A 47616-nucleotide genomic window follows, 5' to 3' on the forward strand; every position below is an offset into this window, starting at 1 on the left:
TGCAAAGATAAAATTACTGAAAATTTAGATTTTTATAAAGCGCTGAATTATTTTAATGCGACACTAGTGGTGTAAATTAAATAATTAAAAATGTAATAAGTGACCTAGTTTCGTCGCTTTTGTATTTAAATATTTCTCATTTTCGGCTTCCTTTGGCATTTCAATTGGAAGACGTTCAACTACCTCAAGATCATAACCTTTTAAACCGGTAATTTTACGCGGGTTATTGGTTAAAAGCTTCATCTTTTTCACGCCTAAATCCTTTAAAATTTGCGCACCAATCCCATATTCACGAAGGTCATCAGCAAACCCTAATTTTTCATTAGCCTCAACCGTGTCATATCCCTGCTCTTGCAGTTCATATGCTTTTAATTTATTTATTAACCCAATACCTCTTCCTTCTTGACGCATATAAAGAAGGATTCCCGATTGTTCCTCTTCAATTTTTGACAGTGCTGCATGAAGCTGTGGTCCACAATCGCAGCGTTTGGATCCAAAAATATCGCCAGTTAAACACTCAGAATGAACACGAACAAGAACAGGTTCTTCGGGATTAATTTTACCTTTTACAATAGCTACATGTTCTTTATCATCAATTTTATTTGTATATCCAATCGCCTTAAAGTCACCAAAAGCAGTTGGTAATTGAATTTCTACCTCGCGCTTTACAAGCTCATCATGCTTGCGACGATATGCAATAAGATCTTTAATTGTAATCATTTTTAAGTCAAATTGCTCTGCGATCACAGCAAGGTCTGCCACGCGTGCCATAGTTCCATCTTCTTTCATGATTTCACAAATAACACCCGCAGGCTTACCTCCAGCAAGAAGTGCTAAGTCAACGGCAGCTTCTGTATGACCTGCACGTCGTAATACTCCTCCTTTTTTCGCAATTAAAGGAAATACGTGACCCGGTCTACGAAAGTCTGTAGCTTTAGCTTTATCATCAATTAATGCTTGAATGGTTGCCGAACGCTCATGAGCACTAATTCCCGTTGTTGTTGATACATGATCAACACTAACAGTAAAAGCTGTACCATGCATATCCGTATTGGTTGTTACCATAGGATTAAGCTCTAATTTAGCAGCAACTTCTTCTGTGATTGGTGTACAAATCAAACCTCGACCATGCGTTGCCATGAAGTTAACGATTTCGGGAGTAGTCGTTTCAGCTAGTGAAATAAAATCCCCTTCGTTTTCGCGGTCTTCATCATCACAAACAATAACCACTTTACCTTTTTTTAAATCATCAATTGCTTCTTCTACTGTGTGAAACATTTTTCTCACCTCTCTTTTAATTTGTAAACCCGTGCTTTTCGAGTAAACTTTGCATATTGGAAGGGTTCGGTGCAGGAGCAGATGAAGGTTTCATCATCATTTCTTTAATATATTTGGCTAACATATCACATTCAATGTTAACAACATCTCCTCGTTCTTTTCTTCCAATAATTGTTTCTTTGGCAGTATGCGGAATTAAAGAAATTGTAAAAGAATGATCTGTAACATTAAATATCGTTAAGCTTGTCCCATCAACAGTAACAGAGCCCTTTAACATCATATAATGACGAAGGCTAGGGTCTACTTTAATTTCATAATATACAGCATTGCCTCTTCGCTCTTTATTCACAATTGTACCGATACCATCAACATGCCCACTCACAAAATGACCACCAAACCGTCCATTTGCGCTCATCGCACGCTCTAAATTAACCTTTGAGCCCACGGTCAATAATTGGAGCGTACTCGCTTTGATCGTTTCAGGCATCACGTCAACGGTAAATCGATTAGTTGAAAATGAAGTTACTGTCAGACACACACCATTAACTGCAATACTGTCTCCTAGAGACACATCCTGTAGGACAACATGTGCTTCAATAGTTAATACAATTGCTTCTTTTCCTTTGTTAATTTGTTTCACTTGACCAATTTCTTCAATAATTCCTGTAAACATTCTTTCACCTTCTTTCCCCATACAATGTACGCAAAAAGCCCCCTTAAACAAGTGTCCAAGGGGGTTGTTTTTAGAATCAGTGTATACAAAGCATCCACAAACAAGATAGCACTTAATAGCCATCTCACTTTGCGATATACTAAATAAGCAGTTGGATATAACGGTTTTCTAAAAAAGCCATTACGCCTATGTAATCGCTACACATCCACTGTGCTCCTGATCCTTCTCCCATCCAGACTTTTACTGTCGGCTCTAGATTTTAACTAGATCCACCGTTATCGAAAAATACGAAAACGGGTCACGGGCTTAAAGGCATTGCCTTATCACCGCCGGTTGGGACTTACACCCGACCCCGAAGGATATTTATGTCGACAATATCTGTCGAATTTGACCTTATTATAGCAAAGCTTTAAACAGTTGTCACACTTTTTAACACATTTTCACTTAACTTACAGAGTTAACTTTTTTCTTTTTTGATACAGAGCATAACTAAAAGTGCTAATCCAATATAGCCGAAAATCGGATACAGCACCTTCAACAACTCTCCATACCCAACCTGTGCAACTAGAAAACATAGCGCAAAGATAAAGGCAAAAGCTCGCTGATTTGAGATTGGCAATATGGATTGAATCTGTCTAGCAATTCCAAATACATTTCCAATTAGTGTGGTGAAAATCTCTCCAAAAACTACTAGTAAAAAGAGCCAATTAACGAAAAGGCCAATATGTTTTGCTACTTCACTCATTGGAATATCTAAATGGTATGCATACGGCAAGTTTGAAAGAGCTAAATGCGTTGCCACCATCATAAATGTTAAACCAATTCCTCCTAAAACCGCACCGTTTTTAATGACTTTTCTATCTTTCACTTCGCTTCCTAAAGGAACAAGGACGGCTTGTGCTAATGCTAAATTAAGAGCCACATACAAAAAAGGACTAATCAGCCAGTTCCAATCCCCTTGAAAATGAACCGTTGACACTTGTAAAAATGAAAAATCAGGAGCGTGTGGAATAAAGATTAAAATTGAAAAAGCAAGCATCATTGGCACTACAAGTGAATTAACAAATAGTAACCCATTAATTCCTTTGGACACTGATATGTATGCTAAACCAATTGTAAGAAGCATACCCACCTGTGGCCAAAGTCCAAACTGTTCGGCTGCAATTGCTCCCGTACTCGCTAGCATAACGGATGTGACTCCAAACAAAATAATAATGGTAAATCCATTAATCAGCTTCCCCATAAATGTACCGAATAGATGCGTATTTAACGTTTGATAAGACGTTGCATCAATCGATTGTGCAATAAGCATCATTTTTGACCCTAACCAAATAAAGAACAAACCGCTAATTAAAATTCCGAATAAACCCATTGAGCCATACTGAGTAAAAAATTGAACAATTTCTTTACCCGTTGCAAACCCAGCCCCCACTACCGTACCGATATAGGTAGCAGCTACTTGTAGCGTCAGCTTCCATTTACTCAAGTTCTCCACCTCATTTTCTTGGAACTCACTATTTTTTAATCTTTATGACAACATGTCTTATCGCTCAGAAAAGCAGCTTGTACTAAACTATATGTAGAGGCAAAGTAAAAATGACGAATCTTTAAAGATGTAATCGCTTTATCTACCTGTTATAATCAAAGCGAATTTACTATCTAGTTCTTTTGAAAGGGTTGAAGGTATGCAATACATAAAGCTAGCGGAAGATTTAAAGTTTTCAAGAATTATTCATGGGTTATGGCGTTTAGCCGATTGGAACTTATCAACAAATGATACGCAAACTCTAATTGAACAATGCTTAGATCGAGGTATTACTACATTTGACCATGCGGATATTTATGGTAACTACAGCTGTGAAAAGTTATTTGGGCAAGCGTTAGCGCAAAAGCCTTCTTTACGCGAGTCTATGCAGCTTGTTACAAAATGTGGCATTAAGCTAACGTCTGATAAATATCCAGAGCGTAAAATTAATTTTTATGATACGAGCAAAGAACATATCATCAACAGCGCCAACCAGTCATTAAAGAATTTAAATACGGACTATATAGATGTTTTACTCCTCCACCGTCCAGATCCTTTTATGGATCCACAAGAAGTAGCAGATGCGTTTATTCAGCTTAAAGAAGAAGGAAAAGTACGCTACTTTGGAGTCTCGAACTTTAAACGTTCACAGTTTGATTTACTTCAATCGTTCTTACCTTTTTCACTTATTACGAATCAAATTGAAGTCTCGCCTACTTATTTAAACCATTTTGAAGAAGGCACAATTGAACAATGCCAGCAGCATAAGATAGCGCCAATGGCTTGGTCACCACTAGGTGGCGGCTCCATCTTCACTGCTGAAGATGAGCGTTCCATTCGCGTTCGAAACAAGCTAACAGAAATCGGTGAAGAAATTGGAGCGAAATCGTTAGATCAAGTTGTCTATGCTTGGTTACTAGCTCACCCAGCTACTATTATGCCGATTGTCGGGTCTGGAAAAATGAACCGCATTGATGTAGCTATTCAAGCGTTGGACTTAAAGGTGAATCGCATGCAGTGGTTCCAAATTTTAGAGGCTTCTAAAGGACGACCTGTTGATTAAACCTATTTAGATAATTTCTTTTCTAACACGTAGATTTCAACAATTTAATTCAATGCACTCCGAGGCTGAGAAATAAGTAATTCAGCCAATGATAAACCTGAACGGTTGAGAGTTCCTCACTTTTAATCGTTCAGGTTTTTTATTGATTGTGAAAACAATGTTGAAAATAGGCTGGAATGAAGCGTAGCGTAGGACACTCGACTCCTGCGGGAAAGAGAGGGAAAACTGAGATCCCAAAGCGCAGGGAGGAAGCTCTGGTTCCTCCCCCCGGAAAGCGAGTGGCCATAGCGCAATGGAACGAACGTGTTCTGACAACGTAAAGAGGTGCGAAAAGGGAGTGTTGGTATTTTTGGAAATTTGTTTTGTTATGCCCACCCTCTTCTTATGATTTATTAGTGAAATTTTCGAAATTGTCTTGTATAATATACAAAAATCAGATAAATTAGATAATAAGATTAAATTTCATCTTTATCGTTCGTTTCTTTTTAAGTAAACATATCGCAGAATGAACTAAAATAATAATCATATATGGATTCTTATCACGAGAGGTGGAGGGACTGGCCCTTTGAAACCTCAGCAACCAGTCGAAATGACATGGTGCTAAATCCAGCAAGCAAATCGCTTGGAAGATAAGAAGAAGAAATAAAGTCTTCTTCTTACAGAAGGCTTTTTTTGTTAATTCATTTTCTTTTTTTATTTGAACACAACTGATAACAGATGAAATAGAACGTTTAAGGAGGTTTTCAAATGGGGTTACTTGAAGATTTACAATCACGCATTTTAATAGGAGATGGTGCAACTGGTACCCTTCTGTATTCACATGGAATTGATAGCTGCTTTGAAGAGCTAAACATCACAAAAAAAGAAGAGATTCAGCGCATTCATCGTGCATATGTAGAAGCAGGTGCAGATGTCATTCAAACCAATACATATGCTGCCAATTATCAAAAGCTTGCACGATATGGTTTAGAAGATGCTGTCAAAGATATTAACATTTCAGCCGTCAGAATTGCAAAGCAAGCTGCTAAGAAAGATGCATACGTGGTCGGTACACTAGGAGGCATTCGCTCATTTCAAAAAAATTCCATCTCAACAGAAGAAGTAAAACGAAGCATTCGCGAGCAGCTATTTTGGCTGTTAAATGAAGGCGTTGACGGCTTGCTATTTGAAACATACTACGATTTTGAAGAATTAAAAACGGTGTTGTCCTTGGCTAGAAAAGAGACATCAAAACCAATCATTACGCATGTTTCACTCCATGATATTGGCGTATTGCAAAATGGAACATCCCTTTATGATGCGTTTCAAGAGTTAGAATCTTTAGGTGCAGATGTTGTCGGTCTGAACTGTCGTTTAGGCCCTTCTCATATGATTCAATCGCTTGAAGAAGTTCCGCTTTTAGATCGTGCTTTCTTATCAGCTTATCCAAATGCAAGCTTACCAGCTTATGTAGAAGGAAAAGTGGAGTACGCTACAAATCAAGATTATTTCGTTGAAAGCGCCAAAGCTTTTCGCAATCAAGGCGTTCGTTTAGTAGGTGGATGCTGCGGTACTACGCCCGCTCATGTTCAAGCGATGTCACAAGCATTGAAGCATGAAAAGCCTATTACGCAAAAGAAAGTAAAGATTAGACCAGTTGTAGAAATCAAAGAACAAGAACAAACAAAGGAACCACACCTCCATGATCTTGTGAAAGAAAGGCGTTCAATTATCGTTGAGCTTGATCCACCAAAACAGCTCGGACCAACAAAATTTTTAGATGGTGCAAAAGCTCTTCATAAGGCTGGTGTTGATGCGGTTACCCTTGCAGATAATTCTTTGGCATCACCTCGAGTAAGCAACTTAGCAATGGCATCGCTTATCCAGCAGCAAACGGATGCTCGACCGCTTGTTCATATTACGTGTCGTGACCGTAACTTAATCGGACTTCAATCCCATTTAATGGGACTTCATACACTTGGCATTAACCAAGTATTAGCCATTACAGGAGATCCATCAAAGATTGGAGATTTCCCTGGAGCTACGTCCGTTTATGATGTCTCTTCATTCGATTTAATTAGCTTAATTGCTCAATTTAATGAAGGATTATCCTATTCAGGAAAGCCACTTGGACAAAAAACCAATTTTTCAATCGCAGCGGCATTTAACCCAAACGTTCGACATTTAGACCGTGCAGTTGTCAGACTTGAAAAGAAAATTTCATACGGTGCTCACTATTTTATTACACAGCCGCTATACTCAACAAAACAAATTGAAGAAGTGTACGAAGCAACGAAACATTTAGATGCTCCAATTTATATCGGCATCATGCCACTAACAAGTGCTCGTAACGCTCGCTTCATTCATCATGAAGTACCCGGAATTAAATTGTCGGAAGATATTTTAGCACGCATGGATGCTACTGGAGAAGATCGAATTAAAGGTGAAGTTGAAGGATTAGCAATTGCAAAAGACTTAATCGATACTGCCTATGAATTATTTAATGGTATCTATTTGATTACACCGTTTTTGCGCTACGAAATGACCGAGATTTTAACTCGTTATATCAACGATAAACAGCTTGTAACGACAGAAAGGAAGAACTAAATGACCTCATTAATTCAAGAACAATTACAAAAGCGAATATTAATTATTGATGGTGCAATGGGAACCATGATTCAAGACGCAAATTTAACAGCTGCTGATTTTGGTGGCGAAGAGTACGATGGTTGTAATGAGTATTTAACCCTAACAGCTCCTCACGTTATTCAGCGTATTCACGAAGAATATTTCGCTGCAGGTGCTGATATTATTGAAACCAATACGTTTGGCTCTACTTCCATTGTATTAGATGAGTACGATTTAGGTCACCTTGCCTACGAGCTAAACATCGAAGCTGTAAAGCTAGCGGTGGCAGCACGAGATAAGTTTTCAACGCCTGAGTGGCCAAGGTTTGTAGCCGGAGCTATTGGTCCTACAACAAAAACATTGTCGGTAACGGGCGGAGTTACCTTTCAAGAATTGGTCGAGTCGTACGAAGAACAAGTTCGTGGATTATTAGACGGTGGCGTTGACCTCCTTCTGGTGGAGACGTGTCAAGATATGCTAAACGTAAAAGCCGCTTTTTTAGGAATTACAGCTGCATTTGAAGCATCGGGCAAAGAGCTTCCTATTATGATTTCAGGAACAATCGAACCGATGGGAACGACGCTGGCGGGCCAAGATATTGAATCTTTCTATCTATCATTAGAGCATATCAAGCCTCTATCTGTTGGCTTAAATTGTGCTACTGGCCCTGAGTTTATGACGGATCATATTCGCTCTTTATCTGAATTAGCAACGTCTGCTGTTAGCTGTTACCCAAATGCTGGCCTTCCAGATGAAGAAGGTAACTACCATGAATCACCTGAACTTCTTGCTCAAAAAATTAAAAGCTTTGCGGACAAAGGTTGGTTGAATTTTGTTGGTGGCTGTTGCGGTACTACGCCTGCTCACATTAAGGCGTTGGCTGAAGCTGTGAAAGACGTCTCTCCTCGTCCATTAAATCGACCTGAGCATAACCATGCTGTTTCTGGAATTGAGTCATTAATTTACGATGACTCCATGCGTCCTTTGTTTGTAGGTGAACGTACCAACGTTATCGGCTCACGTAAATTTAAGCGCCTTATTGCAGAAGGAAAGATTGAAGAAGCTTCTGAAATCGCGCGCGCTCAAGTAAAAAATGGTGCACATGTTATTGATATTTGCTTAGCCGATCCCGATCGCGATGAAATTGAAGATATGGAACTGTTTATCCAAGAGGTTGTGAAAAAAGTCAAAGTCCCTCTTGTTATTGATTCAACGGACGAAGCCGTAATTGAACGTGCCCTCACCTACTCACAGGGTAAAGCAATTATTAACTCCATTAACTTAGAAGATGGCGAAGAGCGGTTCGATGCCATCTTACCGCTTGTAAAAAAATTCGGTGCTGCTCTTGTGGTTGGTACAATTGATGAAGAAGGTATGGCGGTTACCGCTGAGCGAAAGCTTGAAATTGCGAAGCGCTCACACGATTTACTGGTTCAAAAACATGGATTCAACCCTAAAGATATTATTTTTGATCCGCTTGTTTTCCCTGTTGGTACAGGTGACGAACAGTATATTGGCTCTGCGGAAGAAACGGTAAAAGGAATTAAAATGATTAAAGAAGCATTGCCTGACTGTCAAACAATTCTCGGCGTCAGTAACGTATCGTTTGGCTTACCGCCTGTTGGGCGTGAAGTGCTAAACGCTGTATACCTCTATCACTGTACGCAAGCTGGTCTTGACTATGCCATTGTAAATACTGAAAAGTTAGAGCGCTATGCGTCCATCCCTGAAGCAGAAATTAAGCTAGCAGACGCGTTACTGTTTACTACTAACGATGAAACGTTAAGCTCGTTTACAGACTTTTATCGTGATAAAAAGAAAGAGTCAAAAATCGAAGTATCGAATTTAAACCTTGAAGAACGTTTAGCTATGTATATTGTAGAAGGAACAAAAGAAGGACTGCTCCCGGATCTGCAAGAAGCGCTTGCTAAATATGATGACCCATTGGATATTATTAACGGTCCATTAATGAATGGAATGGCAGAGGTTGGGCGCTTGTTTAATGATAACCAGCTAATCGTCGCCGAAGTTCTCCAAAGTGCTGAAGTCATGAAAGCATCCGTTGCCTTTTTAGAGCCGCATATGGAAGCGTCAGAAAACGATTCTGGTAAAGGGAAAGTGATTTTAGCTACAGTTAAAGGTGATGTACATGATATCGGTAAAAATTTAGTCGACATTATTTTAAGCAACAACGGATTTAAAGTGGTCGATTTAGGAATTAAAGTAACGCCTCAACAGCTCATTGAAGCTGTGCAAAAGGAAAAGCCTGATATCATTGGGTTATCCGGCCTACTAGTAAAATCAGCTCAGCAGATGGTATTAACAGCTCAGGATCTTACACAATCTAAGATCAACGTGCCTATTATGGTAGGAGGCGCTGCGCTATCTCGTAAGTTTACTGATTTTAAAATTGCACCTGAATACGAAGGTGCTGTTCTATATGCTAAAGACGCAATGGATGGCTTATCGCTTGCCAATAAGCTTCAGGACAAAGAAGAGATTACACAGCTTCTTGAAGATTTAAAAGCTCGTCAAGAAAAGAAAGTCACGTTTAAAGAGCGAAAACATCAGGAAAACACAACTGCAACAGCCGTGTTACAACGGTCTGCTGTATCAACGGATGCTCCGGTGTTTATTCCATCTGATTTAAAACGTCACGTTGTGAAGCATTACGATTTGGCGCAAGTTTTACCCTACATTAACTGGCAAATGCTTTTAGGCCATCATCTGGGACTTAAAGGTAAAGTTAATAAATTACTTGCTGAAAAAGATGAACGAGCCGTTCAATTAAAAGAAACGGTAGATGAATTGCTGGAATTAGCTCTAAAGGAAAACTTAATTAAGCCAGCTGTTATCTATCAATTCTTCCCTGCGCAGTCAGATGGAAATGATTTAATTATCTATGACCCTTCTGACCAGAAGACAGAAATTGAGCGCTTCACGTTCCCGCGTCAAGAGAAAGGACAGTTCTTGTGCTTATCTGATTTTGCCAAGCCTGTTGAGAAAGAAATGGATTATGTCTGCTTCTTCTCAGTTACAGCCGGTACAGGAATCCGCGAACGTGCCGCTCAGTTTAAAGAAAACGGTGAGTTTCTAAAGAGTCACGTTTTCCAAGCGCTAGCACTTGAACTAGCAGAAGGCTTGGCAGAACGTGTTCATCAACAAATTCGAGACCGTTGGGGCTTCCCTGACTCTCCAGATTTTACTATGGCAGAAAGATTTTCAGCTAAGTATCAAGGACAACGCTTCTCTTTTGGCTACCCGGCATGTCCAGACTTAGAAGATCAAGCCAAGCTATTTAAGTTGATTGAGCCTGAAGATATAGGTATTCAACTTACGGACGGCTTTATGATGGAGCCTGAGGCTTCCGTTACCGCTCTTGTGTTCGCTCATCCAGAAGCTAAATATTTTAACGTCCTATAATAAATAAAGAAAAATCCATCGTTATCTAACGGTGGATTTTTCCTATTCAAACATTAAAAAACTAAAAAAATTAACTTTTCTAAAAAAATACCTTGTCACCTCCTCTGACATTTGTTAGGATAAGAATATTAAATTTTCAAACAATTAAAACTTTTATTTTTTAGGAGGATGTTCACATGGTTACTTTTTTCGCTTCTATTGCCCTTTTAATCGGGGGATATGCCATTTACTCAAAAGTGGTTGAGCGAATTTTCGTTATAGATCCAAACAAACAAACACCAGCGTATGAAAAGTTTGATTCATTAGACTACGTTCCGATGAAATGGTGGAAAGGTTCATTAATTCAACTCTTAAACATCGCAGGTCTTGGCCCCATCTTCGGAGCCGTTATGGGCGCTTTATACGGACCGGTAGCGTTCATCTGGATTGTCATCGGCTGTATCTTTGCAGGAGCTGTACATGATTACTTCTCTGGTATGCTATCTCTTCGCCATGGTGGAGCACAGTACCCAGCTCTAGTTGGTAAATATCTTGGAGCAAATATGAGAAAGATCATCAATGTCGTTTCTCTTGTGCTTATGATTTTAGTAGCGGCAGCTTTCACAGCTGGTCCAGCTCAGTTAATTACAAGCGTTACATCTTTACCTTTTATCGTATCGCTAATTATTATTTTTGCTTACTTTATTTTAGCGACGGTCCTACCTGTTAATAAAATTATTGGAAGAATTTATCCTTTATTCGGTGCAGTATTGATTTTCATGGCTGTCTCAATTGCATTTGCACTTATTTTCATTTCAAAAGAATCTGTACCAAATTTAACATTAGAAAACCTTCATCCACAAGAGCTGCCGATTTGGCCTCTATTAATGGTAACTATCTCATGTGGTGCTATTTCGGGCTTTCACTGTACGCAAAGTCCAATTGTTGCTCGTACACTAAAAAATGAAAAAGACGGACGCAAAGTATTTTTCGGCGCGATGATTGGAGAAGGAGTTATCACCTTAATTTGGGCAGCAGCTGCAATGACATTCTTCAACGGAACAGGTGGCCTTCAAGAAGCACTTGCTGCTGGTGGACCATCTGCGGTAGTAAATGAAATCTCAACATCGTGGCTTGGAACATTAGGAGGCATTCTCGCTATTTTAGGTGTTATCATTCTACCAATTACAACTGGGGATACGGCATTACGTTCATCTCGTATGATTTTAGAGGATCTTGTTAGTAAGAACCATAAAGAAGAAAAAGGAAATAAAAAAGCAACGTTTATTTATACATTATCCGTTGCGGTTCCAGCTTTTTATCTATCAACAATTGATTATTCATTCCTTTGGAGATACGTTGGCTGGACCAATCAAGTCGTTGCCACTGTCATGCTATGGACAGCTACCATTTACTTGCTTCAACATGCTAAAAACCATTGGATTTGCGGAATTCCATCTATGTTTATGACGGCGGTAGTTTGTTGCTATATCTTCTATGCTCCAGAAGGTTTAGGGTTAGATTATGGTTTATCAATGGGTATTGGTACAGTTCTTACTTTATTCGTAGGCGGTTGGTATATTAAACAGATTCGTACTTATACTAATCAAAACATTAATACACAAGTAGCATGATAAAAAGGCTTCCGATTCGAGGAAGCCTTTTTATATGAAATACAAGCGTTTTCTTGATACAATAAATACGCATGTATACTACTATTTATAAGAATATGACCGGTTCATTGAAAGGAGCTTTTTTAAGTTGATCAAACTATTTGTCAGCGACCTTGACGGTACGTTGCTTCATCAGGAAAAATATGTTGAAACACATAATATTGAAGCGTTAGTAAAGCTTCAAGAAAGCAATATTGATGTTTGTTTAGCATCAGGACGAATGGATAGTGAAATTCTAAAAATTTCGTCTGATATTCAAAATAACTTTCATCGAATTAGTCAAAATGGTGCGTTTGTTTGGACAAGAGATAATCATTCACTACACGCTAAGGTATTTGAAAGTGAGTTAGCTTCCAGCCTATACAAACAAACGCTAAATCCTAACCACGTCGTCTTAGTTTGTTCAAACGATACGAACTATGTAGAAACGAAAACCGACGTCATTAATGAAATTGAAAAGCATATGTTTTTCCCAATTGAGGAGCAGGAAAATATGCTCGACTCTTTTGGATTAAACCTCTCGCCATCTAAAATTACAATCCTTGGAGACCACTCAGAATTGGTAGCTCTTCAAGCTGATTTAACACATCAGTTTAAAGAGCAAATTGATGCCTACATTTCTGCCAAAAACTGTTTGGATATCATGCCAAAGCACATCAGCAAAGGAAATGCTATTCAAATCTTACTAGATCATTTAGGTTTACAACCTGAAGAAGTAGCATGCGTGGGTGATTCCTTTAATGATATTCCAATGTTTCACTTAACGCCGAATAGCTTTGCGATGGCCACAGCTCCTGAAGAAGTGAAAAAACACGCTTCTGCTGTTGTTTCATCCGTCAGTGAAGCAGCGGAAATTGTTTTAGCACGAAATAATAGCATCCCTACTAAATAAGAAAAAGTGCGAAGCGCCTGCCTCGCACTTTTTTAATGTCTCTTCCAAACTGCCCGGAGGTATTCTCCTAGGCTGTGCTGAGCACCATTACCTGTCTTGCCTGCTTTTACAAGAGCCTGAATACGTTCTCTCCTAACAATCGTTAAGATCAGCGTCATAAAAAACAGAATGGAAATTCCCATTACAAATAGCGCTAATAATGATGCTACAATGGTTTCTGGCATTGTTAAAGATGACAAATTTACCTCTCTCCTTTCTTTTTGTACAAAGGAAGGAGTTAGTTGAATCGCTTATCCTAAAAGATTCTTCTGTTCATATTCATTCTTTGCATACGATTTTAAATCCTGAATTTCTTGATATGCCCCTTCAAGACCTTGCTGTTTTGCTTTTTGATTCATATGGTTATACACCATCTTCACCTTACACACTGTTGCTTTAAGAGATGTTTCTGGGTTAGCATCTTCTTTTAAATGAACATTTGCCAAATCTACAATGGAGCGAGCTAATAACTCGACGCTATTGCGCAGCTCAACTTCGTTATAGACCGCACGATCTTGAAGCTTAAAACGAATAATCTCATTTGCTAACTCCCTCACACGTACAAACTGCTGCTGTTCATTCATAGTATTTCCGCAGTAAGAAACTTATACCCCACTCTTTAGGCGTAATAAGTAACTAGACTTCTTACCGCTGAGCTCCCCCTTTTATTAGGCCTAGTCTGCTTTTGATAAATAAAAAACGCTTTTCTTATGTTATTTTACTATTAGATATTCGATAAAATAACTGCGTTTCCCTTTATCTCTTTCCCTTTAATTGCCGACATATTTTGCTTCTATTCCGACTTTAAATGCGCCAAAACATGATAAACAAACAGTAAAATCCCAACTGTTGTTAAAGTAGCTTCTACTGTTATAATAAGCGTCATGCTTTACGTATTAAGCACAGTCATCAAAAATAATCCTATCATCATAGGAAGCCCTAAGTTGTGCAACCACGCATGAATTTTGTCTACCTTATTCCTTCTTTTAGAAGTTTAAAATCATCCATTCAAATAAAAAAGCAGCTGGCAATCCAGCTGCTTAACTTTATGCAATATAATGTAAAACAAAGTTCAAGAAAAATAACAACGCAATTACGTACATGAAAGCGGATACTTCACGCATTCTGCCGATTGCAAGCTTTAAAAGCGGGTATGCAATAAAACCAAAAGCGATACCATCAGCAATGCTGTACGTGAGCGGAATTAGAGCGATAATTAAAAACGCTGGGAAACCTTCTGATAGATCTTGGAGGTTGATGTTCTTGATATTTTGAATCATCAAACCACCAATAACAATCAAAATCGGTGCAATTGCACTATCTGGAATAAGCTTAATAAATGGAATAAAGAACAGTGAGCTTAAAAATAACACGCCTGTAATTAAAGACGTAAGTCCCGTTCTTCCACCTGCTGCAATACCTGATGCTCCTTCAACTGAAGCAACAGTTGGGCTCGTGCCAAGGAGACCTGCCAAAGAGGCAGAAACAGCGTTTGCTTGAAAAGCTTTTGAAAACTTTTCCTGTTGGTCCATCATGCCTAATTGGCCATGAATTAATCCAATGTTCTCGAATACAAGTACCATGGTTAGCGAGAACACCGCAGCCCAAAACGTAATTTGTCCAAGCGCTGTAAACGAAAAGGCACCGAAACCTGCAAAAAATTCTTGAAAGCTTGTAGAGGTGCTGCCGTTCGATTGATTTTGAACACCAAACAACATTGCAATAAGCGTTCCAGCAATCATGCTGAGCAAAAAGTTTCCGCGTATATTTCGAATAAATAACACAATTGTAATCATCAATGTCAACAACGTACTAAGCACAAACGGATCTGATAGATTCCCTAATGCAACAAACGTTGTATCACTTGGAATAACCAATCCACCTTTTTGAAGCCCAATAAATGTTAAGAATAACCCGACTCCAACGGTAATTGCTTCTTTTAAAGAGTGCGGAATCGCAGCCACAAGCTTTGCAGATAGCCTTGAAAATGCAAGTAAAGTGAACAAAACGCCGGATATAAATACGGCAGCTAGTCCTTCTTGCCACGTTAATCCCATTGACTGTACCATTGTATACGTAAACAACGCGTTGATTCCCATACCTGGAACCAAAATAAGCGGGGCGTTTGCCCAAAACGCCATCAGTAAACAACCAATGACCGATACAGCCACCGTCGCAAAAATACCTGCTTCTAATGGGATGCCTGCATCTGATAAAATAGTTGAATTAATCGCAATGATATATACAATTGATAAAAAGGAAATAACGCCCGCAACGCTTTCTTTTCCAAGCGTTGTGTTATGATGCTTCAATTGAAACAAATTTTCTAATAACGCTTTCAAATTTTCTTCCTTCTTTTCTCAATATCCCTCACCCACCCAGTGTCTAAAAAAGCCACCGTGGCTATTATAGCAAAATCCGTGGCGGTTGCAAGAGAAATTTTACGTTTTCTACAGTATCGACTTCTACTGCATTTATAGTATCGGCATTTTTTGCATGCTTATCGATAACATCTTTTACTAATCGCTGTATTAAAAAATAAGCAATCCTAATGAAATAATGACGCCGCTTACTAACAAAATCATGACGCAATATCCCATGATATCTTTTGCTTTTAACCCAGCGATTGCAAGAGCAGGAAGCGCCCAAAATGGCTGAATCATATTCGTCCAAGCATCTCCCCAGGCTACTGCCATGGCAGCTTTTGCAGTTGGTACATCTAAAGCTTGAGCTGCGTCTAAAACTACCGGAGCCTGAACTGCCCACTGCCCTCCGCCGGACGGTACAAAAAAGTTAACAATTCCAGCACTCCAAAAAACAAACATCGCAAACGTTGTTTCAGTTGAAATCGAAACAAATGTTTCTGAAATCACAGTTGCTAACCCTGAAGATACCATGATGCCCATCAGCCCTGCATAGAATGGAAATTGAATAATAATGCCGCTTGTTCCTTTCACAGCTTCTGTTACCGCTTTCAAAAAATTACGAGGCGTTCCATGAAATAAAATTCCCAGAAACAGAAACAAAAAATTGACAATATCTAAATTTAATAAAAGTCCTTTTTCCACGAAGTAATAACCTAAAAATACGATTCCCGCAGCCCCAATTGTCAATGAAATAATTCGGCTATTCTCTAAACGTGCTGCGGGCGTCATATGCTCAACTTCAGCCGATGCTGCTTGAAAGTCTTTTAACAGGTCAGGATCTACTACAAATGCTTCTTCCTTTGGTGGCATCATTAATCTATTCACAATCGGTACGGCTACAAACAAGGCGGCTACAATCACTAAGTTAAATGTAGAAAAAATGGTTTGACTTGTTGGAATAAGTCCAATCATGTCTTCTGCAAAATGACCAGGTGTCGCAATCGTTAAAGGAACAGAACCGGAAAGTCCTCCATGCCAAATGACAAAGCCGCTGTATGCACTCGCAATTAATAAACGATAGTCGACATACTTCACTTGTTTCGCTAATTCCTTTGAAAATAACGCACCTACAACCAGCCCAAATCCCCAGTTTATAAAGCTTGCTAGTAATGAGATAATCGATACAAGTACCACTGCTTGTCCTGGAGTCGAAGGCAAGCTAGCAAGGCGCGTTAATCCTTTTTCACATAAAGGACTGCTTGCTAATACGTGCCCCGTAACTAATACTAGAATCATTTGCATAGAAAAAGCTAATAACCCCCAGAAACCTTCTCCCCAGTACTGCACTAGATTTATTGGGGTACTATCTGTAAAGATAAGCCCAAATCCAAACACTGCAAATGTTAGGATAATGACAAATAAAAATGGATCTGGTAAATACCTTTGCATAATCCCATTAAAAAAACCAACTATGTGTTTCATAGAAGTTCCCCCTTATTCGACTTTTTCTGACGTCATGTATGATATTCGCTTTTTTTATTCTTTTTTCCTTTAAAACAGGAAAAGAAGTGAACCACCGCTCACTCCTTTTCTTTAAAAATCATGTTATACGATATTGCATATATTTCCTTATTCAGTTCACATGGGCATAAGCGGGATTTTTTAACATTTAAACTTATAACCCTTGACAAGTTTAAACGTTATGTTTAGAATTAACTTCCCTAGATTTGAAATATATAAGTGTACAATGTTAGAAATAGTTAGTCTTCCCTGTAATGAAGCACGCCCTGTGGGCGTGCTTCATTTTCATTTATTGAAATAAATACATATCTCAATTCCCCCAGGTAATACTACTACCATCTTTTTATGACTGGAGAAGGATGTCATTACAGTAAATGCGCTTTGTCCTGGTTATGTAGATACGCCACTTGTTCGTAACCAACTTCAAGACTTAGCTAAAACACGTAACATCTCACTTGAGAAAGTATTAGAACAAGTAATCTACCCCCTCGTTCCACATCAGCGTTTGCTAACAGTTGATGAAATTGCTGATTATGCACTTTTCCTAGCAAGCGATAAAGCGAAAGAAGTGCCAGGCCAAGCCATTGTAATGGACGGCGGGTATACAGCTCAGTAAAAAATGACATAAAAAAGGCGATGAATTTTGCGTTCATCGCCCATTTTATGAAAAGGATAAAATGATTGCATCTTTATAATGGAAAACCCTTTTTTGACCATTAGTTTAAGGCTTATTCTCCCCTTTATAAACCTCAAAACGCGCTATTATTGTATAAAGTCATCTCCCCAAACAACTTTATACAAACCGAACTGAAATCGCTTACAATCTTAACTTTATGAAATCATTTCCTTTTCGTTCTATGTTCATTAAACACTAATTTTTTCAAAATAGCAACCCTTTTTATCGGATTTCTTTAAGTATGTTCTAAAAGATGATATTTTTATATGAAGTCCTCATATTTTATTGAAATATGGGGAAATGATACGTAAGAAGGAGTGACAATTATGAGTGAAAACATCGAAGAATATTTAGAAAGAGGACTATATGGCACCCAAGAAACAAAGCAAGCTGAGCGTAAATACTTCCTCACTGCTTTACGTGAACGAATTGAAATTGCTCTAACTAAGGGACAGGTAATGAAGCCAACCGTTTATAAAGAGGTTGAAACAACCATCACTAACGTTCAAAGTGGACAAGTCTTTTTAAACGGAACGATTTCCTACTCTTTTTTATCAAAATATATTCAAATAGCAAACAAACATAACGTTCCTTTTACTATTGTACAAAATCTAGAAGCTGATACAGATATCGGACTCGTGGTCACAGGGTCAAAAGGTTCCACAGAAAATGAAATTTTTATCAAAAATTAAAGAGGCTGGGACATAAGTAATTCAGCCAATGATAAACCTGAACGATTGAGAGTTTCTCACTTTTAATCGTTCAGGTTTTTTGTTGATTGTGAAAACAATGTTGGAAACAGGGTGGAATGGAGCGTAGGACACTCGACTCCTGCGGGAAAGAGAGGGAAAACTGAGATCCCGCAGCGCAGCGAGGAAGCTCAGGTTCCTCCCCGCGGAAAGCGAGTGGCCGTAGCGCAATGGAACGAACGTGTTCAGACAAACCAAAGAGATTGGAACAGCTATTGTTCGTCTCTTAGAAGCAATCATTTTGTTATGTCCCAAACTTTTTCTTTATTTTGCAAATACATGATTTCCAATTGTTTTTACAACTTGACGAGAGCGAATCCAATCATCTGTCGCTGTGTCAGGGTTATAAAAGTAAATGGAATCATTTAAGCGATCTTTTCTCATTAGTGCCTCTTCCACTGCACGGTGTGCTTCATCAGATGCTGGCTTATTAATTGAGCCGTTTTGAACAGGAGAAAACGCATAGCTAGTCCCTACCACTTCCATAATTACTCCGTTAACACTGTTTGGAAACTGCTGTGACTCTACACGATTTAGGACAACGATAGCTACACCTAATTTTCCTTCATACGACTCACCTTTTGCTTCCGCTTCTACTAAGCGTGCCAACAAATCTTTCTCTCCTTGAGAAATGGCCATTCCTTCAGGAGCCGGCTGTGTTTCTGCCTTAACTTCTTCTACTTCAGCAGGTTGGCTTACTTCTTCCGTTTCAACCGCTTTAACGGCTTTCTCTTCTTCAGCTACTTTTGACTCTGAAATTAGCCCATCAGTATCTCGACCGTTTGGCTTTTCTGGAATACGAAGCGTTTCCCCTTCATAAATCCATTCGTCTGTACGATTATTTTCGTCCATTATATCTGCAATGGTTACACCATATTGTTTACTTAACTGCCCAAGGGTATCTCCCTTAATGACTTTATATTTCGTTTCTGCTACTGCGACTGACTGAACGCTTCCAAGAGCAAACATAGCAGTTAGCATCATGAATAAAGACTTAACATAACTCTTTTTCATGCGGTAATACCTCCTGAAAATTCGTATGGTACTACTCTAACATAGCGTAGTACCTCTTTCACCGAACGATTCCTTTACATTTCTTTTAGTTTGATTAATAACATTACGAATCAAACACGATTATGACAATAATCCTATATATTTGTCATAATGAAGGAATTTTTTTGTGCAAGGAGGTAGGTATTACCTTGTTTATATTTCCCTTTTCAGACTTTTGACTCACTTCAAAATCATTTCAATTCTAGAAATAAATGCACATTTAACTACTCTATAACTACATTTGCTGAAAGAAGCAATTATTCGAAACGAACTCTATGCCACACCTTTCCCCCAAGATATTGTGAGTAAAACAACTCCTATCAGGCAAAGTCATCATTCGTTATGTGAAACTTTCCTCTTAGAAAATCGAATTAAAAAGATATAGAGTATGACTTCTCCTTTTCCTTAAAAGTCCTGTGATTGAAGCGAACTATCTGAAGTGAGAATCACGACTCATTGTGCGCGTTCTGCCCTCTTTCACACCCAAACAATACATAGAGATAAGTAGTTTTCCCACTACTCGAAGAAGCCTGTGATTGCAACGAAGGATGAGAGACTCCTGCAGGACTAGCGAGTGCTCTGAGACCCGGCAAGTTTACGAGGAGGCTTAGGCTTAGACCGAGCCTTGCGGAAAGGGAGCAGCCGGAGTAGAAATCACGACCCATTGTATGCGTTCTTTCTTCTTTCAAAACAAAAAAGATGAAGCGCAAATTTACACGCTTCATCTTCTTTAATCTTCAAGCTCTATTTCTACAACATCATAGAAATCAATTACTAGCTTAGCACCTGTATCGTCCATAAACGTAAACGCAGATTGATCGTCTGATAAATCCAGGACATAACCTGACAGTAGCTGTTCACTATTATCATAAACCGTTGTTAATGAAACCTTTTTGTGCTCAACAAACGCTTCTTCTAATAATGAATGGAGGTCGTACTCCCGGTCGTCAGCTGGCCGGTTTGTTAACAGCATCCCATATGTCATCTGTCCATTTTTATCTTTCCATATATAATCTGCAAAATAAAATGGTGCTGTACTTTTTCGAAAATCGTCCATGTAATCCCTCCTATAGCTACACATTACTTTCATTATATAAGCGTCTGCTCAAGAAAGCTAGCGTTTCAACTTAACTACGAGGCGTTTCGGTATAATAATACGTAAAGTTCCCACCTCGACCAGCTACTCCGCGAAAATGCTTGAAATCCTCTCTTCTTACAAGCACAGGTTGAAACCCTAAAAAATCCTCTTTACGAACGTGTAGCTCTTGAATCTCGCCGTCACGGAGAGCATCTAACTGCTTCATTACTTCCTCTTCGTTCATTTATATGTACTCCTTTCTACGAAAAGTCCTTTAACCATTCTTTTAGTTTATCATACTGTTCTGCAGCTTCTTCATATCCTTGCTTATACAAAACGTCTAACTTTGATCGGTCTTTCTCCATTCGCCCTACTACCAGTGGCTTCTGTGGACGAATCACAAATATATTTCCTGCTTCCTCCTGCTCATCGATATAAGCAAGCGTATCATTATAAAGCTTATAGCGGTTCTCTAATGCCTTAACTAAACCTGGATACTTACGATAATAACGCTTTGTAAACCAAGATGAACTGGATTTTTTCTTTTGGTATCCTTTATTTCGTGTTAACACTACAATATTTTTCTTAAATCCATCACTCTCTGCTTTTTTTACTGGAATTGGATCGCTGATTCCCCCGTCTAACAGCTGTTTACCACCATACTCCACAACTTTTGACACAAATGGAAGCGAGCTTGATGCGCGAATAATGGTCAACAAATCGTCCTCATGATTGTCAAAATAAACAGGCTTTCCCGTTACGCAGTCCGTTGTGCCTACTACAAGCTGTTCAGTTCGCTTGTGAAAAGAATCAAAATCAAATGGAAGTAAGCTGGTTGGAATTTCTTCAAATACAAAATCCATCCCAAACATCTCACGCGTCTTAAAATAATTTCGCAGTGACAAATAACGTGGATCATCTATATAATCTAGATTAGCTCGACGGCTTCTTCCTACTTGTCGTGATAAATAGGAAGTTGCATGACAGGCTCCCGCCGAAACACCAATCACATAAGGTAAATATAAATCTTGTTCCATAAAGTAATCAAGTACCCCCGTTGTATAAAGGCCTCTCATACCGCCACCTTCTAATACTAACCCTGTATTTCTCATAATAATTGACACCTTCTATTTCTAATGTTTTAATCATTAAATAATCCTACATGTCAGTACTATATCGAATTACCCTCCTTTTGTCGAAGAATTCACTTAAAAAAACGTCTTTTTTTACATTTTTAAAAAAACATCTTTACTAATTAACCAATTTAAGGCAAAATTGAGAAAAAGAAAATAGAAAGCGTTAACTAGGTTTACTTTTATAAATTTTCTGAAAATAATCTAATGAAGGAGCGATTGCGATGAAAATTGCAGAGGTAGGAAACGTAATTGAATTTAAAAATGGTTTAAAAGGTATTGTAGAAAAGGTAAATGAGAACTCTGTAATTGTTGACCTAACTTATATGACTAACTATCGTGATTTAGACTTAGAACAGCGCACGGTTGTAAACCATAAAAACTACACCATTATCAATCATGCGATGTAACAAATAACCACCCAGTACTTTGTACTGGGTGGTTATTTGTTACAAATCTTTTCCTTTTGCTCTTTACTTAAAATACCGAGTTTGTACAACATATACGCATATTGTTGTGCTTTTTTAGCCGATTTCATTTCCTTCCTCCTCATGCTTTTACTTTATTATATTCACACAACTAAAAAAGTTTCCTTAAGGAAAGAAAAATAGCTTCCTCTAAAAAAAGAAAAAAGCCTCTAAATTCGAGGCTTTTACTTTGCAATCACTTTTTTACCATTTGTAAATGAGTAATAACATTCTCCTGTGAAAATATCTTGACTTTCATGGATATGAACCCCTGCTTTATCTTCCATAGCCGCTTTCATCATTGCTTTTGCAACATTGTAAGCTTTAATTGGTCGATATTTCTTCCATTTACCAATTAGGCAGAATGAGCAAGACTTAAGAGTGTATTCCCCTACTTTTTCAAACAAACGAAACTCATCGCGTTTGCCTAATAGTAGCGATGGACGGAAGAAATGCGTAGATCGAATGTACAGACTCGCAATATCTTCTTCCACCTGACCTTTTACCTTACTGTAAAAGAAAGGAGAACGAAGATCAGCACCAATTGCTGTAACGGTTAAAAAGTTTTGGCAGCGATTTGCTTCGGCACATTTTGCTGCTTTTAGTGGGAATTCATAGTCCACTTTAATAAATTTCGATTTTGTTTTTGCTTTCTTCATCGTTGTGCCTAAACAACAATATACATCATCAACTGCAAAATCTTTCTCATACTTTTCAAGCTCTGCAAAATCAATTTCGAGCTGACGTAGCTTTTCATGTTCAACCGGCAGTGCCTTTCGAACAAGTACTGTCACATGGCTATATGAGCGATTATCTAAAAGCAACTGTAAAAGTTCTTGACCAATAAGGCCACTTGCTCCTAGTACTAATGCTGATCTTTGTGACATTCTTTCACCTTCTCACCTTGTTGTTGTTTACATCGGAAAACAGGTTGTTAAGACAACCTGCTTTCATTAACGATTATCAATCGTTTCTGGATATAAATCGTGATTCATTAATCGATAAGAAGCCATTTCTTCATACTTTGTGCCTGGACGACCATAGTTTGTATATGGATCAATGGAAATTCCACCACGTGGCGTAAATTTCCCCCATACCTCAATATAACGTGGATTCATTAATTCGATTAAGTCATTCATAATAATATTCATACAATCTTCATGGAAATCACCATGATTTCGGAAACTAAACAAATAAAGCTTTAAAGACTTACTTTCAACCATTTTTTCATCAGGTATATAGCTAATATAGATTGTAGCAAAATCAGGCTGTCCTGTTTGCGGACATAAGCTTGTAAATTCTGGACAATTAAATTTAACGAAATAATCTCGATTTGGATGCTTGTTATCAAACACCTCTAAAATTTCTGGTGAATACTCAAACAAGTACTTTGTTCCTTGATTACCTAAAAGCGTTACACCTTCTAATTCCTCTTCTTTACGACCACTCATGTGTGTTTCCTCTCTTTCTACGATTGTCATTCTAACAGCGTTTTTTCATTTTGTACATATTTGTTTTTGTATTTTATTTGTAAATTTTTTAAAGAACGCTTACACGCCTCTTTTATTTCCCCATACAAGTGCATGAACCTGCGGCAACACGCGTACATTATTCATATCTGTTGTAGCTACAACAAGATCAATTAGCCACTCATACTTCCCTAATAATTTACAAGTTAACGCCTCGTCATCCGTTGTTGTCAAATCATCATTTCCTACTTGAACAAAGAATGGCACTGATGGATAGCGCTGATGAATGTGTTTTGCATAATCGAAATCCGTTTCATCAAACACAACCACTTTAATGCTAATATGTTGACTACGTCCATTGTTTTGCAAGCGTTCAACAATATCATCCAACACTTCGTAATTTGTCTTCATTCCCGAGCTTGGTGGCTTGGGTGAAAGAGTTAAATCATCAATTTTATAAAACCACTCTTGAAAGCGACTTCCCTGAGTTTCAAGCGCGACTTGCTTTTGATGATCATGCAAGCGATCAATCAGTTTATCTAAAGATTTCAACAGCGCTGGATTCCCGCCTGAAATAGTTACATGGTCAAAGCGGTCTCCTCCTAAGGTTTGCAATTCATGCCAGACCTCTTCGTCCGTCAGTTGACGGATGTCACTTTTCGCTGACCCATCCCAAGTAAATGCCGAATCACACCAACTGCATGAGTAATCACAGCCAGCTGTGCGCACAAACATTGTTTTTCGGCCCACAACCATTCCTTCTCCTTGAATTGTTGGACCAAATATTTCCAGAACAGGAACCTTATTATTCATCTCGCTTCACCTTCTTTGGACGATATACAACATAGCTTGTAGGAGTTTCACGAACAAACACTTGCACGCATGCTGGCTTATTTTCAAGTTCATCTAAGTGAGCTTGTACAAGTTCATAAATTTTCCGAGCAATCACTTCAGATGTTGGGAAATCATTCGCATCCTCTTCATTAAATAAATGCTTATGATCATTTAAAAGCGTATGGTCGAACTGACCAGACACAATCTTTTTCAACGTAGCAAAGTTAACTAGAAAGCCTGATGAATCTAATTCATCACCTGCAATAGTTAAATTAACAAAATACGTATGGCCATGAACCTGCTGACATTTTCCTGCTGACTCATGAGGAACAAAATGCGCAGCGGCAAAATTCATGTCTTTATTTAATTCGTACGAATAAGGATGTGCTACCTGTGGGTAAATTTGCTGAAGCATTACTGTTCCCCTCCTTGTTTCGTGTCAAGATATTGTTCTAGACCTCTCTTGCGAAGTTTACATGCAGGACACTCTCCGCACCCGTCTGCAATAATACCGTTATAGCAAGTTAATGTATGTTCACGTACATAGTCAAGCGCACCTAGTTCATCCGCTAGTCCCCATGTCTCTGCTTTATCAATCCACATTAACGGTGTGTGAATAACAAATTCAAAATCCATTGATAAATTCAGCGTTACGTTTAGCGATTTAACAAACACATCTCTGCAGTCTGGATACCCTGAAAAATCTGTTTCGCATACACCTGTTACTAAATGACGTGCACCGCTATTTTTAGCTAATACAGCCGCAAATGATAAAAAGAGAAGGTTGCGTCCGTCCACAAACGTTGTCGGTAGCTCCCCTTCCTCTTGGCTAATGTCAATATCATCTCTTGTTAGTGCGTTAGGCGCTAGTTGGCTTAACAACGACATATCTAAAATTGTGTGCTTCACACCAAGATCTTTTGCAATGGCTTCTGCAACCTCAATCTCTTTACTATGACGCTGACCGTAGCCGAACGTAACAGTTTCCACTTCTTTAAAATTTTTTAGCGCCCAAAATAAACAAGTCGTACTATCTTGTCCACCGCTAAATACAACAATTGCTTTTTCGTTTTTCATTTTTTTGTCTCCTTTTCCTTTATAAAGTCAAAGAAGAAAACATTCCGTTGTTTAGATCATATAAAAAAAGAGATTGCTTCGTTTGCAATCTCCCTTAACTAAGAATCCCTTTCTTATATTAAAAAAGAAACAGGAAAAAAGCCCCTAAAATCGGCGCCATTTGTCATCTCACTGATGATCTTAGTTTTTTATAGAGGGAGTTTACGAACCTCTCCCGCACATAGAGCACGGCATTTCTTCTTTCAATTTTCGCTTTTAACTATATCATACTCCATTTAAAATTACTATGTACTTCTACTTTTCTTCCTACTTTTCAATTGAATCATCACCAGCGTTACGATTGGAATGACAAACTGCATGGGAATGTGAATCCAAACTGGTACAATTTTCAAACCTATCTCTAAATGTTTAACAAAATTATCCGACATAAAAATAGTCGTAGTCAGAATGGATACCGTAACCAAAAGGAGTGATAGCTTGTGACTCCTGGTTTGATAAATATCTTTTATCCCTAAAATAGCTGCATATGCGAAAATCGTTACTTTAGCAAAACCGCCAATAATAAGAACACTAATGGCTAGCATATCCATCCGCTGAATAATATCTCCAATATTCACTTGCTGTACGGTTACAAGTAGGGGGATTGTCGATGATTCTACCAAGTGCTGTCCGAGTGTAGTTAAGTTAATTAAACTTAACATACTAAGCATAACGCCTCCTATCACCACGGCACGCGTTCCCATCTTTCTAAGAGACTTTTCTCCTTTTATAAACTGGTTAAACATTAAGAAAACAACCATTTCTCCAAATGGAAACGTCAAAATAAGCGGAAACACCGCTCTAAAAATTGAACCGATTCCTTCAGCTAAAATGGGGTGCATATGATCTGGGTTCATAACATCAGAAAAGAACAGTAAGAAAAAAACTAATACAATGAAGCCAACAAAAACAACTAACAATAACACACTCGCTCTTGCGATTGGCTCAACTTCTAAAAAGCATGCATACGCAATAACTAGCGTCATAACCCCGCCCACAATAACTAGAGGCGTATCCCTCATTGATGTTAACAATAACAGGTCACAAAAGTCTCTTAGAACACGCGCACCAATGTAAATAAAATATAGCACGTACAGCATGCAAATAATTTTGCCAACTAGCTTTCCAAAAGCAATTTTTAATATTGTTGGAAACGTTTCTTCTGGATGCCTTTTATATAAAAGTGTAAAAAGAGCAAAGAAAGGCAGGTACATTAACATCCCTACTAAAACGGCAATCCATGCGGATTGACGTGCTTCCTGTCCAATACTCACAACGGTCGCACTTCCAAATAAGAACAGCAGCATCATTGAGAATAGTTGAAAATTGCTTATTACTAAGCGTGAATGCATTCCTTTCCTCTCCTTTCCTCACTAGGTAGTTACCGATTTTCGGTCATACTTGCCACAAGACTTCTTTGCTATATCAATTAGCGTCGATTGAGGGTATTTTTGGATTAACCATAATAAAAGCCTCGCAAATACTAACCCACTTCCTGTTCCAATTATTGCACAAATCCAAGCGATGTTCTTTGCCACAGCTAATAATAAAGTAGATACAACTAAGATTGCACTTCCAATGGAGAATACATGGGTTAATGTAAAGAACTGTTTCCCACTTATCACTTCTTTTTGGCTCATATTGAACACCTACACCGAATAAAATGAAGAAAAGATATCAATGATGGACTGCATCCAAAACTCAAGGGCATACAGCGGAGTTGGAATGGTTATTCGAAAAATAACCGCTATCCACATTACCACTCTTATAGTAGAAAAGCTGCTGTATATTACGATTTCTTTTATCTGTTTTTGTTGATAAAGAGGGCGGATTGCCTTATATGCTAAAAAGCTGAATACCCCTAAAAACAGCAGTAAGTTTTCCATGTTGCACTAATCCTGCATCTCTTTCATGTATGGGTTATTCAACGTTCCAAGTCGACGGATTTGCACATCTACTTTTAAGTTCACTTCTAGATCTGTCGCAAAGATTTCATCCCAGCGATTTTTCATCTTGTTCCAGTCCTTTACGTTTTGGCGGTAAAAAACTTCTCCAAACCCAAAGACATCACTTTGATATTCGTTTTGTGCTCTCTTAATTGCTCTTCGCATTTTATCTTGCACATCATGTTCCGCTTTTTTCTCTAGTTCAGTAATCATAGCAGGGTCCTGCAAGTTAACCTGGCACTCTACGTCAGCGATGTTTGCTTCTCCCTTTAAGTTCACATCAATAACAGGCTTTCCACCTTTCATACGGCTTTTAATATCCGTACTTGTTCGCAGCATCTCAACTCCAATAATGTCATGGGATTTTTCTTTTTTTTCACACGGAATAACAACGACCGTACTTTTTACATTTCCGGTAACATAGTTATATCCTTTACTTTCACTTTCATTAAACCACCCAACAAGTTCATCTCCTTTAAAAATGCCAAGACCTTTAAATTTTAGAATGTTTTTTTGATTAACTCGCTGGATATTTGCCATATCTCCGCCTTTTTTGTGGTTACCTTTTACAAGAACAGCGGTTAACACAGGATGTTTGCCTTGACTCGTTAAGTTACTAATAAGCTCATTCAGCTTTACACCTCGCGTAGGCGCCCAAACTTTTTGTGACGTATCCAATGCAGCAAACATATAATTGGCTGGAATTTTTTCAATGGTTGTCAAGACATTTAAAACGGATGAAGCGCGTGAATTTTTTGCTACCACAACAAAATAATCGGTTCGCACCTCATGATCTCGCGCGAAAAAATCTAACACTTCAGCAATTCCGCTTTTTGCAATTCCTTCACTAAGAACAAGCATCCGTAAATGAGATAAGTATATTTCTCTAGGTGATTTAATTGTCATTTTCCGAAGAGCTTCCATGACAGAATCTGCTTTAATCGAGTACGTAGTAACCGAGGGACCATTCGTCGGCGTTTGGGCTTGAATATCGCCCGGGTTAATAATTTGAACCGTTAACTCAATTCCATCTTTTACTTCGTCAATACCTACCGCTACGGTGATGGCCAATTCATTTAGCTCTCGACTACTCCAACAGCCTGATAGTGGGAGTAGACATATGCATAATACAAGTACGATTCGTTTCATGCTTATTCCACCTTTATAAAAGCTAATTCTCATCATTTGACCGTTCACGTACAACGTTTTGTTCGCTAATAAGCTTCGGTCTCGTATTCATTTTCTTTAACGAACGACGAATGAGCGCATCTTTTTGGTCACTACTTACAAATGGAGCCATTGGTGTCATATATGGAATACCAAATGAACGTAAACTGCACAGATGTAGAATCATTAAAATAAGTCCTAAAATAATTCCAAACAATCCAAATGTTGCTGCTAAAAACACCAAGACAAAGCGAAGCATCCTTACAGCAATCGCCATATCGTAAGCCGGCGATACAAAGTTACTGATGGCAGTTATGGATACAACAATGACCATCGCTGGTGAGACCACCCCCGCCTGTACCGCAGCCTCCCCTAATACGAGCGCTCCTACAATCGAAATAGCAGAACCTATGGCTCTTGGCAATCGAATTCCTGCCTCACGCAAAACTTCAAAGACCACTTCCATAATCAATGCTTCAATTACGGCTGGAAAAGGGACACCTTCACGCTGAGCTGCAATACTAACAAGCAAATTAAACGGCAGCATTTCTTGATGAAAAGTGGTAAGCGCAACATAAGTTGACGGCGTTAATAAAGCTAAGAAAAATGCGACGTATCGAATAATACGAATGAGTGTACTAATATCTGCACGCTGATAATAATCTTCAGCAGCTTGAAAGAATTGAATAAACACAGCCGGGACTAATAGCACAAACGGCGTTCCGTCTACAAAGATTGCTACTCGACCTTCTAAAAGACCTGCTGATACTGAGTCAGGTCTCTCTGTGTTATAAATTGTTGGAAAAGGAGTATAATCTTCATCCTGAATAAGCTCTTCAATGTATCCGCTCTCTAATATGCCGTCAATATCAATTTTAGAAAGCCGGGACTTTACTTCTTTCACCACTTGCTTATCAGCTATTCCTTTTACATACATAATCGCTACGTCTGTTTGCGTTACTTTACCGATTTTCTGAGACTCCATTCGTAAATTAGGAGATTTAATCCGTCTTCTTACCAGTGCCGTATTGGTGCGCAGCGTTTCAGTAAAGCTATCTCTTGGTCCACGCACTACTGTTTGAGCCTGTGGTTCTGAAATCGCTCTTTCTCCCCACCCTCTTGTACTAGCAATGATACACGTTTGATAACCTTCTATAAATAGAGCCGTATCACCTGATAAAACATGTAAAATCACGTCATCTAAAAGAGTCACCTCTTTAATTTCCCCAATTGCTAAGCTGTAATTTTTAATGAACTCAAACATGTTCACAGCACCATCATCATGAACGAGCTGTTTCGTATGATTATGCATGATTGATTCCATGGTAAACTCTTGTACGCTATCCTCACTCGTCAATCCATCAATATAGATAAGCCCTAATCGAAATTTCTCTTGAACTGAAATGGCAAACTCGCGGCAAACCACATCAGCACTATCTCCAAGCTCTGCTTTCACCGCATTCAAGTTATCTTTTACGCTTTTTAACAGTTCAGTATCGGAAGATGAAGATTCAGCTATTGGTTGTGATTCATTTTCTTTAGGCTTTTTAGATCGATTTTTTAATTCTGATAGTTTTTTTATTCGCATACGTCATCCTCCATTTTCCAAACGGCACAGCGTTCCTCTTCAAGTCCTTATAGTTTCTGTCTATGCAGGAAATTTATTCAGTTATCTTGGTATTTTTAACCGCCTTATAGAGCAAGAGCTTTGACAATGGTTCTCTACATTTTGTAGGATTAGATGGATTGCTAATTTATTCAGCTACTCATTTAGCATGATTTGCAAACTGATTTTAGCAATAACGATAGTTTAATTAAGAAGGAGTGACGAAAGATGGGACAATCATTACAAGGAAAAGTAGCCATCATTACTGGTGCTGGTAAAGGTATTGGCCGAGCAACAGCGCTTGATTTAGCAAAAGAAGGTGTCAACCTTGGCTTACTAGCACGTACAGAAGCTGATTTACAAGCCGTTGCACAAGAAGTCGAAGCATTGGGTGTAAAAGTTGCTTATGCTACAGCAGACGTATCTTCAATGGAAGAAGTAAATAAAGCCGTTGATTACTTATATAACCAACTAGGTAAAGCAGACATTTTAATCAACAATGCCGGCATCGGAAAATTCGGAGGCTTTTTAGAACTATCTCCCGAAGAATGGAAGCAGATCATTGATATTAACTTAATGGGTGTCTATTACGTTACAAGAGCTGTTTTACCACAAATGATTGAGAAAAACAGTGGAGATATCATTAATATCTCCTCTACTGCTGGACAAAAAGGAGCTCCTGTAACAAGTGCATACAGTGCTTCAAAATTTGGTTTATTAGGTCTGACAGAATCGCTTGCTCTTGAAGTACGCAAACACAATATTCGCGTAACTGCTTTAACACCAAGTACAGTTGCTACAGAGCTTGCTTATAAGGAAAACCTAACAGACGGTAATCCTGAAAAGGTAATGCAACCTGAAGATTTAGCGGAAATCATGGTAGCACAGCTGAAGCTACACCCTCGTATCTTTATTAAATCAGCTGGTATGTGGTCTACTAACCCTTAATCTAAACAAACAAAAAGCCCCTCGATTAGAGGGGTTTTTATTATTTATTTTTATTTTTTGGCGTAATTTCTTCTGCTAATTCTTCAAATGACTTTACTTTGCCATGAGGTGGATTTTGCGACTGTTTACGCACATTCCATTGACGCTCTTGCTGTCTTTTTGATTGTGTCATCGTTCATCATCCTTTTCTATAGTGTTCCTTTCTAGGATGTGCGAAAAACGGACGAATATGCTTGCCACTTTTATTCAACCAAATGCCGTTGAAACCACTTGTCAATCTCAGCATTATACTGATTATAATAGTTGCTTAGTGGGTGATCTCCGCCTTTGTATAAGACATATTTATACTCTTTGTTTTGTTCTTCAAGCTGCGCAACTAGCTTTTCTGCTTGCGTATGATGTACCTTTTTATCGTGATCTCCTTGTAAAATAAGAAGCGGCGAATTTACCTTATCGCTCCAATACACAACCGATCGACTTTTATATCGTTCAGGATACACCTTAGGATCTCCAACAATATCTCTTAGCACTTGCTTCATTTCAGAACCCCGTTGGTCGTAGAACTGAAACATATCCGTAATTCCGGATTGAACAACCACCGCATCAAAGGATATGCCATTTTTCATGGTTAAATACGTCATCATTCCACCGCGAGAATATCCAAACGCTACTTTTTGTTCAGGGTTTACATAAGGCAACTGTTCTCCCCATTTAATGAGGTTAAGGACATCATGAATATCGTCCCCACCGTATGTTTCTACTCCTTCGCTTCCACCATTACCACGATATTGGGTTGTAACCACAACATAGCCTTTATCCGCCCATGATGATAAGTAGCGCAGCGTTTTATCTCGAATCATACCGTGCTCACGGTTCCCGCCACGATTATAAACTAGCAGTGGATATTTTTTATCCACAATGTCTTTTGGCTGTAATAAAAAACCTTTAACCTGCAACCCATCGCTTGGATATGTGATTTGATATATATCAACACTCCTAGCATAAGGTGAAAATAAATGCACTTTCTCTTTATTAACATCGTCGCTTTCCGCTCGATAAAAAACAGCGGTTACGCCAAGTACAACGATGGTAAGTAGTACAATGAACCCCCACTTTTTCAAACAGAATCCTCTCCTCAATTACTAACTTTTATCTCTTTTTATGATGAGCCGTTTCTTTTTGCTCTACCCTTTTTAAATATTTGCTAAAAAGGATTTTTGTGGAATCCTTCACAAATAGCTCTTCAACTAAACGTTATGGTTTATTGTATTACTACTTTCTCTTTTTTGGAAGAGAAAGATTAGAGCTTCTACTCACATTACCTCTAACAGCAAATATTAAACATGATTGGTACAATAAAAAGCTTTGAATTCTTAATAAGTAATTAAGAATTCAAAGCTTTTTAGATCATAAGTTATTTTTGTTTAGCAATACCAAGTCCTGTGTAGCCCAAAATTACAGCAAATATTGGACATAGCAGACAGAAAAATGCAAAAGGTAAATAATCGACAACCGGAACACCAAGTGTTTGTGAAATGAAAGCTCCACTTACTCCCCACGGAATTAATGGGTTAATAACTGTTCCTCCATCTTCTAACGTACGAGATAAGTTTTTCTCCTGCAAGTTCCACTTCACGTAAAGAGGCTTGAATGTTTGCCCAGGTAATAAAATAGATAAATACTGCTCGCCTGTTATAACGTTAACACCAATAGATGAAAGAACTGTTGAAAACACTACATCGCCACTTCTTCGCACTTGCTTAGCTAATCCTTCAATTAAAGCTTGAACAACACCAAGTTCACGCATCAACCCACCAAGAGCTAGCGCAATAATGACAAGGGACACTGAAAACATCATGGAGTCCAGTCCGCCTTTTGTGACAATAGCATTTACAATTTCATTTCCTGAATCAATTTGACCACCGCTTTGAAGAGCCCCAAGCATGCTTCCTAATGTAACAGTTGGCTGTAATAATACCCCTGTTATTACGGCGATGATAATTCCAATTACCAACGTAGGGAGTACATCAAATCGTTTAATCGATAGAATTAACACAACAAGCGGTGACAAAAGTGTTAGAAGATTAAGGTTAAACGTATCACCTAATGCACTTTGTACAGCTTCAATATCTCCATAGTTTACACCTGTTCGATGTGTGCTTATGCCAATGACCAATGCAATTACAGCCGTTACAATAATACTTGGTAACGTGGTCCACAACATATGGCGAATGTGATCACTTAGAGAAACGCCAACAATCCCTGAAGCAAAGTTAGTTGTGTCGGATAAAGGAGACATCTTATCACCAAACACTGCTCCTGACACAATGATTCCTGCAGCTAGGCCTGGATTCACCCCAATAGCCGTTCCAATTCCAAATAAAGCTACTCCAACCGTGCTAATCGTTGTAAATGTACTTCCCGTAAAGCTCGATACTAAAATTGTGATTAAAAGTGCGCTAATTAAGAAATATCGCGGTGAAATCCAATTGAATCCATACGATAAAATAGTTGGAATCGTTCCGCCCACCATCCAGGCAGCAATTAATACACCAACAAGCATAAGAATTAAAATTGGCTTAACCCCTACTTTAATCCCTTCTACAATGCCATGTTCAAAAGTTTTCCACTTACCACCCATAAGTGCTCCAATGGTACAAAGCGCTACAATGCTAATAAGCAATGGAACATGTGGTGCTAAACCTAATAAAAATAATGATGCAAAAATAAGTCCTAATAAAACAGCGACAATCCCAATTGACTGTCCAAATGTTATCTCTTTTTTCATTAACTTGTTCCCCTCAATCTCTTTTTCACTTAAACGCTTTTATGCTTTTATGCACTAAACATAGTTGAAGTATATGGGTTATTCCTACTACTGTCAATCGCTTCTCGCCAAAAAACAACATCGTCAATAAATTCCACTCTCTTTTCTATGTTTTGCCCAATTCTAACCGGGTACATTACCTATACTTCTTATTTATAATTATTAAAGGAAAAGGTGATTGGAACGGAGGATGTGAGACTCCTACGGGATCAGCGAGGCAGCTTGAAATCCCGCAGGAACGGAGTGACGAGGAAGTTCAACGCGAGCCCCGTGGAAAGCGAACAATCCGGAGTGGAAATCACAACTCGTTGCGTATGCTCCTTCCTTCAAAACAAAAAGACAGCGAAGCAGGACTTGTTCCTTCTATTCCAGAAGCCTGTGATTGGAACGGAGGATGTGGGACTCCTACGGAATCAGCGAGACAGTTTGAAATCCCGCAGGAACGAAGTGACGAGGAAGTTCAACGCGAGCCCCGTGGAAAGCGAACAATCCGGAGTGGAAATCACAACTCGTTGCGTGCATTCTTACTACATCTCATATAAAAGGTAATAAACAAACCACAAAATATTCTACTTAAAATAAGAAATAACTTCCAAAACAAAAATGTAAGCAAAACACTTGAAAGTCAAAAAAGGTCAAAGTATAATGAACTCACAAAGGTCAAATATAGTCAAAGTCAAATTGACTAATTGATCAATGATTACATTCATTTAATCATTCTAAGGAGGTCTTTTAAATGATGTGTCAAAACTGTCAACAACGTGAAGCAACAATTTATTTAAACGTACAAGCTAATCAACAAAAATCACAATATCGTTTATGCCATACATGTTATCAATCATTAATGAAACAAAGTAAAATGCCGTCTGGATTTGGAGGTGGGCACTTCATGAACATCGATGATTTATTCAATCAATTAGCAAATGAACAAGCCATGAATCAATCAGCTCAGCAGCCTACTCCTCAGCAAAGAGGTAACGGGGGTGGATTCTTAGATGAATTTGGTCGCAACCTAACACAAATTGCAAAAGCTGGACTAATTGATCCTGTTATTGGACGTGACGAAGAAATTGAACGCGTCATTGAAATTTTAAACCGCCGTAACAAGAACAACCCTGTTTTAATCGGTGAACCTGGTGTAGGTAAAACCGCTGTTGTCGAAGGCTTAGCATTAAAAATTGCAGAAGGCGACGTTCCTTCAAAGCTCATGAACAAAGACGTATACTTACTAGACGTCGCTGCTCTTGTAGCAAACACGGGTATTCGCGGTCAGTTTGAAGAGCGCATGAAGCAGCTAATCGCCGAACTACAACAACGTAAAAACGTTATTGTATTCATTGATGAAATCCACTTGCTTGTTGGAGCGGGTTCTGCTGAAGGTTCAATGGATGCAAGTAACATCCTAAAACCAGCGTTGGCGCGAGGTGAACTTCAAGTCGTAGGTGCCACAACGCTGAAAGAATACCGCGCTATTGAAAAAGATGCGGCTCTTGAACGTCGTTTCCAGCCTGTGATGGTTCATGAACCATCTGTTGACGAAGCCGTTCAAATTTTAAAAGGCATCCAAAACAAATACGAAGCGTATCACAACGTCAACTTCACAGAAGATGCAATTAAAGCTTGTGTAAATTTATCACATCGCTACATCCAAGACCGCTTCTTACCTGATAAGGCCATTGACTTATTAGACGAAGCTGGCTCAAAAATGAACTTAAAAGCAGGTATCTCAAACAAAGACGATATCGATAAACGACTAAAAGAAATTGCTGTGGAAAAAGAAACAGCTTTAAAAGAAGAAAAGTACGAAGCGGCTGCCAAACTTCGCGATGAAGAAGCAAAACTTGAAAAGCAGCTAAACCAAGAACAAGATAAAGCTGAAGTTACCGTTGAGCATATTCAAGCAATCATTGAAAAGAAAACGGGTATTCCAGTTGGGAAACTTCAAGAAAATGAAGCTCACAAAATGAAGAACCTGTCAGCAAACCTTTCCGACAAAGTCATTGGTCAAAGCGAAGCTGTAGAAAAAGTTGCAAAAGCAATTCGTCGCTCTCGTGCTGGGTTAAAAGCTAAGCATCGTCCAATTGGATCTTTCTTATTTGTTGGTCCAACAGGAGTTGGTAAGACAGAGCTTACAAAAACTCTAGCAGAGGAAATGTTTGGCACAAAAGATGCGATGATTCGTCTTGATATGAGTGAGTATATGGAGAAACACGCGGTGTCTAAACTAATTGGCGCACCTCCAGGATACGTAGGTCATGATGAGGCTGGCCAACTAACTGAAAAAGTACGTCGTAACCCTTATTCAATCATCTTATTAGATGAGATTGAAAAAGCGCACCCTGACGTTCAGCATATGTTCCTACAAATCTTAGAGGACGGACGCTTAACCGATAGTCAAGGTCGTACAGTAAGCTTTAAAGATACTGTAATCATCATGACAAGTAACGCAGGTGTGGGAGAAAAGAAAATTACGGTGGGCTTTGAATCTGAAAATGCAGCTCTTAGACATGCATCTGTTTTAGATTCACTATCTGCTTACTTTAAGCCTGAATTCTTAAATCGTTTCGATGCCATTATTGAATTTAATCACCTTGAACAAGAACATCTGGTTAAGATTGTTGAGCTTATGCTTCAAGAATTAAAAGAAACGCTTAAAGAACAAAACATCGCCCTACAAGTTACAGATAAAGCGAAAGAAACACTAGCATCTCTTGGCTACCACCCGGCATTTGGTGCTCGCCCACTGCGTCGCGCTATACAGGAGCATGTTGAAGACCAAATTACTGACCTTTTACTAACGGATGAAGAAGTCAACGAGGTATTCATTGATGTCAATGAACAGCAAGAAATCCGCGTCACTTCTAAACTGAAATAATGAAAAAGGAAAAAGCGATTCCCTTGGGAGTCGCTTTTTTTCTATTTGTTTTATTGATTATCTTCTTGGTCATCTGTTGATTCGTCTGTTTCCTCTTCAGCTGGTTCCTCTGCCTCTTCTGTTGCGTCTTGATCTTGCTCTTCTGTATCTTCTTCTACGGCTTCTTCCTCAACTGGTGTTTCTGCCGGTTCTCCAGTTGTTTCTTCCGCATCTTCCGTTTGTTCTTGATCTGTCGTGTCTTCTCCCTCTTCTGCACTACATGCTGTCATAAGCGTAATTGCTGCAAATGCTCCAAATAATTTGACTAAGAAACTTTTACTCATCGTACCTGTCCCCTTTCAAATCAATTGAGCCACTATGTACGTGCATCAACATGGCTCTTGAGATGATTATAGTTCAAAAAAAAGGAAAAAAGAGCGTTTTTACAGTCTTCTAACAAACTCTTTACACTATGCTCATTTCTTTATATTTCTCATTCATTTCCTTTACAAAGTAACAAAAAGCGAGCCACTTCAGCTCGCTTTTCCTTACAATGATTGATCATCTATACTATTTAAATAAGCCTTAATCTCACCAACAACTGACTTTACGCAACCGTCTTCAAAAGGAGAAAGCAAATTGGCTTCTTTCACAAGCGAAGTAAACGACTTACTTCCACCCAGCTTACATAAGTGCAAATAGTCTCTCCATGCCTCTTCATGATTTTCATTATCTTTTTTCCAAAATTGAAATGCACAAATTTGCGCCAGCGTGTAATCAATATAATAAAATGGATCGTTATAAATATGGGATTGCTTTTGCCAAAATCCGCCGTTTTCAAGGTAAGCTTCCCCATCATAGTTTTTAGAAGGCATGTATTTATGTTCTAGCTTTCTCCATTCATTTTTTCGCTCTTTTGGCGTGAGCGTTGGGTTTTCATAGACAACATGCTGAAACTCATCAACTGCTACACCATAAGGTAGAAAAAGAAGGCCTGAGCTTAAATGAGTAAACTTATACTTTTGTGCGTCTTCTTTAAAAAAACTTTCCATCCACGGCCACGTAAAATACTCCATGCTCATAGAATGAATTTCAGCTGATTCATAAGTTGGCCAATAATATTCCATTACCCCAATATTTCGGCTTTGATATACTTGAAAAGCATGTCCTGCTTCGTGAGTTAATACATCAATATCACCTGAGGTCCCGTTAAAATTCGAAAAAATAAACGGTGCTTTATAACGTTCTAAAAACGTACAGTAGCCTCCACCCGCTTTGCCTTTCTTTGCAACTAAGTCCATAAGATTATTATCCATCATAAAAGCAAAGAATTCATCTGTTTCTGCTGAAAGCTCACTATACATCTTTTTACCTTTCTCAATAATCCAGCTTGCATCTCCTTTTGGGGTTGCGTTGCCTGTTTGAAATTCAAACGACTCATCATAATAGAGTAATTCGTCAACTCCAATACGATCTGCCTGTCTCTTTTTAAGTTCTTCTGCTAATGGAACAATTTCTGTTAAGACTTGCGCGCGAAATGCTTGAACCATCTCTGCGTTATAGTCTGTACGAGTCATACGTGCATACCCAAGCTCTACAAAATTTTTATACCCCAGCTTTTTTGCCATTTTTGTTCGTACTTGAACTAACTCATCATAAATCCGATCAAATTCATCTTCATGGTCTTTAAAAAATTGAAAGCGTGAAGTCGCAGCACTTTTTCTAGTTTCTCTGTTTGGTGACTGCATGAAAGGCTCCAGCTGAGCAAGAGTGCGTTCTTCACCGTCAAACATAATTTTAGCGGAGGCTATAAGCTTCGTATACTGAGAAGAAAGTCTGTTTTCTTGTTGTAAATCTTCAATGAGAGACGGATGGAACGTTTTTAATTGGTTTTCAGCTAATGCAAATAGCTGCGTTCCTAATGCAGCCTCTAGCTTTTCGCGAAAGCTTGATGAAACAAGCGCTTCGTAGTATTGATGCATAAGCTCTTCATACAGAGGGTTGATTTCATCAAAATAATCCTGTTCGTTTTGATAAAACTCATCGTTTGTATCAATGGAATGGCGAATATAACATAAGTTGCTCATCGTACTATAATCTGTTCGCAACTCGTTTAATTCTTCAATCGCTTCGTACTGTTTTTCAATGGTTTTAGCTTCTTTTAAAATGCCAATGCTTTGTTTAAACTCTTTTTTCAGCTGATTTAAATCCGGTCTTTCATATGTATATTGATGAAATGTCACGTCTTTTTCCCCTCTCTTTTTATAGGCTCATTTATGTACTTGGTGATGATTACATAATCTCCTTTAAACAATCCGCAATCGCTATTTTCTCACACAAAAAAAGCATCAAACCGATGCTTTTTTGCTTTATTCAGACGGCGTATACTCATCTGCATAGTGTCCAATTTTCTTTAGTAGCGAAATGGCTACTTCTTGCTCTTCACTTGTAAGAACAGATAAAATACTATGAATGCGCTTCTCATGATCAGGAAACATGCTTTCAATCATTTCTTTTCCTGCTTCTGTAATTTGCGCATACGTGACACGACGATCATTTGGACAAGCTACACGCTCTAAAAAGCTCTTTTTCTCTAGCTTGTCAATAACATACGTGATGCTACCGCTTGCTAATAAAATTTTGCCACCAATTTGCTGAAGAGGCTGTTTTCCTTTATGATATAAAAGCTCTAATACAGCGAATTCAGTTGGGTTCATACCGTGTTGTTGAATAAACTTATGAACATGCTCCATAACGGAACGATTCGCTCTTGATAGAACAATGAATAATTTTAAAGATTGATCTAATTCTTCTCGATTTACTGTTGAATCCATTTTTATCAGTTCCTTTTTTAATTTATCTCGATATCAAGATAATACTAAAATCTGGTTAAAAAGTCAACGAAGCAAGCTAAACAGTAGATTTCTTCTAGTTGTTCTACTACAATAGATATAATTAGATTAAAAAGGTGAAGCTTATGAAACCATCTCATTTATTTTTTAATTCAGCAATTGGTTCACAAAAACCAGAAACCATTGTAAATCGTCAAAATCCTTGTCCATTCTGTGATGTGGACTCCTTAACAGGCATTATTGAAAAAGAAGATTCAATTATTTGGTTAGAAAACAAGTACCCAGTTCTCCAAAATGCTTACCAAACTGTGATTATCGAAACAGATCAATGTCAATCAGAACTATCAGAATATCCAAAAGAGCATTTGTATAAACTGTTTTCGTTTGTCACTACTCGCTGGCTACAGATGATTGAGAGTAAAAAATATGAGTCCGTCTTATTCTTTAAAAATCACGGACCCATGTCAGGGGGTTCTCTTCGCCATCCGCATATGCAAATCATTGGATTAAAAACGTTTGATACAAGCTCAAATATTACTGATGCACATTTTGAAGGCATCTCAATTCAACAAAATAAAGATGTCGAGTTTAACTTATCTACAAAGCCAAGAATGGGATTTTTTGAATTTAACATTGTGACATCGAATATTGAAGAACATAATAAAGAAGTAGCTGATTATATTCAAGCTGCTACTCATTATTTGCTTAATCATTTCCATCGTAGCTGCACGAGCTATAACCTGTTTTTTTATCAGTTGGATGATGGACGAAGTGCATGTAAAGTGATTCCTCGCTTTGCAACCTCTCCGCTGTTTGTTGGGTATGGAATCCCTCAGGTGTCAAACAAAATTGAAGAGATTGCAAAACAAGTTCACTCTCTTTATTTTTCAAAATAAGCAACAATGAAAAAAGAGGCTGGGACATAAGTAATTCAGCCAATGATAAACCTGAACGATTGAGAGTTTCTCACTTTTAATCGTTCAGGTTTTTTGGTTGATTGTGAAAACAATGTTGGAAACAGGGTGGAATGGAGCGTAGGACACTCGACTCCTGCGGGAAAGAGAGGGAAAACGGAGATCCCGCAGCGCAGCGAGGAAGCTCAGGTTCCTCCCCGCGGAAAGCGAGTGGCCATAGCGCAATGGAACGAACGTATTCAGACAAACCAAAAAGATTGGAACAGCTATTGTTCGTCTCTTAGAAGCAATCATTTTGTTATGTCCCAAACTCTTTTTTCATATGAGAATATGAAAGAAGTTCTGCTTTCGCGAAAGAATAAAGAAGATTATAATGAGTGTAGTAATGATGTGGAAAGATAGAAGAAAAAGGAGATTGTTATGACAGACGTACTTATAGGCAGTATTCTTTCTGCACTATCTACAGGACTTGGTGCTGTGCCAATTCTGTTTATGAATCAGGCAGTAACGCACCGTTGGAAAGACGTGTTGCTCGCGTTTACAGCCGGAATTATGATGGCTGCTTCAACAATGAGCTTAATCCCTGAATCCCTTGCAAGCGGAAGTTTTTATTCGTTAGCAATCGGGCTTTTACTCGGGGTCATGACGCTTACAATTTTAGAACAAAACATACCTCATATTGACTTAGAGCATTCTAAAACAGGGATTCAGTTTGACGAAAAAGCTTTATTAATTATTGCAGCAATTACGCTACATAACTTGCCAGAAGGATTATCAGTTGGTGTAAGCTATGCATCTGATGCAGAAAATACCGGAAACCTGATTGCTTTAGCCATCGGATTACAAAATGCACCGGAAGGATTATTAGTTGCTTTGTTTTTAGCGCAGCAAAATATCAGTAAGTTCAAAGCATTTTTTATTGCAACATTAACAGGATCAGTAGAAATTATTACGTCACTACTTGGTTTTTATCTCACTAATTTTGTCGAGTCTCTTGTGTCGTATGGATTAGCATTCGCAGCTGGAGCAATGTTGTTTATCATTTACAAAGAGCTAATACCGGAAAGTCATGGAGATGGAAATGAACGCTTTGCAACGTATTCTTTCATCACGGGCCTATTATTTATGGTTTTTCTTATTAACTTCTTTTAAGGTACAAGTAGATATAGGGCAGATTCGAGCACAGCTTTGCTGCCCTTTTTTACGATTTTGAAAAAGACAAAAAGCGACTGATTGTTGCTGTAATGCTTGTCCGATCTTCTTCCTCACGTAACAGTTGTTTTTGATAAAGCGTTAAAAGTTGATCTAGCTCTTGACTACAGGTAATCGTTTCTTCACTTGATAAACCTGTTTTTTCACCAATCTCCACCATTTTTTGTCTTTTCCTCACAATTTGTATAAATAACGCTTCTGATTTACTTTGCTTTTTTAAACCAAACACAAGATCCTCTCCTATTAAAAGAAAAATTAGCCTATAACGCATTATTACAAATTCTACTAAATATGTAAATAGAGTCGCAATAATAGACATTTTTCTTATAAAGTTTTTTTAGCCTAAAGAAAGAAAGCGTTATCAACGTTGATTTCTCAACCTTTAAATTTTAGAAAAAAAAATTCCTCTTCGACAAAACATGCAAATATGACAACGCATCTACAAATTCTGCAACGTCTCCTTTAGACGATAAAACCGACGTGATAAATTCACGTCGGCCTCTGATTATGTCGCTTTTTGAGAAGCAATTTGAACCGCATCCCAAACGGTAGCAAAAGGCGGAGCATAGCTAAGATCTAGCATGGTTAATTGCTCGGTTGTTAGCCGTGCCGTAATGGCTGTTGCAAACACATCAATCCGCTTGGCTGCTTCTGACTTACCCATAATTTGTGCTCCTAGTATAATATGTGTATCTTTTTCATAGATAAGTTTAACCAACATTTTTGTTGCATCTGGATAATACGGCGTATGATTATAAGCGTCTACCGTAACCGCTTTATATTGAAGGTTTTCTGCTTTTGCCTCTTTTTCAGTAATTCCAGTTTTAGCAACTTCTAAATCCATAACTTTTAGGATGCTGGTACCAATGACACCTGGGAAATGTTTATCTTCTCCTCCTAGGTTTGCGCCTAAAATTCTCCCTTGCTTATTAGCAATTGTACCAAGTGAAAAATGAACCGGCTTTTTCAACACAAGATGGTAGCTGCTTGCACAATCACCTGCTGCATAAAGGTGCGGAACGTTGGTTTCCATTTTGTCATTAATGAGGATCGCACCGTTTTCGAGCATTCGAATGCCGTTTCTCTCTAAAAAAGATGTATTTGGCTTCACTCCCACATTTACAATAACAAGGTCTGCTTCATGCGTATTTTTATTGGTGCGAACCGCAGTTACTTTTTTACGTTCTGCAATTAACTCTTCTACTTCTTCATTTACATGAAAAGCAATATCATTTTTCAGCTCGCCCTGTATTCGTGTAGCAATTTCTTCGTCAAACATGGATAGTATATGATTCCCGCGCTCAATAACAGACACTTGCTTTCCTAATAGATGCATGGTCTCTACTAATTCCATTCCAATATATCCACCGCCGATAATCACAACTTTTTGTACATTTTCTTCTTTTAAATAACGATGGATGTTCGTACTATCTTCTAACGTCTTTAATGAAAAAACATTTTGAGCATCAATCATAAAGGGTGGCTTTACAGCTGAAGCTCCCGTTGCGATAATAAGCTCATCGTACGACACTTCTTGTGACTCATTTGTTTGATGATTATGTACAACAACATATTTCTTTATGTGATTCACTTCTTTTACTTCATGTTGAAGATGAACCGTGATATCACGTTCTTTAAACTCATCAACCGTTCGAGCGATAAGACTTTCTTGCTCTTTCACAACACCTGATAAATAATACGGCATACCGCATGCACTATATGAAACATCTCGGCCTTTCTCAAATACAATAATTTCGGCTTCTTGATCTAAGCGACGCAGCTGAGATGCTGCACTCATACCACCCGCAACGCCTCCAATTACAATAATTCGCTTCATTTTATAGCCTCCTTTTTATTTGCATATTTCCCTTACTTTGCCCGATTTCAAACAAAAAAATTGCACGAAGATGACAAAGTCACCTCGTGCAATCTACCGTAATCATTTCTTTGAACGATAGTATGTAAGAGCTAAAGCCGCTGCAAGAACCGTTCCTTTAATAATATCTTGTGTATAATACGGAACATTTAACATCGTTAAACCATTTAAGAGAACGCCAATTAAAATAGACCCCAGCAGCGTGCCAATAATATTCGGTTTACCTGCTCCAAATACAGAGAAGCCGATATAGGCTGCGGCAACGGCATCCATTAGAAAAGGAGCTCCTGCATTCACTTCTCCTACCCCAATTCGCGCTGCTAACACAACTCCTCCAATCCCCGCTAGTAAGCTAGATAACACATAGGCATACATGCGGTAGCGGTTGACTGGAATTCCTGAAAGCCTCGCTGCTTCCATATTTCCACCCGTTACATAAAAGAATCGTCCGTATTTTGTATACGTGAAGAAAATATGTACAACGAGGACAGCAAGGAGCATAATAATTACTGGCACCGGAACTCCCAAAACATGTCCTTGTCCTAAGGCTAAAAAAGAAGGAATAAAGATTCCAGGTGCACGCTCTCCACTTTCTAAAGGCATATTCGTATAAATAGCCGATCCTTTCGTATAGGTTAACAAGATTCCCTGCACAATAAACATCATTGATAGCGTGGCTAAAATATCAGGAATTTTAACTTTCACGACAAAAAATGCATTCACAAGCCCTACAAGAAGTGAAGCTAAAATAGGAATCAACAATGCCACTAGCAGCTCTTGACGGTGCAACACAAGCATCGATGCTGATAGAATGGTTGCTAACCCAGCCGTCGAGCCAACTGATAAATCAAGACCATTTACAGTCAGTGAAATTGTCACACCTAATGCGATAAGCGTTACAATTGAAATCGAACGTAAAATATCGCTGATGTTTCCTGGAGTTAAAAAATTGGGTGAAGCAATTGAAAAAAAGATGGTGACTAATAAAATGGCTACTACCGTACCGTATTTTGTGACAAACTCCATCAGCTGTCCTGTTTGTTTCTTTGCTTTTACTTGTTCATTCACTAACTCTGCACTCATACCGTTCCTCCAGACGCGTAATAAAATAGCTGTTCATACGTTGCTTCTGCTTTCGATAGTTCTTTTACAATTTTCCCGTTATACATAACGTAAATTCGATCAGCCATGTTGACCAGTTCATCAAATTCACAAGTTGCATATAAAATGCCTTTTTGCTGTTTAGTTAGCTCATTCATTATTGAGAAAATCTCCTGTTTGGAGCCGATATCAATTCCTTTTGTTGGCTCATCAAATATATATACATCGGTCTCTTTTAAGAGCCATTTACCAATAGCTACTTTTTGCTGATTCCCACCGCTTAGCGTTTTTACTTTTTGCTCAACAGACGAGGCTTTAACACCAACATTCGCAGCAACACTCTGAGATGCTTCTTTTTGTTTTCGCTTTTGTACAAACGACCATTTCGTAAAATCTTTTAAGCTTGGAAGTGACAAATTAAGTACAATCGATTCGTCTACTAAAATGCCTTCTTTTCGTCTTTCTTCTGGTATGAGAGAAAGCTTATTTTTAATATAGTAACGAGGAGAGCGATTTACTAAAAGCGGATGATTGCGCATTGATAGCTGACCCGCTGTTTTGTTCTCCAGACCAAATAAGCTTCGACACAGCTCTGTTTTCCCTGCACCGACAAGTCCCGCAATGCCAACAACTTCACCTTCTTTAACATGAAAGGTAATATCTTGTAGTACGTTTGGCAAAGACAACTTTTCCACACGAAGCAGTTCAGTTCCCACCGCTACCTCTTCACGTACCGACTCCTGCGCTACTTGCTTCCCTAGCATAAATGTAATCATTTCTTGCATTGTAGATTGCACAATTGCTTTTGTCACAACATGCTTTCCATCTTTTAAAACGGTGTAAACGTCGCATAGGTCGCTAACTTCTTGAAGGCGATGAGAAATATAAATAATACCCATGCCTTTTTTCTTTAAGTTCGTCACAACTTCAAACAAACGCTTTGTCTCATGTTGACTTAGCGGTGCTGTTGGTTCATCCAAAATAATATATTCCGCATCTTGTAAGATCGCACGAGCGAGTAATACCTGCTGCTTTTCTGCTAGCGTTAATTCCGATACATTCTTTTTAACGTTTAACGTTGAACCCAGCATAGCAAGCGCCTTTTTCGCTTCAGTATCATGTTGCTTCCACTTAACAATTGCAGGGCTACCTTTACTTGTTTGGCGGTCCAGCACAATATTCTCTGCCACCGTTAGTGATGGTACAAGCGCGACATCGACTTCTTGATGAACAATTGCAATACCTAAGTTTTTTGCGTCTTTTGGAGAACCAAGCGTAACAGAATGACCATTTTTGTAAATGGTCCCAGTATATTCTGAGTATGCTCCAGATAATATTTTCATCAGCGTACTTTTCCCTGCACCGTTTGCTCCCAGTAAAGCATGGATTTCGCCTTTTTTCACGGTAAAGCTCACATCTTGAAGCGCTTGAAATGATTCAAATGACTTTGCGATATGCTTCATTTCTAATTGTTCGATCGTCATCTGCCTTCTCCTCTACTCTTTTTGATTCCAAGCTTCTACAAACTCACCCACTTGGTCCATATTAATAGGCGCATCAGGTAAATCATCCTGAGTGATGAGCGTTGGGTTAAACGAGTAATATCTCGGTATGTCTTGTCCAGCAATTCTTTGCAGAACAAATTCCACTTGCTTTTCACCAATTGCTGCTGGATTTACCGCTGCTGATGCTTTCCATGGGCTATTTTCTTCTTGCATCATCTGCAGATCTTCATCCGATAAATCGACGCCGTAAACTTTAATTTCATCTCGGCCAGCTTCTTTAATTGCACGCGTAGCTCCTTTGGCGAATTCGTCCCAAGGTGCCCATACGGCTGTAATGTCGCCTTTGTTTGGATATTTTTTCAAGATAGCCGCCATTTTTGTTTGAGTATCTAGCGATGTATTAGATGTAGCGTTTCCAAATCGCGCTACTTCTTCTACGTCCGGATAACGTTCTAACATTGCTTCATAAATGGTGTTTCGCTTTTCCATTGGCGCAAAACCACCAACAAAAATGTACACAATCTTTCCTTCGCCATTAATATCCTGCATCATTTGCTTTAAGCCTTGCAGCGCCAACATATAGTCATCTTGATCAATCGTTGTTACGCCGTCTACATCTAGCTCAACATCAAATGCAACAACGGGTATACCTTTTGCAACGGCACGCTTCACGCCAGGTTCCAACGTTTCAGAACGACCGTGCTTAATGATAATACCATCCACATTTTGATTAATTGCCGTATCTAAATACGCTGCCATTTTTGACTGATCGTTGTTGGCATCTGACACGGTAAGCTGAATACCTTGTTCTTTGGCAGCCGCTGTTGCACCGCTAATATACTGGGCTGCGTGCGTTCCCGTCGTAAACTCGGCAATAAGAGCGACTTTCGTATCTTTACTAACGTTTTTTGCTGTGAAATTCGCCTCTGTCTTTTGTTCTTCTTTGACTTGTGGCTTACTTGCCGCGTTTATATCCGGCTGTTCGTTTGTACATCCAACCGTAACGAACAGGACAAATAGCAATAAAATAAATGAGTTGCACCATTTTTTTACATTTTTCATCTTCTTCCTCCATCTATTACTATTCTCATAAAAATAGTAAGAATTATTCCTAGCGCAATGAACAGCAAGCGCCGACTTAAAGCTTTTATTGCTTAAGAAAATGCCGCTTCATCAAGAAGAGAAGCGGCATTT

The 47616-nt window shown here is 38.6% G+C and carries 47 protein-coding genes, 1 pseudogene and 3 riboswitches; of the genes and pseudogenes, 16 read left to right on the forward strand and 32 right to left on the reverse strand.

Annotated elements, in window-relative coordinates; all coding sequences use genetic code 11:
• Window positions 1-84 precede the first annotated feature (84 nt).
• The 3 genes from AC1UFB_RS05745 to AC1UFB_RS05755 form a co-directional block, all read right to left on the reverse strand.
• Window positions 85-1278, reverse strand: a complete 1194-nt coding sequence (locus AC1UFB_RS05745) for a bifunctional 3,4-dihydroxy-2-butanone-4-phosphate synthase/GTP cyclohydrolase II (protein ID WP_061786322.1) — start codon at window positions 1276-1278, stop codon at window positions 85-87.
• A 16-nt stretch (window positions 1279-1294) separates the two neighbouring features.
• Window positions 1295-1951, reverse strand: coding sequence for a riboflavin synthase (gene ribE, locus AC1UFB_RS05750; RefSeq protein WP_100348194.1), 657 nt, complete (start codon window positions 1949-1951; stop codon window positions 1295-1297).
• 216 nt (window positions 1952-2167) lie between these two features.
• Window positions 2168-2315: riboswitch (FMN riboswitch) on the reverse strand.
• A gap of 93 nt (window positions 2316-2408) precedes the next feature.
• Complete coding sequence (locus AC1UFB_RS05755) at window positions 2409-3437, reverse strand: YkvI family membrane protein (RefSeq protein WP_100347424.1); 1029 nt, start codon at window positions 3435-3437, stop codon at window positions 2409-2411.
• A 199-nt stretch (window positions 3438-3636) separates the two neighbouring features.
• On the opposite strand from AC1UFB_RS05755, the gene AC1UFB_RS05760 reads away from it, so the two are divergent.
• The 6 genes from AC1UFB_RS05760 (at window position 3637) to AC1UFB_RS05785 (ending at window position 13113) form a co-directional block, all read left to right on the forward strand.
• The gene (locus AC1UFB_RS05760; protein ID WP_025909178.1) at window positions 3637-4539 is read left to right on the forward strand and encodes an aldo/keto reductase; all 903 of its coding nucleotides are present in this window, start codon (window positions 3637-3639) and stop codon (window positions 4537-4539) included.
• A 176-nt stretch (window positions 4540-4715) separates the two neighbouring features.
• On the forward strand, window positions 4716-4859 hold the full coding sequence (locus tag AC1UFB_RS05765) for a hypothetical protein (protein ID WP_482588717.1): 144 nt from the start codon (window positions 4716-4718) through the stop codon (window positions 4857-4859).
• A gap of 213 nt (window positions 4860-5072) precedes the next feature.
• A riboswitch (SAM riboswitch) is annotated at window positions 5073-5175 on the forward strand.
• Between the two features lie 111 nt (window positions 5176-5286).
• On the forward strand, window positions 5287-7125 hold the full coding sequence (locus AC1UFB_RS05770; RefSeq protein ID WP_328101538.1) for a bifunctional homocysteine S-methyltransferase/methylenetetrahydrofolate reductase: 1839 nt from the start codon (window positions 5287-5289) through the stop codon (window positions 7123-7125).
• A complete protein-coding gene (gene metH, locus AC1UFB_RS05775) occupies window positions 7126-10569 on the forward strand; it encodes a methionine synthase (protein WP_482588719.1) in 3444 nt (1147 codons plus the stop codon).
• 176 nt (window positions 10570-10745) lie between these two features.
• Window positions 10746-12182, forward strand: a complete 1437-nt coding sequence (locus AC1UFB_RS05780) for a carbon starvation CstA family protein (protein WP_025909175.1) — start codon at window positions 10746-10748, stop codon at window positions 12180-12182.
• A 127-nt stretch (window positions 12183-12309) separates the two neighbouring features.
• Window positions 12310-13113 (forward strand): Cof-type HAD-IIB family hydrolase, encoded by an 804-nt coding sequence (locus tag AC1UFB_RS05785; protein ID WP_025909174.1) that lies wholly within the window; start codon window positions 12310-12312, stop codon window positions 13111-13113.
• Between the two features lie 32 nt (window positions 13114-13145).
• Here the strand turns inward: AC1UFB_RS05785 and AC1UFB_RS05790 are convergent, their stop codons facing one another.
• The 4 genes from AC1UFB_RS05790 to AC1UFB_RS05805 form a co-directional block, all read right to left on the reverse strand.
• Entirely contained in the window at window positions 13146-13352 is a 207-nt protein-coding gene (locus AC1UFB_RS05790; protein ID WP_326046558.1) for a hypothetical protein, read from the reverse strand.
• A gap of 51 nt (window positions 13353-13403) precedes the next feature.
• A complete protein-coding gene (locus AC1UFB_RS05795; protein ID WP_226372988.1) occupies window positions 13404-13736 on the reverse strand; it encodes a hypothetical protein in 333 nt (110 codons plus the stop codon).
• A gap of 462 nt (window positions 13737-14198) precedes the next feature.
• Window positions 14199-15494, reverse strand: coding sequence for an NCS2 family permease (locus tag AC1UFB_RS05800; protein WP_025909171.1), 1296 nt, complete (start codon window positions 15492-15494; stop codon window positions 14199-14201).
• A 189-nt stretch (window positions 15495-15683) separates the two neighbouring features.
• The gene (locus AC1UFB_RS05805) at window positions 15684-17000 is read right to left on the reverse strand and encodes a short-chain fatty acid transporter (RefSeq protein WP_482588722.1); all 1317 of its coding nucleotides are present in this window, start codon (window positions 16998-17000) and stop codon (window positions 15684-15686) included.
• Window positions 17001-17403: 403 nt separating this feature from the next.
• On the opposite strand from AC1UFB_RS05805, the pseudogene AC1UFB_RS05810 reads away from it, so the two are divergent.
• From AC1UFB_RS05810 to AC1UFB_RS05820, 3 genes and pseudogenes are all read left to right on the forward strand, one after another.
• Window positions 17404-17655 (forward strand): annotated as a pseudogene (locus AC1UFB_RS05810) (SDR family oxidoreductase); the annotation flags it as partial.
• Window positions 17656-18038: 383 nt separating this feature from the next.
• Complete coding sequence (locus AC1UFB_RS05815; RefSeq protein ID WP_025911362.1) at window positions 18039-18407, forward strand: YueI family protein; 369 nt, start codon at window positions 18039-18041, stop codon at window positions 18405-18407.
• Window positions 18408-18518: 111 nt separating this feature from the next.
• Window positions 18519-18833 (forward strand): hypothetical protein, encoded by a 315-nt coding sequence (locus AC1UFB_RS05820; RefSeq protein WP_482588724.1) that lies wholly within the window; start codon window positions 18519-18521, stop codon window positions 18831-18833.
• Here AC1UFB_RS05820 and AC1UFB_RS05825 read toward each other — a convergent pair.
• The 4 genes from AC1UFB_RS05825 to AC1UFB_RS05840 all read right to left on the reverse strand — a co-directional run bounded on the left by AC1UFB_RS05825 (window position 18729) and on the right by AC1UFB_RS05840 (window position 21710).
• Window positions 18729-19478, reverse strand: a complete 750-nt coding sequence (locus AC1UFB_RS05825; RefSeq protein WP_025908425.1) for a cell wall hydrolase — start codon at window positions 19476-19478, stop codon at window positions 18729-18731. The two genes, AC1UFB_RS05820 and AC1UFB_RS05825, sit on opposite strands and share 105 nt — an antisense overlap.
• Window positions 19479-20247: 769 nt before the next feature.
• On the reverse strand, window positions 20248-20574 hold the full coding sequence (locus AC1UFB_RS05830) for a hypothetical protein (protein WP_061786160.1): 327 nt from the start codon (window positions 20572-20574) through the stop codon (window positions 20248-20250).
• Window positions 20575-20644: 70 nt separating this feature from the next.
• Window positions 20645-20839 (reverse strand): hypothetical protein, encoded by a 195-nt coding sequence (locus AC1UFB_RS05835; protein ID WP_025908423.1) that lies wholly within the window; start codon window positions 20837-20839, stop codon window positions 20645-20647.
• Window positions 20840-20855: 16 nt separating this feature from the next.
• Entirely contained in the window at window positions 20856-21710 is an 855-nt protein-coding gene (locus AC1UFB_RS05840) for a patatin-like phospholipase family protein (protein ID WP_061786161.1), read from the reverse strand.
• Window positions 21711-21952: 242 nt separating this feature from the next.
• Between AC1UFB_RS05840 and AC1UFB_RS05845 the strand changes: the two genes are divergently transcribed.
• Window positions 21953-22138 (forward strand): YkvS family protein, encoded by a 186-nt coding sequence (locus tag AC1UFB_RS05845; protein ID WP_025908421.1) that lies wholly within the window; start codon window positions 21953-21955, stop codon window positions 22136-22138.
• 242 nt (window positions 22139-22380) lie between these two features.
• Here the strand turns inward: AC1UFB_RS05845 and AC1UFB_RS05850 are convergent, their stop codons facing one another.
• The 10 genes from AC1UFB_RS05850 to AC1UFB_RS05895 all read right to left on the reverse strand — a co-directional run bounded on the left by AC1UFB_RS05850 (window position 22381) and on the right by AC1UFB_RS05895 (window position 30315).
• Window positions 22381-23082, reverse strand: a complete 702-nt coding sequence (locus AC1UFB_RS05850; RefSeq protein ID WP_025908420.1) for an oxidoreductase — start codon at window positions 23080-23082, stop codon at window positions 22381-22383.
• A 66-nt stretch (window positions 23083-23148) separates the two neighbouring features.
• On the reverse strand, window positions 23149-23646 hold the full coding sequence (gene queF / locus AC1UFB_RS05855; protein ID WP_061786159.1) for a preQ(1) synthase: 498 nt from the start codon (window positions 23644-23646) through the stop codon (window positions 23149-23151).
• A 99-nt stretch (window positions 23647-23745) separates the two neighbouring features.
• Window positions 23746-24477 (reverse strand): 7-carboxy-7-deazaguanine synthase QueE, encoded by a 732-nt coding sequence (gene queE / locus AC1UFB_RS05860; protein WP_440839939.1) that lies wholly within the window; start codon window positions 24475-24477, stop codon window positions 23746-23748.
• Window positions 24470-24913, reverse strand: a complete 444-nt coding sequence (gene queD, locus AC1UFB_RS05865; RefSeq protein WP_144593624.1) for a 6-carboxytetrahydropterin synthase QueD — start codon at window positions 24911-24913, stop codon at window positions 24470-24472. Before queD ends, queE begins: the two co-directional genes overlap by 8 nt.
• Window positions 24913-25575, reverse strand: a complete 663-nt coding sequence (gene queC, locus AC1UFB_RS05870; RefSeq protein WP_025908416.1) for a 7-cyano-7-deazaguanine synthase QueC — start codon at window positions 25573-25575, stop codon at window positions 24913-24915. Before queC ends, queD begins: the two co-directional genes overlap by 1 nt.
• A 174-nt stretch (window positions 25576-25749) precedes the next feature.
• A riboswitch (PreQ1 riboswitch) is annotated at window positions 25750-25793 on the reverse strand.
• A 66-nt stretch (window positions 25794-25859) separates the two neighbouring features.
• Window positions 25860-26966: a GerAB/ArcD/ProY family transporter gene (locus AC1UFB_RS05875; RefSeq protein WP_100347417.1), complete on the reverse strand. Its 1107-nt coding sequence runs from the start codon at window positions 26964-26966 to the stop codon at window positions 25860-25862.
• A gap of 21 nt (window positions 26967-26987) precedes the next feature.
• Entirely contained in the window at window positions 26988-27254 is a 267-nt protein-coding gene (locus tag AC1UFB_RS05880; RefSeq protein WP_025908414.1) for a GerAB/ArcD/ProY family transporter, read from the reverse strand.
• Between the two features lie 9 nt (window positions 27255-27263).
• The gene (locus AC1UFB_RS05885; protein ID WP_062687304.1) at window positions 27264-27500 is read right to left on the reverse strand and encodes a hypothetical protein; all 237 of its coding nucleotides are present in this window, start codon (window positions 27498-27500) and stop codon (window positions 27264-27266) included.
• Between the two features lie 6 nt (window positions 27501-27506).
• The gene (locus tag AC1UFB_RS05890; RefSeq protein WP_482588728.1) at window positions 27507-28709 is read right to left on the reverse strand and encodes a Ger(x)C family spore germination protein; all 1203 of its coding nucleotides are present in this window, start codon (window positions 28707-28709) and stop codon (window positions 27507-27509) included.
• A gap of 22 nt (window positions 28710-28731) precedes the next feature.
• The gene (locus AC1UFB_RS05895; RefSeq protein ID WP_482588730.1) at window positions 28732-30315 is read right to left on the reverse strand and encodes a spore germination protein; all 1584 of its coding nucleotides are present in this window, start codon (window positions 30313-30315) and stop codon (window positions 28732-28734) included.
• Window positions 30316-30561: 246 nt separating this feature from the next.
• On the opposite strand from AC1UFB_RS05895, the gene AC1UFB_RS05900 reads away from it, so the two are divergent.
• Window positions 30562-31281: a 3-ketoacyl-ACP reductase gene (locus AC1UFB_RS05900; RefSeq protein WP_062687301.1), complete on the forward strand. Its 720-nt coding sequence runs from the start codon at window positions 30562-30564 to the stop codon at window positions 31279-31281.
• Window positions 31282-31321: 40 nt separating this feature from the next.
• On the opposite strand, the gene AC1UFB_RS05905 is transcribed toward AC1UFB_RS05900, so the two are convergent.
• The 3 genes from AC1UFB_RS05905 to nhaC all read right to left on the reverse strand — a co-directional run bounded on the left by AC1UFB_RS05905 (window position 31322) and on the right by nhaC (window position 34069).
• Window positions 31322-31453 carry a DUF6254 family protein gene (locus AC1UFB_RS05905; RefSeq protein WP_220387615.1) on the reverse strand — a complete coding sequence of 44 codons (132 nt, stop codon included), beginning with the start codon at window positions 31451-31453 and terminating at the stop codon, window positions 31322-31324.
• A 70-nt stretch (window positions 31454-31523) separates the two neighbouring features.
• The gene (locus tag AC1UFB_RS05910) at window positions 31524-32402 is read right to left on the reverse strand and encodes an alpha/beta hydrolase family protein (protein ID WP_025908410.1); all 879 of its coding nucleotides are present in this window, start codon (window positions 32400-32402) and stop codon (window positions 31524-31526) included.
• A 293-nt stretch (window positions 32403-32695) separates the two neighbouring features.
• Window positions 32696-34069, reverse strand: coding sequence for a Na+/H+ antiporter NhaC (gene nhaC, locus AC1UFB_RS05915; RefSeq protein ID WP_482588732.1), 1374 nt, complete (start codon window positions 34067-34069; stop codon window positions 32696-32698).
• Between the two features lie 347 nt (window positions 34070-34416).
• Between nhaC and AC1UFB_RS05920 the strand changes: the two genes are divergently transcribed.
• On the forward strand, window positions 34417-34650 hold the full coding sequence (locus AC1UFB_RS05920; protein WP_482588734.1) for a hypothetical protein: 234 nt from the start codon (window positions 34417-34419) through the stop codon (window positions 34648-34650).
• Between the two features lie 194 nt (window positions 34651-34844).
• On the forward strand, window positions 34845-36983 hold the full coding sequence (locus AC1UFB_RS05925; RefSeq protein WP_025908408.1) for an ATP-dependent Clp protease ATP-binding subunit: 2139 nt from the start codon (window positions 34845-34847) through the stop codon (window positions 36981-36983).
• Window positions 36984-37033: 50 nt separating this feature from the next.
• On the opposite strand, the gene AC1UFB_RS05930 is transcribed toward AC1UFB_RS05925, so the two are convergent.
• The 3 genes from AC1UFB_RS05930 to AC1UFB_RS05940 form a co-directional block, all read right to left on the reverse strand.
• Entirely contained in the window at window positions 37034-37306 is a 273-nt protein-coding gene (locus tag AC1UFB_RS05930; protein WP_061786601.1) for a hypothetical protein, read from the reverse strand.
• A 204-nt stretch (window positions 37307-37510) separates the two neighbouring features.
• Window positions 37511-39205 (reverse strand): M3 family oligoendopeptidase, encoded by a 1695-nt coding sequence (locus AC1UFB_RS05935; protein ID WP_100347412.1) that lies wholly within the window; start codon window positions 39203-39205, stop codon window positions 37511-37513.
• A 126-nt stretch (window positions 39206-39331) separates the two neighbouring features.
• The gene (locus tag AC1UFB_RS05940; RefSeq protein WP_025908405.1) at window positions 39332-39796 is read right to left on the reverse strand and encodes a MarR family winged helix-turn-helix transcriptional regulator; all 465 of its coding nucleotides are present in this window, start codon (window positions 39794-39796) and stop codon (window positions 39332-39334) included.
• A 143-nt stretch (window positions 39797-39939) separates the two neighbouring features.
• Here AC1UFB_RS05940 and AC1UFB_RS05945 point away from each other — a divergent pair, with 143 nt between their 5' ends.
• The 3 genes from AC1UFB_RS05945 (at window position 39940) to AC1UFB_RS05955 (ending at window position 41880) form a co-directional block, all read left to right on the forward strand.
• The gene (locus tag AC1UFB_RS05945; RefSeq protein WP_061786600.1) at window positions 39940-40710 is read left to right on the forward strand and encodes a DUF4931 domain-containing protein; all 771 of its coding nucleotides are present in this window, start codon (window positions 39940-39942) and stop codon (window positions 40708-40710) included.
• 126 nt (window positions 40711-40836) lie between these two features.
• Complete coding sequence (locus tag AC1UFB_RS05950; RefSeq protein ID WP_482588736.1) at window positions 40837-41130, forward strand: hypothetical protein; 294 nt, start codon at window positions 40837-40839, stop codon at window positions 41128-41130.
• 18 nt (window positions 41131-41148) lie between these two features.
• Window positions 41149-41880, forward strand: a complete 732-nt coding sequence (locus tag AC1UFB_RS05955; RefSeq protein WP_061785071.1) for a ZIP family metal transporter — start codon at window positions 41149-41151, stop codon at window positions 41878-41880.
• Between the two features lie 49 nt (window positions 41881-41929).
• Here the strand turns inward: AC1UFB_RS05955 and AC1UFB_RS05960 are convergent, their stop codons facing one another.
• The 5 genes from AC1UFB_RS05960 to AC1UFB_RS05980 form a co-directional block, all read right to left on the reverse strand.
• The gene (locus AC1UFB_RS05960; protein ID WP_061785072.1) at window positions 41930-42169 is read right to left on the reverse strand and encodes an aspartyl-phosphate phosphatase Spo0E family protein; all 240 of its coding nucleotides are present in this window, start codon (window positions 42167-42169) and stop codon (window positions 41930-41932) included.
• 276 nt (window positions 42170-42445) lie between these two features.
• Entirely contained in the window at window positions 42446-43777 is a 1332-nt protein-coding gene (locus AC1UFB_RS05965) for a CoA-disulfide reductase (RefSeq protein ID WP_100347410.1), read from the reverse strand.
• Window positions 43778-43879: 102 nt separating this feature from the next.
• Window positions 43880-44899, reverse strand: a complete 1020-nt coding sequence (locus AC1UFB_RS05970) for an ABC transporter permease (RefSeq protein ID WP_025908400.1) — start codon at window positions 44897-44899, stop codon at window positions 43880-43882.
• A complete protein-coding gene (locus tag AC1UFB_RS05975; RefSeq protein WP_025908399.1) occupies window positions 44896-46401 on the reverse strand; it encodes a sugar ABC transporter ATP-binding protein in 1506 nt (501 codons plus the stop codon). The genes AC1UFB_RS05970 and AC1UFB_RS05975 overlap by 4 nt, the downstream gene beginning before the upstream one ends.
• A gap of 12 nt (window positions 46402-46413) precedes the next feature.
• On the reverse strand, window positions 46414-47484 hold the full coding sequence (locus AC1UFB_RS05980) for a sugar ABC transporter substrate-binding protein (protein WP_061785075.1): 1071 nt from the start codon (window positions 47482-47484) through the stop codon (window positions 46414-46416).
• Window positions 47485-47616 lie beyond the last annotated feature (132 nt).

The sequence above is a fragment of the Priestia sp. KCTC 13724 genome, from assembly GCF_056820425.1.

Coding starts and splice junctions, on each gene's coding strand:
- AC1UFB_RS05945 (WP_061786600.1), top strand. CDS start 39,940: ATGAAACCATCTCATTTATTTTTTAATTCAGCAATTGGTTCACAAAAA.
- AC1UFB_RS05770 (WP_328101538.1), top strand. CDS start 5,287: ATGGGGTTACTTGAAGATTTACAATCACGCATTTTAATAGGAGATGGT.
- AC1UFB_RS05825 (WP_025908425.1), bottom strand. CDS start 19,478: ATGAAAAAGAGTTATGTTAAGTCTTTATTCATGATGCTAACTGCTATG.
- queD (WP_144593624.1), bottom strand. CDS start 24,913: ATGCTTCAGCAAATTTACCCACAGGTAGCACATCCTTATTCGTACGAA.
- AC1UFB_RS05795 (WP_226372988.1), bottom strand. CDS start 13,736: ATGAATGAACAGCAGCAGTTTGTACGTGTGAGGGAGTTAGCAAATGAG.
- AC1UFB_RS05975 (WP_025908399.1), bottom strand. CDS start 46,401: ATGACGATCGAACAATTAGAAATGAAGCATATCGCAAAGTCATTTGAA.
- AC1UFB_RS05895 (WP_482588730.1), bottom strand. CDS start 30,315: ATGCGAATAAAAAAACTATCAGAATTAAAAAATCGATCTAAAAAGCCT.
- ribE (WP_100348194.1), bottom strand. CDS start 1,951: ATGTTTACAGGAATTATTGAAGAAATTGGTCAAGTGAAACAAATTAAC.
- AC1UFB_RS05885 (WP_062687304.1), bottom strand. CDS start 27,500: ATGGAAAACTTACTGCTGTTTTTAGGGGTATTCAGCTTTTTAGCATAT.
- AC1UFB_RS05805 (WP_482588722.1), bottom strand. CDS start 17,000: ATGAAACACATAGTTGGTTTTTTTAATGGGATTATGCAAAGGTATTTA.
- queF (WP_061786159.1), bottom strand. CDS start 23,646: ATGAGTGGTCGTAAAGAAGAGGAATTAGAAGGTGTAACGCTTTTAGGT.
- metH (WP_482588719.1), top strand. CDS start 7,126: ATGACCTCATTAATTCAAGAACAATTACAAAAGCGAATATTAATTATT.
- AC1UFB_RS05980 (WP_061785075.1), bottom strand. CDS start 47,484: ATGAAAAATGTAAAAAAATGGTGCAACTCATTTATTTTATTGCTATTT.
- AC1UFB_RS05880 (WP_025908414.1), bottom strand. CDS start 27,254: ATGAGCCAAAAAGAAGTGATAAGTGGGAAACAGTTCTTTACATTAACC.
- AC1UFB_RS05905 (WP_220387615.1), bottom strand. CDS start 31,453: ATGACACAATCAAAAAGACAGCAAGAGCGTCAATGGAATGTGCGTAAA.
- AC1UFB_RS05890 (WP_482588728.1), bottom strand. CDS start 28,709: ATGAAACGAATCGTACTTGTATTATGCATATGTCTACTCCCACTATCA.
- queC (WP_025908416.1), bottom strand. CDS start 25,575: ATGAAAAACGAAAAAGCAATTGTTGTATTTAGCGGTGGACAAGATAGT.
- queE (WP_440839939.1), bottom strand. CDS start 24,477: ATGAATAATAAGGTTCCTGTTCTGGAAATATTTGGTCCAACAATTCAA.
- AC1UFB_RS05930 (WP_061786601.1), bottom strand. CDS start 37,306: ATGAGTAAAAGTTTCTTAGTCAAATTATTTGGAGCATTTGCAGCAATT.
- AC1UFB_RS05900 (WP_062687301.1), top strand. CDS start 30,562: ATGGGACAATCATTACAAGGAAAAGTAGCCATCATTACTGGTGCTGGT.
- AC1UFB_RS05765 (WP_482588717.1), top strand. CDS start 4,716: ATGAAGCGTAGCGTAGGACACTCGACTCCTGCGGGAAAGAGAGGGAAA.
- AC1UFB_RS05835 (WP_025908423.1), bottom strand. CDS start 20,839: ATGAACGAAGAGGAAGTAATGAAGCAGTTAGATGCTCTCCGTGACGGC.
- AC1UFB_RS05745 (WP_061786322.1), bottom strand. CDS start 1,278: ATGTTTCACACAGTAGAAGAAGCAATTGATGATTTAAAAAAAGGTAAA.
- AC1UFB_RS05875 (WP_100347417.1), bottom strand. CDS start 26,966: ATGCATTCACGCTTAGTAATAAGCAATTTTCAACTATTCTCAATGATG.
- AC1UFB_RS05780 (WP_025909175.1), top strand. CDS start 10,746: ATGGTTACTTTTTTCGCTTCTATTGCCCTTTTAATCGGGGGATATGCC.
- AC1UFB_RS05850 (WP_025908420.1), bottom strand. CDS start 23,082: ATGTCACAAAGATCAGCATTAGTACTAGGAGCAAGTGGCCTTATTGGT.
- AC1UFB_RS05965 (WP_100347410.1), bottom strand. CDS start 43,777: ATGAAGCGAATTATTGTAATTGGAGGCGTTGCGGGTGGTATGAGTGCA.
- AC1UFB_RS05925 (WP_025908408.1), top strand. CDS start 34,845: ATGATGTGTCAAAACTGTCAACAACGTGAAGCAACAATTTATTTAAAC.
- AC1UFB_RS05830 (WP_061786160.1), bottom strand. CDS start 20,574: ATGGACGATTTTCGAAAAAGTACAGCACCATTTTATTTTGCAGATTAT.
- nhaC (WP_482588732.1), bottom strand. CDS start 34,069: ATGAAAAAAGAGATAACATTTGGACAGTCAATTGGGATTGTCGCTGTT.
- AC1UFB_RS05760 (WP_025909178.1), top strand. CDS start 3,637: ATGCAATACATAAAGCTAGCGGAAGATTTAAAGTTTTCAAGAATTATT.
- AC1UFB_RS05845 (WP_025908421.1), top strand. CDS start 21,953: ATGAAAATTGCAGAGGTAGGAAACGTAATTGAATTTAAAAATGGTTTA.
- AC1UFB_RS05955 (WP_061785071.1), top strand. CDS start 41,149: ATGACAGACGTACTTATAGGCAGTATTCTTTCTGCACTATCTACAGGA.
- AC1UFB_RS05970 (WP_025908400.1), bottom strand. CDS start 44,899: ATGAGTGCAGAGTTAGTGAATGAACAAGTAAAAGCAAAGAAACAAACA.
- AC1UFB_RS05940 (WP_025908405.1), bottom strand. CDS start 39,796: ATGGATTCAACAGTAAATCGAGAAGAATTAGATCAATCTTTAAAATTA.